A 57,671-nucleotide genomic window follows, 5' to 3' on the forward strand; every position below is an offset into this window, starting at 1 on the left:
CACCATGTTCGTCAACCTCGAGGGCTGGAGCGTCCGCAAGAAGCAGGACGCCGAGGATCTGGCCCGCGTGCTGCAGGACGCCTTCGCCCGGAGCGGCCGGGACGTGAACATGGTGATGAACCAGAACGGCTTCCGCATCGCCGAGGATCTGCAGGACGACTATGCCGCCCTGGTCGGCGAAAAGCTGGAGGCAAACAGTGCCTCGATCGCTCATTACACCACCAGCGCCTTCATGCGGCTGAAGATGCAGGGCGAACTCGCCAGCCGCAGTGTGCAGCCGCATATCTTCGAAAGCGGCGAGGAAGCGCATCAGGCCATTTGGGGCTCCTGAAGCGGCCGCGGCCGGCCCCAGCCCATGATGGGGCCGGCGCCGCATTTCTCTGGCCGCACCCCGCCCTTCCCGCCCCCAATGGCACCGCTCCCGGGACCGGAGCACACCCCGAAACCCATCACACAGGGGCTGGCAACTCCTTATATTCATTTCCGTTTCCTGCCCGGCACCCTCTGGCTGCAAGGTCCTTCAGAGACCTGCTGGCAGGTTATTTGCGGGCCTTTAGAGAAGAACTGCATTTTTTTTCAAAAACCCTCTTGCACGCCCCCGCAACAAACTTTAGACAGCGCCTCACCGATGGGGTGTAGCCAAGTGGTAAGGCAGCGGTTTTTGGTACCGTGTACCGTAGGTTCGAATCCTACCACCCCAGCCATCGGCCTCTCACAAAAGAAACTAAGCACCCGTTAGCCCCGAAAAGGCCCCCGGTTTCGGCCCCAGTGTTTTGGCGTACTGTTAGCGGCTTCAGAACGGGTGCCCAGGGTGGGTCGGGAGGCCCCCAGTATACCGCTGGAGGCCATCGCCACGGGTTAGAGCAAGCTGAAGTCCACACCGTTCGCCCAATGATCCCAGTCGTCGCGCTTGTTATCCGCCGCCGACCCCTCGATCAGATGTTCTGGCCGACAGCACAGTTGATTCCCACCCCCTTTGCCTGAAAGACGGTTTCGCTGCAGAGAGTGCGGGACTTGGCCATGGCCGCGCCCTTGGCGAGGGAAAATTCACACTGCCCTTCTGCCCCGCCAACTCCTCCGCCGTTTCCGCCGCGCTGCGATCAGGTCGCGGGGTTTGCATCCGCACGATCCGGCCCGGAATTACGCGCTGAAGCAGAAATTGCACGCATACCGTGCGTAGCCGCCGCCAAACTTCAGACAGCGGCAAACCGCCTTGCGAGGCTGCAGCAAGGCGGCCTGAACAGCCTACACAGTGCCCGGTTGAAGAGTGACGCAAGGTCACTTATGATGCCGGAACGCACGCAGGCTTGCTGCTGATGCAACGTGCTGAACCTCCCCTTCAATATTTTACAATCAGTAATTGCAAAACAAATTAAGGCAATGCAATATGATGGTGATTTAATATTAGATGCAACAATCGTTCAGTGGGGTTGACGGATGACTGTCTTTCTCAAGATTTGCCGGTTTGGAGCTTTTGGCGTCTTTGATGCGCAAGGGGAAAACGTACAGCTGGGGGCCAAGCACCAGGCGCTGATGTCGCTGCTGTCCACGGCCGACGGAGGGATACGGACGCGGGCGTTTCTGGAGAAGACACTGTGGTGCCTGGCACAGCCGGAGCAGGCCAAGGCCAGCCTGCGCACGGCGCTGTCGACGCTGCGGCGGCACCTGGGGCCGGAGGCGGCCAAGCTGCTGTTTGCCAACCGCGAACGGGTCATTCTGGACCTGACCCGGGTGGAGCTGGACAGCTGCGCTGGCAGTTCGGAATTCATGGAAGGTTTTGAGCTGCCTCATGAATCCGTCTTCAATAGCTGGCTGTCGGACACCCGAGCGGAGTTTTCCCGCAGTTCCGCGCACCCGGTGCCGCAGGCTGGTGCCGCTCCGGGGCGGGTGATCCTGGACAGATTGCTGCCTTCGATTGCGGTTCTGCCCTTTGTTCACCGGTCGCCGGGGGCCGCGGATGCGCCGCTTGGATCGCTGATGTCCGAAGAGCTGTCGCGGCACCTGTCGCGCAGCTGGGCTTTCTCGGTGACGTCCTACCTCGCCTCACGCCAGTTCGACCCGGAAAAGGTGCGCCCGGCCGAGGTGTCCTCGGTTGCGGGGGTCGACTACCTGATTTCGGGAACGGTCACCAGCGACGGCGGCCGGTTCCGCGCCGAAATAGACCTGCATGATGCGGTCCGCGAGAAGGTGATCTGGTCGCGCAGCTTTGACGGCAGCAAGAGCAGCCTGATGGAGGGGCGCAGCTCCGTCCTGCGCAACGCGACGCTGCAGATCGGCCAGACCGCCGCGGGCGAGGCGGTCCGGCTGGCCGGGTTCAAGCCGCTGAAGGCGCTGGAAAGCCATGTGCTGCTGATGGCGGCGATCTCACTGATGCAGGAAATGGACGCGGGCAAATTTCAGCGCGCGCATGAAATCCTGTCCCATCTGCTGGAGCGCGAGCCGAACCATGCGCTGCCGCTGACCTGGATGGGATTCTGGCATGTGATGCGGGTGGAAAAGGGGCTGTCGCCGAACCGGGAGGAGGACAGCCGTCTTGCCAGCAGGATGGCGGACGCGGCCATTGACGCGGCGCCCGCGTTCTCACTGGCCCACACCCTCAAGGGGCTCATCTCCAGCCACCTGACCTTCCGGTTCGACCTGGCGCAGGACGCTTATGACCTGGCGCTGCGCGACAACCCGAACGAAGCCCTGGCGCTGCTGCTCAAAGGGGCGACGCTGGCGTACCAGGATATGCCGGACGCGGCGGTGCAAATGACAGATGCGGCGCGGCAGCTGACCCCCTTGGGACCGCAGTGCTATTATTTTGACGCGATTTCGGCCCTGGCACATTTGTCGGCCCGCAATTACGGCCGCGCGATCGAACTGGCCGACCGCTCGCTGGAGGCCAAGGGCGCCTTCCCGGTGCCGCTGCGCTCCAAGGCGATTGCCTTGCAGATGTCCGGGCGGGGCGACGAGGCCCGGAGCACGGTGCAGAAGCTGCTGGAGGCCGCGCCGAAGTTCTGCCTGTCGCAATTCCAGCGTGACAACCCCGCCGCGATGAGCCCTGCGGGACCGGAATGGGCCTCTGCCCTGCGGCAGGCCGGGGTGCCGGAGTAACCCTGGCCGGGCGCCGCCAAGCCCCGGCTGCCGGGTGACGCTGGGAAATGCGCATCTGGCCCACATCTTTTGCCGAAAGGCCAGGATAAACGTGTTAGCATCCGGTAGAACCCGGCGGCTGGCCGGGCCGGCAATGACCCGCAAAGGGCGGCGCAGGGAGAGGGCGTGAGCGAACATCTGGAATTTGAACGGCGCTTCTCGGGCTTCGGGCCGGCGGTCCGGCCCGAGGAACGGACACAGGAGATTCTCGACATTGTGGACGGCTTCATGCACCGCTGGGGCTACTCGGCCAGCAATCTGATCGGCGCAGAGCTGACAGTGGGGCATCTTGGCGGCAGTCCGGAAGGGGCCCCGGACCTGATATTCCGCATGGCGGCGCTGGACTATTTCGAAATTGTCATCCGCAGCGGCAACGGCACCGTCAGCTATGGCGGCTGGCTCACCGGCACCTTACCGGTCTCGGTGTCCAGTGAGCAGGTCAACGGCCGCCCGGTTCTGCTTACCGCCTGCCGCGAGGGCGGCCGGATCCGCCACGTGTTCGATCCGCTGGCCGGGTACCGTCCGGTGGCGGATGCCGCTAACCTGCCGTTGCATGCTGTGTGGCGGCTCTCGGACCCGGCCTAGGCGCAGCCCCAAGACGCTTGCGGTCATCTGCTCCGGCACCGCCGCGCCGCTGCCGGCCGGTAAAATACAACGGACTTTCCCGCGCCTGCTCATGCTTTCTTTAGAGTCTTTCTGGCCTTCTAGCACAAATATGCAGGCGGGCGGACTTGCACCTGCAATCCCTGACCAGTCCCGCGCGCCAGCGGGGTGCCCCATGACTGGCCCGGGTTCAGATAGAAGCGGGCGGATGCATTGGGTGAGACGATGACCATTGAAAAAGACGTTCCGGCGCGGCGCCGTTTCCGGCTGTTTTCCAGTATTGGCGCCAAGATCACGCTGATCCTGATGACGATGGGCGCTGCCTGCGCCGTGGGCGGCATCCTGGTCACACTGGTGTTTGCGCAGACCGGCCGCGAAATGCAGGTTCTGACGCAAGAGAAAGTCCCGCAGCTGGAGCTGAGCAGCCGCCTGGTAAATGCCGCAGGCCAAGCCAAAAACACGATGATCGGCGTTCTGCAGGCCGGATCGGTTGAGGATCTGGCCCAGGCCGAGGAAAAGGCCGCCGCCGCCATCGCGCATCTGAACAGCACGGTCGCCGGGCTGCCCGCAGGGGAGCAGGCCCAATTCGCACCGGAGGCCGCTGCCGCTGCTGAACGGCTCAATAACCTGATTGCCGCGCGCAAGGGCGCCTTCGCCAACCAGGTTGCAATCGACACCCGGACCGCCCGCCTGCAGACCCTCAGCCAGGCGGTGCAGGACAAGCTTGTCATGGTCGCCTCCGAAGCCCGCAACAGCCTGATGGACGGCGGCGAAGAGACCATCATCCAGGTCGATGAGGTCCTGAACGATCTGGTGGAGCAGCAATTCGGCGGACTGCAAACGCTGCTGGAAGCACGCGCGGACATCAGCATCCTGTCCGGCGCGGCGCTGGCACTGGGGCATGTGCGCGACGTCCCGACCAAAGGGGCGCTCAAGAAAATGGCCAAAGACGCGCTGAAACGGCTGGAGCCGGTGCTGGGCCGGCTCGAAGAGCTGGGACTGGACGCCGGCCGGGTGCAAAAGGTCCGCGAGTCGGTGGAGCTGTTCCGCTATACTCTGACGGCCAGCCGCAAGGAGTTGAAGGACAGCCGCAAGGAGGTGCTGGCCGCCCGCAACGCCAGTGTGCGCCCGCTGACGCAGGCGATGGAGCGGATGGTATTCACCCTGTCGGTCGCAGCAACCCAGGCCAGTGCCGACAACCGCACCGCCATCCAGGGCTTGCTGGACAACCAGGTCGGCGTGCTGCAGCAGCTTCTGGAAATCAACGGCTGGATCAGCGCCTTTCAGGTTGCGGCGCTGGACATGGCCGCAGCGCATGAGATTTCCGCCGCCCGGGCCGCTGCCGGACCGCTGCAGGACGCCGCCGCTGCGCTGGCGGGCTACAGCGGGTTCAATGACGGGGTGTTTGCTCAGGAACTGGAAGGGATGATCGCGCTTGCCGATCCCTCGCAAGGCCTGCCGGTGTTCAAGGCCGCGGCGCTGGAGGCTGCGGCCGAAGCTGCCACCGCATCGCAGGCCACCGTGGACGCCGTGCTGGAATTTGCCGGCAAGGCGACCGCGCTCGGCGCCGAAAGCCAGCTGGAAATCGCCTCGATCGCGGACGGGCTTGCCAGCGACGTGACCGCAGCACAGCGGCAGCTGCAGATCCTGGCGGCTGTGGCGGCGGCGGTGTTTCTGGCGGCGCTGGTTCTGACCCGGATCCTGATCCTGCGCCCGCTGGCCGATATCAGCGGCACAACTGAGCGGCTGGCCGCCGGAAATCTGCGCCCGGTGACCGGTTACGAGCGCTCCAGCGATGAAATTTACCGGATCGCCACGGCGCTGTCGGTGTTCCGCGACGGGCTGGTGCAAAAGGCCGAAGTGGAGGCCGCAGCCGAAGCTGAGCGCGATGCGCGCCTGGCCGAGCAGACCGCCGCGGTTACGGCCATCGGCAGCGGTCTGGAACGGCTGTCGCAGGGCGATCTGACCTACCGCATCCGCGGCGAAATGGGCGAAGGCTATGCCAAGCTGCGCGACGATTTCAACGCGGCGCTGGAGAAGCTGGAGGCCTCGGTGAGCAGTCTCAGCGCCAGCGGCCAGTCGATTGCCGGCGGCAGCACCGAAATTTCCTCGGCGTCCCGCAACCTCTCCGAACGTTCGGAGCACACTGCCCAAACCCTGGCCGGAACCGCGGCGGCGGTGAACCAGCTTTCGGTTTCCATCGCCGGCACCGCACAGGCTTCGGGAGAGGCCTCCGCCTCGGTCGAGGCGGCACGCCAGAACGCCAATGAGAGCATTGAGGTGGTCAAGCGGACCTACGGCGCGATGGAGGCGATCAAGGAAAGCTCCGAGAAGATTTCCCGGATCATCGGCATGATCGAGGCAATTGCCCAGCAGACCAACCTGCTGGCGCTAAACGCCGGCGTCGAGGCGGCCCGGGCAGGCAATGTCGGCAAGGGGTTTGCCGTGGTCGCTTCGGAGGTGCGGACGCTGGCGCACCGGTCCAAGGAGGCCGCCACGGAAATCGCCGCCTTGGTGGAGGAAGCGGGCCAGAATGTCGAGCTTGGCGCCGATCTGGTCGAACAGACCCGCGCGGCGATCAGCGACATTTCTGCCTCTGTCGCCAGCGCGGCCGACCTTATGAAGTCCATTTCCCAGGCATCCTCGGAACAATCCGGCAGCCTGCAGGAGATCAACACCGCAATGGCCAATCTCGACGACGCCACCACCCGCAACGCGGCCCTGTTCGAGGAGGTCACCTCCTCCAGCCTGGGGCTGTCCAAGGAAGCTCAGGCCATGGCTGGCGCCATCGGCGCCTTCCGCACCCAAGCCGCGGCCCCCGGAGAGGGTGCCCGCGGCCAGGAGCAAGAGGAGATCTGGCGGCTGCAGGCCTGAGGCGGCGCTCGAAACAGCCCTGCCCTACTCCCCGGCAACGAAGCGGTAGCCGCTGCCGGACCGTTCTGCCCGCCCGATGCCGCCGCCCGGCAAGTGATAGCCAATCAGCCGCATCTGCTCCGCGGCCAGCTGATCCAGCAGGCGCAGGCGCGTCGCGGCCGCCGCTTGCGGATCCTGGTCCGAACCGACCGGCCAGGAGGGTTCTGCAAAGCTGACATGGTGATTGCCAACCGCGTCGCCCAGGATCAGGACGCTTTCACTGCCGCCGCGGACTTCAAAGGCCATATGCCCCGGCGTGTGGCCGGGGGTGGCGCGGGCGGCAACGCCGGGCAGGATTTCCGCCCCATCGGCGAACAGCTGCACCCTGTCCTCCAGCGCCTCCATCCGGCGGCGCGCCCCGGCGGCCATGGCAGCGCGGCTGCTGCCGATGCTGGCGGCCGTGTCCGGATCGTACCAGTAATCCCATTCATCCTGCCCCATCAGAAAGGCCGCCTCGGGGAACAGCAGTTCATCGAAATCGTCCAGCACCCCCCACAGATGATCCGGGTGGCAATGGGTAAAGACCACGTGGGTTACCTCCTCCGGGGCGACCCCGATGGCCTCCAGCGCCCCTGGCAGCTTGCCCGCGCTGTCCTGAAACCCCGGCCCGGAGCCTGCGTCAAACAGAACCACCCTGCCCTCGCCCCTGAGCAGGGTGACATTGACCTCTGGCATCAGCGGCCCCGCCCCGATCCCGTAGCGGTGCAGCAGCGGTTGCAGCGCCTCTGGGTCAAGCCCGCCAAAGATGAACTCCGGCGGAAGGGTCAGGTGGCCGTCCGACAGCGTTTCAATCTTCTTGGCCCCCAGCTCGATCCGGGCCAGCGCCCATCCCGGTGCCGCCGCCGCAGCCAGCCCCGCCGCAGCCGCCAGGCCGAAATTCCGTCTGCTTAAGGCCATCGCCCTTCCTCCCGCTTCAGTCAGACTGCATCAAATGCAAATATTCCATTTGATGAATTATAAGGCATGGCCGCAGCAACGCAAACGCCTGCATTGCCGCAGTCCTGCCAGACCGGCCAGCAGCGGCGCTAAACCAGCCCCAGAGCGGCGCAATGGCTGCGCAGCGCGGCGCAAAACCGCTGCGCGGCAGCGGTCAGCCGGTGCTCGCGGCGGGTGCACAGGCCAACCGGGCCCAAGGTGCTGTCCGTGTTCACCGGCAGCGCGGTCATGGTGCCTGCCTGCAGATCCGGCCGCACCACGCCGTGGCTGATGATCCAGACCGCCTGATGCGCCAGCACGAAGCGGCGTCCAAAGGAAGATGAGACCGTCTCGACCGGGAAGCGCGGCAACGCCAGCCCCTGCTCCAGAAACATCCGCTCGACCAGAGGGCGGATGATAGACCCTTCCGACGGCATCAGCACCGGGTAATCCTCAAACACCGCGGGCGGCAGATGGGCAGCCCCGGCCAGCGGGTGGCCTGCCGCGACCACCACCGCCACCCGCTCGCGGTACAAGGGGTCGAATTCCACCCCGGCCATCGTTTCCGGCGCGGGCAGCCGGCCGACCACCACATCCAGGCTGCCGCGGCGCAGCTGGTCGATCAGATACTGATTGCCGCCGGACATCACCAGAAACCGCCCCGGCGCCCTGCCTGCGCGCAGCTGCGCCAGCGTGTCGGGCACCAGATCCGCTGCCACTGTGGGCAGCGCCCCGATGGAGACCTGCGGCCCCTCCGCCTCCCCCAGACCCTGCAGCAGCGCCACCCCGTCACGCGCCAGCGCCAGGCTGCGCCCCGCATGATCCCGGAACAGCTCTCCATAGCTGCTGAGCCGGATGCCGCGGCCGTGTTTTTCCACCAGCGGCTTGCCGCAGACCGCCTCCAGCTCGCGCAGCGCCCGGGTAACAGCGGGCTGAGTCATGCCCAGCGCCTCAGCCGCCTGGGTGACGCTCAGCTTGCGGGCGACTTCAACGAAGACTTCAAGATGGCGCAGCTTCAAAGAGGACGAAAGTCTCATATCACCACAGGTATCATTTCATGCCTGATTGGGGATTATACAGATCACCTGCGGTATGCGATACTCCTGTGCAAAGGGAGACCGCAATGACGCAAGACCGATACGACCGCGGCATGCAAGTCCGGCGCAGGGTGCTGGGCGACGCCCATGTGGACCGCGCCGAGGCCGCCAAGACGGCGCTGGACCAGCCGTTTCAGGAGCTGATTACTGAGGCCGCCTGGGGCACGGTCTGGGCGTCGGACCGGATTTCCATGCGGGAACGGTCGATGCTGACATTGGCGCTGCTGGCAGCGACCGGCAATTTCGCTGAGATCCCGATGCACATCCGAGCCACCGCCCGCACCGGCGCCAGCCAGGCAGACGTGCAGGAGGCCTTCCAGCATGTGGCCATCTATGCCGGCGTGCCGCGCGCCAATCAGGCGCTGAAACTGGCCAAGGAAACCTATGCCGCAATGGCAGCCGAAGGGGAGGAGCCCGCATGAGCACGCCGCCGAAAGAGGGGGAGTTCTATCAGCGCGACCGCCGCTGGCACCCACCTGCCCTGTCGCAGGACTACAAGACCTCGGTCACCCGCTCGCCCAAATTCCCGCTGATCAGCCTGGAGAACACCGCCAGCGAGATCACCGGCCCGGTGTTCGGCCACAACGATTTCAACGCCACCGACAATGACCTGCTGAGCAATTTCGCCCAGCCCGGCGAAAGCCCGATCGGCGAGCGCATCATCGTGCATGGCCGGGTGCTGGATGAAAACGCCCGCCCGGTGCCGAAGACGCTGGTGGAGATCTGGCAGGCCAATGCCTCCGGCCGATACCGGCATAAGAAGGACAGCTATCTTGGGGCGCTGGACCCGAATTTCGGCGGCTGCGGCCGGACGCTGACGGATGCGAACGGCTGCTACCATTTCCGCACTGTAAAGCCCGGCGCTTACCCCTGGCGCAACTGGGTGAACGACTGGCGGCCCGCGCATATCCACGTTTCGGTCTTCGGCAGCGGTTTCGCCCAGCGGCTGATCACCCAGCTCTATTTCGAGGGCGACCCGCTGACTGCCCGCTGCCCGATCGTGAACACCATCCCGGACCCGGAGGCGGTTGAGATGCTGGTGGCCCGGCTCGACATGAACGCCACCATTCCGCTGGACACCATCGCCTATCGCTTTGACATCGTGCTGCGCGGGCGGCGGTCCACCCTGTTTGAAAACCGGCTGGAGGGAAACTGATGCGGCAGAAGCTGGAATACCTGAAAGAAACCCCCTCCCAGACCGCTGGTCCTTATGTCCATATCGGCCTGGCCCCTGGTGCTGCAGGGTTTGAGATCTACGATCAGGAGCTTGGCTGGGACATTGCAGGCCCCAATGCCAAAGGCGCGCGCATCCGGGTCGAGGGCGTGGTGACAGACGGCACCGGCTCGCCGGTCAAGGACGTGCTGCTGGAGGCATGGCAGGCCAATGCGGACGGCGTCTATGCCCACCCCGAACATCCGGGCGAGGTGGAGCAGGGGTTCCGCGGCTGGGGCCGGGTGATCACCGACTTTGAGACCGGCGAATGGGGATTTGACACCGTGAAGCCCGGGCCTGTGATGGGCCGGGGCGGGCAGATGATGGCGCCGCACATCAATCTGTGGATCGTCGCGCGCGGCATCAACGTCGGGCTGAATACCAGGGTCTATTTCGAGGACGAAGAAGAGGCCAATGCGGCAGACCCGGTGCTGAATGTGATAGAATGGGAGCGCCGCCGCGCCACACTGATCGCCAAGCGCGAGGCGCGGGACGGTCTGGCAGTCTACCGGTTCGACATCCGCCTGCAGGGCGAAGATGAGACCGTGTTTTTCGACATTTGAAGGGGAATTTCATGAGCACACCCTGCATCATCTGCGTGGCCATCACCGGCTCTGTCCCGACCAAGGAGAACAATCCGGCGGTACCTGTCACTATCGCGGAACAGATCGAAAGCACGCAGGAGGCGTTTGAGGCCGGCGCCTCGATTGCGCATTGCCATGTGAGGAATGACGATCAGACGCCGACCTCGGATCCGGAAAGATTCGCGCGGCTTATGGAAGGGCTTCAGAAACACTGCCCCGGCATGATTATACAGCTGTCGACAGGCGGCCGCTCCGGCGCCGGGCGCGAGCGCGGCGGCATGCTGCCCCTGCGCCCCGACATGGCATCGCTGTCGGTGGGCTCCAATAATTTCCCTACAAGGGTCTACGAGAACTCCCCCGATCTGGTGGATTGGCTGGCTTCTGAGATGCGCACCTATGAGGTGAAGCCGGAGATCGAGGCGTTTGACCTCTCGCACATCCACCAGGCGGTGAAGATGAACCGCGAGGGGCGCATTCCCGGCACGCTTTACGTCCAGTTCGTGATGGGAGTGAAGAACGCGATGCCGGTGGATAAGGACGTGTTCGACTACTACGTCAAAACCATGCAGCGGCTGGCGCCGGAGGCCCAGTGGTGCGGTGCCGGGGTTGGTCCGGGGCAGATCCTGGTCAACGAATGGTCGATTGCCGCAGGCGGCCATACCCGCACCGGGCTGGAGGACAACATGCGGCTGGACCGCGAGACGCTGGCCCCCTCCAACGCGGCGCTGGTGAAACGGGCCGCAGACCTGTGCGCGAAATACGAGCGGCCCGTCGCCACCTGGCAGCAGGCGCGCCAGATCCTGGAACTGCGCCCCGCCTGAATGCGCCCGCTTCGGGCCAGCGGCCCGAAGCCATGCCCAAGGCCGCCAGGCGGCCCGTCAGGGCAGCCGCGGGCGCGGGAGCGCCCCGCCGGGCTTGCTCAAACCTCGCCGGACAGATCCTTGAGGATCGGGCAATCCGGGCGGCTGTCACCTGCGCAGCCTTTGACCAGTTCGCCCAGCGTGTCGCGCATGGCCTGCAAGTCGGCGATCTTCTCCTCGATCTTGGCCAGATGCTCCAGCGCCAGCTGTTTCACATCGGCGCTGGCGCGGCTTTCGTCCTCGTAGAGCGCCATCAGGGTGCGGCAGTCCTCGATGGTGAAGCCCAGCGCCCGGGCCCGGCCCAGAAACGCCAGCTTGTGCAGATCGGTCTCGGCAAAGCAGCGGTAGCCGTTGGCGCTGCGGTGCGGTTTGATCAGGCCGATATCCTCGTAATAGCGGATCGTCTTGGCGGGCAGCCCGGAGCGGCTGGACACGTCACCGATGTTCATGCGCGCGCCTCCTGTCCGCCTGCAGCCGCTGCTGCGCGGGCAGTTTGGCCCTCCTCTATCGCCGGTTTCAGACGGCGCAGGCGCAGCGCGTTCGACAGCACAAACACGCTCGACAGCGCCATCGCGCCCGCGGCCAGCGCAGGCGACAGCAGCGGCCCGCCGAAGGGATACAGCACCCCGGCTGCCACCGGGATCAGCAGCACGTTGTAGCCAAAGGCCCAGACCAGGTTCTGGCGGATGTTGCGCATGGTGGCGCGGCTGACCGTCAGCGCATTCACCACCCCGCGCAGATCGCCGGAGACCAGCACCACATCGGCGGCCTCGATCGCCACGTCGGTGCCGGTGCCGATGGCAATGCCCGCATCTGCCGTGGCCAGCGCAGGCGCGTCATTGATGCCGTCGCCGACGAAAGCCAGGGTGCCGTGCTCCTGCTGCAGCTCTGCAATTGCGGTCACCTTATCCGCCGGCAGGCATTCCGCCTTCACCGCGTCAATGCCCAGCTGCGCGGCAATCGCCTGCGCGGTGGCCGCAGCATCGCCGGTGATCATCGCCACCTTCAGCCCCTGATCATGGAACGCCTTGATCGCGGCAGGGGTGCCCGGCTTGACCGGATCGGCCACCGCAATCACCGCCGCCGCCCGCCCGTCAATGGCTGCGTACAGCGGGGTTTCGCCGCGCTCTGCCAGCCGCTGCCCCTCAGCCTCAAGTGCGCCCAGCGCAATGCCTTCGCGGACCATCAGCCGGGCAGCGCCCACCAGCACCTCGCGCCCCTCGGCCCGGGCCCGCAGGCCATAGCCCGGGATCGCCTCAAAAGCATCCGCCTTGGGCAGGCCCTTGCCTGCCGCTGCCGTGATGGCGCGGGCGATGGGATGCTCCGACTGCGCCTCCGCCGCGCCGGCCAGACGCAGCACCTCGTCCCGGCTGAAGCCCTCGGCACAGACCAGCGCAGTCAGCGACGGGCGCCCCTCGGTCAGGGTGCCGGTCTTGTCGAGCGCCACCACCTGCACTTCCTGCAACCGCTGAAGCGCGTCACCCTTGCGGAACAGAACACCCATCTGCGCCGCGCGCCCGATGCCCACCATGATCGACGTCGGCGTTGCCAGCCCCATCGCGCAGGGGCAGGCAATGATCAGCACCGAGACGCCGGCCACCAGGGCCAGCGGCAGCGACGGCGCCGGGCCGAACAGCGACCAGGCCAGCACGGTCAGCGCCGCAACCGCAATCACCGCGGGCACGAACCACAGGGTGATGCGGTCGACCATCCCCTGCACCGGCAGCTTGGCGCCCTGCGCCTGCTCCACCATGCGGATAATCTGCGCCAGAACGGTGTCGCGGCCCACGCGGGTGGCGCGGAATTCCAGTGCCGAATTGCCGTTGATGGTGCCCGCCGTCACCTCGTCGCCCGGAGCTTTCGCCACCGGCACCGGCTCGCCGCTGATCATGCTTTCATCAATGTAGGAGCTGCCCGAGACAATCTCGCCGTCAACCGCGATGCGTTCGCCCGGGCGGACACGGATCAGGTCGCCTGCCCCGATCTCCTCCACCGGCGTCTCCACCGCCTCGCCAGCGGCGACAACCATGGCGGTTTTCGGCTGCAGCCCGGCCAGCTTGCGGATGGCGGCGCCGGTGCGCCCCTTGGCGCGCGCTTCCAGGAAACGCCCGGTCAGGATCAGCACCACAATCACCGCCGCGGCCTCGTAATAAACATTGGCGGTGCCTGCCGGCAGCAGCCCGGGCGCAAACGTGGAGATAACCGAAAACCCGTAAGCCGCAGAGGTGCCCAGCGCCACCAGCGCATTCATATCAGGCGCGCCCCGGAACAGCGCCGGGAAACCCTTGGTGTAGAACTGCCGCCCCGGCCCTGCCAGCACCAGGGTGGTCAGGGCAAATTGCAGCAAATAACTGTTTTGCATACCGATATTGGCCGCCACCCAATGATGCAGCGCCGGAATGATGTGGCCGCCCATCTCGATCAGGAAGACCGGCAGCGTCAGCACCGCCGCGATCAGCACCTGCCGCCCCAGCGCGGCAATCTCATCCGCCTTGCGCTGGCTTGCTTGCTCCGCCTCATCCGGGGCGCCGCTGCTCAGCCGCGCCGGATAACCCGCTTCTGTCACCGTGCGGGCCAGGTCCGCGGCGCGGACCGCCCCGGTCAGGAACCGGACCTGCGCGGTTTCGCTGGCCAGGTTCACACGCGCCTCCAGCACGCCCGGCACAGCCAGAAGCGCCCGCTCCACCCGCCCCACACAGGACGCGCAGGTCATACCGCTGAGCGCCAGGGTCACCTCGGACTCAGCCGCCGGATAGCCTGCGGATTGCAGCGCATCCGTCAGCTGAACCAGTTTCACCTCCGGCGCGGCCTCAACCTGGCCGGTTGCGTTTGCAAGGTTCACGGAAGCCGCCTCAACCCCGTCAACGGCCGCCAGGGCACGTTCGGCACGCCCGGCACAGCCTGCGCAGCTCAGGTTGGTGATTTGCAGTGATATACGGGTGTTTTCTGACATGGGAGACCTGCGGTTTTGTCCTATGCTGGATCATATGAGGGTTCCAGTCAGGGGAAGGTCAAGACCCCGCGGCAAGATTCCTTCCCAAAACTGGAAGCCTGCGGGCAAGCAGCTGGAAAACGAAGGTTTTGCCTTCCTTGACCGATGGCGCGGACCGCTGCTCAGCCGTCGCATTCGGGGCCAAGCCCAGCACGCCGGGACTGATAGGGTGCCGAGGCGGCGCTTGCGTGCGCCGGCCTGCAAATGTAACGCTGAGGCAATCAGACCCGCGGTGCTGCTGCTGGCAACGCATTCACCCCGGTCCCGCCCTGCGGCGGCCCGGCCCCGGAGAATATGGACGAAGGACCAGTCACATGATCAAAACCCGCGCCGCCGTTGCGGTTGCCCCCGGCAAACCGCTGGAAATCATGGAGGTGAACCTCGAAGGCCCCAAGGCGGGTGAGGTTCTGGTGGAAATCAAGGCAACCGGCCTCTGCCACACCGATGAATTCACCCGGTCGGGCGATGACCCCGAAGGCATCTTCCCGGCGATCCTGGGCCATGAGGGCGCAGGCGTCGTGGTCGAAGTCGGCGAAGGCGTGACCAGCCTGAAGCCCGGCGACCACGTGATCCCGCTTTACACGCCCGAATGCCGCGAGTGCGAATACTGCCTCAACCCCAAAACCAACCTGTGCCAGGCGATCCGCTCCACCCAGGGCCAGGGCCTGCTGCCCGATGGCACCACCCGCTTCTCGATGCTGGATGGCACCCCGATCCATCACTACATGGGCTGCTCGACCTTTGCGAACCACACCGTGGTGCCGGAAATCGCGCTGGCGAAAATCCGGGCGGACGCGCCGTTTGACAAGGTCTGCTACATCGGCTGCGGTGTCACCACCGGTATCGGCGCGGTGATCAACACCGCCAAGGTGGAAATCGGCTCGCGCGCGGTGGTCTTTGGCCTCGGCGGCATCGGCCTCAACGTGATCCAGGGCCTGCGGCTGGCCGGTGCCGACCAGATCGTCGGCGTCGACCTGAACCCGGGCAAGGTCGAAATGGCCACGAAATTCGGCATGACCGATTTCGTCAACCCGGCTGAGGTCGAAGGCGATCTGGTGGCGCATCTGGTCGAGCTGACCGGCGGCGGCGCGGATTATACCTTTGACGCTACCGGCAACGTGCAGGTCATGCGCACCGCGCTGGAATGCGCCCACAAGGGCTGGGGAGAAAGCATCATCATCGGCGTGGCGCCCGCAGGGGCCGAGATTTCGACCCGCCCGTTCCAGCTGGTCACCGGCCGGGTCTGGAAAGGCACCGCCTTCGGCGGCGCGTCCGGGCGCACCGACGTGCCGAAGATCGTCGACTGGTACATGGACGGCAAGATCGAGATCGACCCGATGATCACCCACAAGCTGACTCTGGATCAGATCAACGAAGGCTTTGACCTGATGCACGAGGGCAAGTCGATCCGCGCCGTGGTCGAATTCTGATCCCCAGGATTGATGTGAAACAGATGAAACGCAGGCCCGGGAGCCTGCGTTTTTTTCGCGCAAAAGTTGTCAGCTGACAATTAGTGTTCGCTTGCGGTTTCCACCGCATCCAGCCTGACACCGTAGCCCCAAAGCCGGCGCAGGTGCTTCAGCACCTCTTCCTGTTCCTCTTCATCCAGGTGGATGCCGTCGCGCACGGTGTGGGTCAGTTTCAGCTCCCGGTCGCCGCGCAGGTCCGCGTCCGTCACCTGAATGTCCGGTTCCAGATAGGCCAGGTCATACTGCTTGGCCAGATCGCGCCGGATCGCCTTATAGCCGGCCCGGTTGTGAATCTGGCTGACAACCAGATTGGGCAGATCCGCGTCATTGGTCAGCGTGAACAGCTTGAATTTGCGGATCAGGTTCGGAGACAGGAACTGCTGGATGAAGCTTTCGTCGCGGTAATTCGCCCAGGCATCGCGCAGCACACCGCGCCAGTCCGGGTTGCCGGCAAAATCCGGGAACCATTCACGGTCTTCGTCGGTCGGGTTCTGGCAGATCCGGCGGATGTCCTGCATCATCGCAAAACCCAGCGCATAGGGGTTGATGCCCGAATAGCGCGGATCGTCGTACTCCGGCTGCATCACCACATTGGTGTGGCTGTGCAGCATCTCCATAAAGGCGCCTTCGGTGATCTGGCCCTGCTCATAAAGCTTGTTGATGATGTAGTAATGCACAAAGGTCGCGCAGCCCTCGTTCATCACCTTGGTCTGCTTCTGCGGATAAAGGTACTGTGCCAGCATCCGCACGATGCGCAGGATCTCGCACTGCCAGGGCTCCAGCTTCGGGCTGTGCTTCTCCAGGAAATACAGCAGGTTTTCCTGCGGCAGGTTCATCTGCTTGCGGCGCGCGCTGAAGGAGGCGTCCTCTGGCTGTTCCAGCTTGTCCCGGCCCAGAGTGGAGTCGGTCCAGATATCCAGCACGCTCTGGCTGCTTTCATAGCCCTCGCGCACCTTCTGCATGGCGACCAGCTCCTCGCTGGTCGGTTTGGGCGGGCGGCCATAGCGGAACACGCCCTGAGACTGAAGCGCATGGGCGGCGTCCAGCACCTCCTCCACCGCGCTGAGGCCGTAACGCTGCTCGCAGGCGGCGATGTAGTTCTTGGCAAAGGCCAGATAGTCGTGAATGCCCGCGGCATCGGTCCATTGCTGGAACAGGTAGTTGTTCTTGAAGAAATGGTTATGGCCGAACGCCGCATGCGCCATCACCAGGGTCTGCATCGCCATGGTGTTTTCTTCCATGTTGTAGCTGATGCAGGGGTTCGAATTGATCACGATCTCATAGGCCAGGCCCTGGCGGCCGGTCCGGTACAGCGCCTCGTCGCGGGCGAAATGCTTGCCGAAGGACCAGTGCTGATACATCAGCGGCAGGCCGACGCAGGAATAGGCGTCCAGCATCTGCTCGGCTGAGATGATTTCGATCTGGTTGGGATAGACATCCAGCCCGAGGTCTTCGAGCGCGATCTGCTCGATTGCGTCGCGCGCCTTCTCCATCAGCTCGAAAGTCCATTCCGGCCCGTCGAACAGCGGCGTGCGCGCCGTTTCAGCTGCCTGCATACTGCGCTCCCTTAACCTTGGGGAGGAAGAACTCCCGGAAAATCGGATAGATATGGCCCGGCTGCGAAACCCGCTGCATCTCGAAATGCTGCGCCTGCGCCTTCACCTCGCGGTAGTTCTGCCACAGGTCTTCGCCTGCTTCGGGGTTGTTCAGCAGCATCTCCGCCGCCTCATCGACGATTTCCACATAGGCATAGAACTGGCTGACCGGCAGCAGGTCGTTCAGCAGCAGCTTCTTGCACCTGACCGAGTCATTGCCGAAGTTTTCCCCGTCCGAGGCCTGGGCGCCGTAGATGTTCCATTCATCCGGCGGATAGCGCTCCTCGATGATCTCCTTCATCTTCTCCAGCGCGGTGGAGACAATGGTGCCGCCGGTTTCGCGGGCATAGAAGAAGGTCTCCTCATCCACTTCCTGGGCGTGGTGGGTATGGCGCACAAAGACCAGCTCTGTGTGCTCATAGCAGCGTTCCAGAAACAGGTGCAGCAGCAGGAAGAAGCGTTTCGCCAAGTCCTTCTCGCGCTCCTGCATGGAGCCGGAGACATCCATCAGGCAAAACACCACGGCGCGGGAGTTGCGGATCTTTTCCGGGACAAAGGTGTCGTACCGCAGGTCCAGCGGGTCGATATAGCCGACCACCTTGCGTTTGCGGATGATGCCGTCGAGCTTTTTCCGCAACGCCTCCAGGAAGTCTTCCTGCGGCGGTGTGCGGTCGTCCAGCGCCTCCAGTTCGGCGATCTGCTCCTCCAGGTCGCGCTGGGACTTGGTGGTGGGACGCTGCAAGGCGATCCGGCGGCCCAGAGAGTTGCGCATGGTGCGCACCAGGTTGAGGTTGTTGGGAGTCCCGGCAGTTGTCAGGCCGGCGCGGCGGGTTCCGATGGTCTCGGTTTCCACCGTGGCCTTTTCCACAAGGTCCGGCAGCTCCAGCCCTTCGAACAGGATTTCCAGATATTCCTCCTGAGTCAGGGTGAAGGAAAACTCGTCCTCGCCATCGCCCTCCTCAGAGGCCTTGCGGCCGCCCTGCCCGGCGCCGCCTTGCGGCCGTTTGATGGTGTCGCCGACAACAAAATCCTTGTTGCCGGGCAGCACGTGGCGGCGCAGGCCGCCCTTGGAGGAATGGAAGAACCGCGGCTCCTTCAGCCCCCTCGACGGGATTGTGACCTTTTCGCCGCCGTCCGGGACACCGCTTCCGCTTTGGATCGACTTCCCGCGGACCGACTGGTCGACACGCTCCTTAATATTCTCTCGGGCCCGCCGCAGGAACCGCTGGCGGTTCCCGAGGCTCTTGCCCTTCGGATTGGCGCGCCTGTCGATGAAATGATGCATGTTGCACAGCGCTCCTCTTTAGCCCGCCTTGTTGACGCGCATGTACCATTCGACCAGGCGCCGGACCTGGCGGTCGGTGTAGCCGTGGCCGCGCATCCGCTCGACGAACTCCTGGTGCTTGCTCTCGGTTTTGCTGTCTTTCTTGGACCCAAAGGAGATCACCGGCAGCAGTTCCTCGACCTGGCTGAACATGTGCTTCTCGATCACGTCGCGCAGCTTCTCATAGGAGTTCCAGGCCGGGTTCGAGCCGGTATTGGCGCGGTGGCGCAGCGCGAACTTGACCACCTCGTTGCGGAAGTCCTTGGGATTGGCGATGCCGACCGGCTTCTCGATCTTGCTCAGCTCCGCATCCAGCACCTCGCGGTTGTAAAGCTGGCCGGTATCCGGATCCTTGTAGTCCTGCTCTTCGATCCAGGCATCGGCATAGGCGATGTAGCGGTCAAAGACGTTCTGGCCGTATTCGGTATAACTTTCGAGGTACGCCTTCTGGATTTCGTTGCCGATGAACTCCTCATAGCGGGGCGCCAGCTCGGTCTTGATGAACTCAAGATACTTCTGCTCCGTCTCTTGCGGGAACTGCTCGCGCTTGATCATCTGCTCCAGCACATACATCAGATGCACCGGGTCCGCCGCTACCTCGTTGGTGTCGAAGTTGAAGGTGGTCGACAGCACCTTGAAGGCAAAGCGTGTGGAGATGCCGTTCATGCCCTCGTCGACGCCGGCCCGGTCCTGGTATTCCTGCACCGTCTTGGCCTTGGGATCGGTGTCCTTCAGGCTTTCGCCGTCATAGACGCGCATTTTCGAGTAAAGATTGGAGTTCTCATGCGGCTTCAGGCGGGTCAGCACCGAGAAGCGGCTGAGGATCTTCAGCGTCTCCGGCGCGCAGGGCGCGTTGCGCAGCTCGCTGTTCTCGATCAGCTTTTCATAGATCGAGGTTTCGTCCGAGACCCGCAGGCAGTACGGCACCTTGACGATCGACACCCGGTCGATGAAGGCCTCGTTGTTCTTGTTGTTCTTGAAGGACTGCCATTCGCTCTCATTCGAGTGCGCCAGGATCAGGCCGCTGAAGGGGATGGCGCCGAAGCTTTCGGTGCCCATGTAATTGCCTTCCTGGGTCGCCGTCAGCAGCGGGTGCAGCATCTTGATCGGCGCCTTGAACATCTCGACGAATTCCAGGATGCCCTGGGTCGCCCGGTTCAGGCCGCCGGAGAAGCTGTAGGCATCCGGATTGTCCTGGCTGAAATGCTCCAGCTGGCGGATGTCGACCTTGCCGACCAGGGTCGAGATGTCCTGGTTGTTTTCATCGCCCGGCTCCACCTTGGCCACGCAGATCCGGCGCAGCCGCGACGGGTGCAGGCGCACAACCGAGAACTTGTTGATATCGCCGTCGAATTCATCCAGCCGCTGCACCGCCCAAGGCGACATCAGCCCCGGCAGCCGGTGCTGGGCAATGCCGTATTCTTCCTCCAGCACCTTGCCCATGCGGACCGGATCGAACAGGCCCAGCGGGCTTTCGAAAATCGGCGAGATCTGATTGCCGGCCTTCAGCACATAGATCGGCTGGTCTTCCATCAGCCGCTTCAGGCGTTCCGCCAGCGAGGATTTGCCGCCGCCGACCGGCCCCAGCAGGTAAAGGATCTGCTTGCGCTCTTCCAAGCCTTGCGCGGCATGGCGGAAGTAGCCGACGATCCGCTCAATCGTGTCTTCCATGCCGTAGAAGTCGTGGAAGGCGCTGTACCGCTTGATCGTTCGGTTCTGAAAGATCGGCCCGAGACGCGAGTCCTTGGACGTGTCTACCAGTTCCTCTTCGCCAATTGCCTTCAGCATCCTCTCGGCGACGTTCGCGTACAGGCTTGGATCGTCGCGGCAGGCATTCAAATACTCCTGCAGCGGCATTTCCTGCTCGCGCGTTTCGCCGTACTGCTCTGCAAAAAGTTCGGCAATGTCTTTCATCGTGGATCAAGCCTCCTGGTTAACTGGCGCCGTTCCTCCTGGCGTTCCTTCGCACGCGGACAGAGGATGCCCAGCACGTGGGCATAGGTGTCCGCGTCAGTGTTGAGTTCTGATTTCTGCTCGGCGCCGCTGCTGGCGTCATACGTCCGGCTGGCCGCTCTTGGCGGCGGCCTGCGCCCGGTGACCAGGGCTGTCGGCGTCGTCTTTACTTACTCTCGAGCTTACACCAATTACGAACTTCTTCCTATCTGAAAGTGGTGTACTTTTAATTAATTGCCAGAATCTTTTGCGGGAAATTTTTATCACATCGAAGCGACCGCCGCTTTCCGGCAGCCCTTCTGCATCGCGGCATTTCAGGGGTTTACGGGCGCGCTTCCGCCCGTGGGGGATTGCTGCAGCAATTGCTCTCCCTTAAGGGGGAAACCGGGGCAGAATGGCTGTACTGCAGGGCAGGCCGCAACCGGAGCTGCCCCGGCTGCAGGCACCGCCCGCCCTCCCGTCCAGATGGAAAACCTTAAAAAATCTGCGGCAGACAGGACACGGTTGCCGCCTTTTTTGCCGCAGCAACGGAGCCTAGATACTGGACAGGCTGCAAAAAATCGTCTCAGTATGGCCTCAAAATGGCCGCAAAAGACGGCCGATGGGCGAAACTACAGGCAACGGAACCACGCAAAGGGCGCCTTATTCACGGCGCCGCGGCGTACAGATTGAGCGGTAGAACAATGAGCACGGTTGCATTTATTACCCGCAATATGGCGGGCACAACACAGCATGGGAATTTCTCCGAAGGCACGCCGGCGCGCATCGACGCCGCCTCGGCCAAGGACATTTCGCTGAATCTCAGCCCGGCCGACGTCGAAAGCTATTCCCGCCGCGGCAGCGATCTGCACCTTACCCTGGCCAACGGTCAGGAACTGGTGCTGGAAAACTACTACGCCTTCGATGCCACCGGCGGCAAGAACCTGTTCCTCAGCTCCGAGGGCCAGTTCATCGAGGTGGTGCTGGAGGACAAATCCAGCGGCATGCTGTTTGCCACTTATGAGCCGCTCGACCTGACCGGCAAGTGGAGCGCCTACGACGAGATGGTCTTTCTGGACGTCGACCGGATCGAGCCGGTGGTCGCGCCGCTGGCCGCGCCGCTGTTCGGCGGCCTGGGCGCCGCAGGGGCCGCAGCAGGCGTTGTCGGCGCGGCCGCCATTGCCGGCGGCGGCGGAGATGGCGGCGGCGGCGGAACCGGCGGCATCGTGCCCACGGTGAATGACCCGGACGCCACCTACCCCGTTTCGGGCTCCACCAGCACAGCAGTTGAAATTACCGGTACCGGGGCGCCGGGGTCCGAGGTCACAGTCACCGTCGGAACCGCGACCCAGACGACTACTGTCGATGAGGACGGCAACTGGGGCGTGACCTTCCCGGTCGATGACCTGCCGCCGGACGGCAATTACGAGTCGACCGTTCATGTGGTTGACCCGAACGGCACCGAGTTCGATCTGGACGGGCCCACCGTGGTGATCGACACGGTTGCCGATGTGACCCTGGACGAGGGCCAGGCCGGCGGCGATGACATGATCAACGCGGCGGAAGCCGCCGATGGCGTCACCCTGACCGGCACCGCCGAAGCCGGCGCCACTGTCGAAGTGACCTTCCAAGGTGTCACCCGCACCGTCACCGCGGCAGAGGACGGCACCTGGAGCGCGGATTTCGCCGCATCGGAGATCGTCGCAGGCGAATACGATTCAGAAGTCACCGTCACGGCGACCGACAGTTTCGGCAACACCGGCAGCACCACCGGCACCATCCGCGTCGATACCTTAACTGCGGTGGCGATTGATCCCGGCCAGGCCGGCGGCGACGATCTGGTCAACAGCTCTGAGGCCGCGGCAGGCCTGACCCTGACCGGCACCGGCGAGCCGGGCGCCACGGTCAGCGTCACTGTGGAGGGCATCACCCGCAGCGCCACGGTGGACGCGGACGGCAACTGGGCCGCGGAGTTCGAAGCAGGCGCGCTGCCTGCCGGCGAATACGACACCACCGTCAGCGTGACCTCGACCGACGCGGCCGGCAACACCGCGACGGCGACTGCCGACCTGCGCGTGGATACGCTGGTCGACCCGCTGACCCTGGAGGCCGGCAGCATCGAAGGCGACAACGTCGTCAACAATACCGAGCACAGCGACGGTGTGACCCTCACCGGCACCGTGGAGCCGGGCTCGACCGTTGTCGTGCAGCTGGGCAGCGCCACCGAAACCGCGACGGTTGATGCCGACGGCAACTGGAGCGTGGATTTTGCCGCCTCCGACATTGCCCAGGGCAGCTATGAGGCGGACATCACCGTCACCGCCACCGATGCCGCAGGCAACACCTCGGCAATCAGTGACACGCTGACCATCGACACCGAAGTAACGCCCTTCACCGCGGACAGCAGCCAGACCGATGACGATGTGCTGAATGTCGCGGAGCGCGCCGCGGGCCTGACCATGACCGGCACGGTCGAGACCGGCTCCAGCGTCGAGGTGACCATCGGCGGTGTGACCCGGGCTGCAACCGTGGATGCCGATGGCAACTGGAGCGCCGCCTTCGACGCCGATGACCTGCCCGAGGGCAACACCACCGCCACCGCTGAGATCACTGCGACCGACGCGGCGGGCAACACGCAAACCCTGACTGAATCCTTCGGCATCGACACCGAGTATGACGCGCCGGACGTCGGCAGCGTCATCAGCACCGGAGCCGGTGTCAGCGGCTTCTTCAGCGAGAATTTCGATTCCGGCGACACGGCGCATGAGCTGACCAGCGGCGGCGGCGTCGCCGACGTCACCGGCACTGAAACCGCCCTTGGCGCCGGGCAGACCCTGTTCAGCTTCGACGCGGATGTGCCGGACGGCTCGCATCTGGTGGTCAACCGCGTCGATGATGCGGGCAACAGCTCCGGCACGATGGTCGTGCTTGAAGACGGCGCGGACGCAACCGTGCTGGACCACGCGGGCCTGTCGCAATTCAACATTGACGAGCTGAACCTGGTGCATGCCGACGGCGTCGACCTGACCCTGACCGAAGCGGACATCAACGCGCTGTCCGGCAACTCCGATACCGTGATCGTGCATGGCGGCTCGGATGACACGCTCACCATCACCGGCGCAACCCAATCGGGCACCAAGACCATCGATGGCGAGGCCTACAACGTCTACACCATTGGCGATGACGGCACCACGCTGATCGTCGACGAAGACGTCAACACCGTGATCTGAACGGCCGGTCCGGCGGCGCCTTCCGCCGGGCCCAACACACCAAAAGCCTTGGACACAAGGGCAAGGGGCAGGATGCAACCGGGACGCTTTCTTTGCGCCATCGCAGTGATGTGCAGCCTGTCGGCCTGCGCCCGGTCACCGCTGTCCGGCGGCCCGGAAACCGCGGCCGGCACAGCCCCGCGCAGCAATTTCGCGCAACCCGGCGAGGCGTCCTCGGAGGTGATCCGGCAATTGATGGACCGGCGCTCGCTGCTGGCCGGGGACAGCGCCTACGGGCAGGTTGCCGCGGCTGCCATCGCCGCCTCCTCCCGCGCCGCCGAGGCTGAGCTGATCAGCGCCAAGCTGCGGGCCGAAGCGGCCTCCAAGAACTGGCTGCCGACGCTGGGGCCTTCGGTCAGCCTGACCGACCTGGGCGATCTGGTGGCGGGGCTGCTGATCGAGCAGGTGCTGTTTGACAACGGCCGCCGCAAGGCCGAACGGGCCTTTGCTGCCGCCGACGTCGAGGTCGCCGCGGTCAGCCTTTCTGAAGACATGAACGGCCGGGTCGAGACCGCCGTCGGCCTTTATGCTGCCGCGCTGCGCGGCGACGAAAAGGCAGCCTATGGCGACCGGGCGCTGCGCCGGATGCAGGACTTCCGCCGGATCGTGCAGGGCCGTGTGGATGGCGGCGTGTCGGACCGCGCCGATCTGAATGTGGTGGACAGCAAGATCAGCGGCATCCGCACCGCCACGGCCACCGCCCGCGACGCTGCCGCCACCGCCCGCGCGGAGCTGCAGGCGATGACCGGCCAGTCCTTCCCGCAAAAGCCCGCGCATCTGGACATCGGCACGCCACCGGAGCAGGTGCAGTTCCTGTCCGTGCTTCGGGCCAGCGCCGAAGCGGACCGCACCATTGCACAGGCCAAATCCGGCCGCGCAGGGCTGCTGCCGCAGATCTCAGCCGCGGGCAACGTGACAACAGACGGCTCCGGCGCCGGGCTGACCATGGGCACCGGCCAGCCGCTGGGCCTGGGCACCCCTGCGGCGCTTCAGGCGCTGGAAGCTTCCAAGGAGGCCGCCAGGCGCCAGATCGGAGAAGCGGAAGAAGCCGCGCGCCGCACTTACAGCCGCCAGATCCAGCAGATCGCCTCCTATCAGCGGCAGGAGGGCGAGACCGCCGCACTAGTGCGCCGCAGCCGCGAGACCTATGAGCTGTTCCTGAAGCAGTTCGAAGCGGGCCAGCGCCCGGTGATGGAGGTAATCCAGGTCTATGAGGAGCTGGTGCGCCGCGAGCAGGCCTTTATCGACGCAAAATATGAGGTGGTGCTGATCCAGCTGCAGCTGGCACGCGACCTGGGCCTTTTGGCCGATGGGGACAAGATTTGACGGATACGACACAAAAGCCCCCCGGTCCCCTGCCCGCCTCCGGCAACAAGCCGGTGCTGCGGGCTGTGCCCGTTTCCAGCCCGAAGGCTGCGCCGCAAGGCGGGATTCAGCCTGCCAACACCCCCGCCCCGGCGCCCGGCCCCAAGGCGCAGCTCAAGCCGCGCACGGACAACCGGCCCAAACCTCAGCCGCAGGACGCCCTGCCTGAAGTCGGCTCGCTGCTGGAAGGCGCTGCGGCCCGCATCCAGCACCGTGCCAGCCTGATTGCCACCCTGGCCGCCCTCAAGGGCAGCGACGTGCCGATCAGCGACGTTGCCGCCTTCCTGTGGAAGGAAACGCCGGGCGATCTGTCGCTGCACACGCTGGCCAAGGCAGTGCAGGCCTCCGGACTGCAGCCGAAAATCCTGGAAAAGCAGCTCCTTGCCCCTGCCCTGTGGCCTGCGCTGGCGATCATGTCCGGCGGCCAGTGCGTGCTGGTGCTGAGCCAGGCGGACGATGCGCTGACGATTTACGACACCTCCTGCGCGGACAACCGCACCGAGGTGCCGCTGGACGAATTCAGCCCCTATTTCACCGGCACCGTGCTGTCGGCCCGTCCCTCGCTCAAGCAGATGGCCGCACGGCACACGCCGCAGATCGACCCGGGCCACTGGTTCTGGAGCGAGTTCCCGAAGTACCGCCGCCAGGTGGGCGAGATCATGCTGGGGTCGCTGGTCGCCAATATCCTGGCTGTCTCTGTCGCGCTGTTCTCCCTTCAGGTCTATGACCGGGTGGTGCCGCACCAGTCGCACGCCACCCTGTGGGTGCTGGCGGTTGGCGCCTTCCTCGCGATTGCGCTGGAGGCGATGCTGAAGCTCGCCCGCGCGCGGCTGACCGATGCGGCGGGCCGCCAGATCGAGCTGTCGGTGCAGCACAACCTGATGCGCCGCCTGATCGGCATGCGCTCTGACAAGAAGCCGCTGCCGCCTTCGGGCCTGTTTGCCGCGATGCGGGACTTCAGCTCGGTGCGGGAGTTCTTCACGTCCTCCACCATCTCCACGCTGGCCGATATTCCGTTTATCGCGGTGTTCCTGCTGCTGGTCGCCTCCATCGCCGGGCCGGTCGTCTGGGTGATCGTCGCGGGCGGCATCCTGATGCTGCTGCCTGCCTACTTCATGCAGAAGAAGATGATCGCGCTGACCCGCCAGACCCAAGGCGCCAACGCCAAGGCCGGGCGGCTGCTGCATGAGGTGGTGACCGAGCTGGACACCGTGAAGACCCAGCGCGGCGAGGAGCGCGTGCTGCGGCTGTGGGATGAGCTGAACACGCTGTCGTCGCATTCCGCGACCGAACAGCGCAAGCTGTCCAGCGCCCTCACCTACTGGTCGCAAGGGGTGCAGCAGGCGACCTATATCACCGCGGTGGTGCTCGGCACGCTCTTGGTCTTTGCCGGTGAATTCACCGTCGGCACCATCATCGCCACCGGCATCCTGACCAGCCGGACGCTGGCGCCGCTGACCCAGTTCGCCGCCACGCTGGCGCGCTGGAGCAACGTCAAGGCGGCGCTGGAAGGGCTGGACGCCATCGCCCAGGCACCGCAGGAAAAGGAACAGGAACGCACCTATCTGCGCCGCCAGAAGATCGACGGCCGGTTCGAGCTGCGCGAGATCCTGTTCCGCTATGACGACGACGCTGCTCCGACTGTGGATGTGCAGGGGGTTGCGATCACCCCGGGCCAGCGGATTGCGGTTCTGGGCGTGAACGGGTCAGGCAAGTCCACCCTGCTGAAACTGCTGTCGGGCCTTTATGCGCCGGACCGCGGGCGCATCCTGCTGGACGGTACTGACATGGCGCAGATCGACCCGCGCGACCTGCGCGCGAATATCGGCTACCTCAGCCAGGACGTGCGGCTGTTTGCCGGCTCCCTGCGCGACAACCTGAACCTCAACCAGCTGGAACGCGACGACGACCGCCTGATGGAAGCGCTGGAGTTTGCAGGCCTCGGCGCCCATGTGCGCAACCACCATAAAGGCCTGGATCTGGAGATCAGCGACGGCGGCCATGGCCTCTCGATCGGCCAGCGCCAGTCGATCGGCTGGGCGCGGCTGTGGCTGCAAAACCCCTCGGTCGTGCTGCTGGATGAACCCACCGCAGCGCTGGACCAGACGCTGGAGCGCACCCTGGTCAGCCGCCTGGAAAGCTGGCTGGACGGCCGCACCGCGGTGATCGCCACCCACCGGATGCCGATCCTGTCCCTGACCAACCGCACCCTGATCCTGCAATCGGGCCGGATGGTGGTGGACGGCCCGCGCGACCAGGTTCTGGCGCATCTGGCCGCTGGAGAAGGCAAATGACGATGGCCCTGCACGATCCTTACGGCAACGCAGAAACGCCGCGCAGCGCCAGCCGTATCATCTATCTGGCGCTGGCTGCCGTTCTGACCTTCCTGATCTGGGCGGCCTTCGCCTCCATCGACGAGATTGTCCGCGGCGAGGGCCAGGTGGTCTCCTCCTCCCGGGCGCAGATCGTGCAGAACCTTGAGGGCGGGATCCTGGCGGAGCTGCATGTGCGCCAGGGCGATATCGTCACCGCCGGCCAGGTGCTGGCCAAGCTGCAGGACACCAAGTTCCGCGCCGCCGCCGACGAACTGCAGAACCAGATCGACGCGCTGGAAATCAAGCGCTTCCGGCTGGAGGCGCAGATGAAAGGCGCCTTTGAGTTCTCCGTGCCGGAAATGCTGGCGCAGCGATCGCCCGGCATTCTGGCCTCCGAACGCGGCCTGCTGACCGCCCGCCAGACCGACTTCACCAGCCGCCGCGACAGCGCCCGGCAGATCATGGATCAGCTGAACGGCGAGCTGGCCAATATGGAGCAGCTCTACAAGCAGAAGATCGTCGCGCTGATCGAGGTGAACAAGGCGCGCAAGGCCGCCACCGACGCCCGCGCCAAGTACAACGAGATCGGCACCCAAGCCGAGCTTGAGCAGGCGGAGGAGTATTCGCAGACGCTGCGCGACCTCACCACGCTGCGGCAGGAGCAGCGGCTGGCGGTGGACCAGCTGAACCGCACCATCATCACCTCCCCCATGGCCGGGATCGTCAACAGCCTGGCGGTGACCACCATCGGCGGCGTGATCCGCCCCGGCGAGGAAATTCTGGAGATCATCCCGCTGGGCGAGGAACTGTTTGTCGAGGCCCGGGTGAGGCCCGAAGATATTGCCAGCGTGCAACCCGGCCAGGACGCCACCATCAAGCTGTCGGCGTATGACTATACCATCTACGGCTCGCTGCGCGGCAAGGTGGATTTTGTCTCAGCCGATACCTTTGAGGATGAGCGCAACCCGCGCGCCGAGCCTTATTACCGGGTAACGGTGCGGGTCGACAAATCCGGCTTCACCGAACGCCAGCAGTCCATCGAGATCCGCCCCGGCATGCGGGCCACGGCAGAGCTGCAGACCGGCGCCAAAACCGTTTTGCAATACCTGCTGAAACCGCTCTACAAGTCCCGCGCGGCCCTGCGCGAGCCCTGATGCCGCCAGCGCCTGGCCGCGCGGCAGCAGGCTTGCGGCTGTTTCGCCAACCGGCGGCGGCCCCTATCCCGCCCGCCGCATCAGGTCACGCAGCGATCCATCCAGCGCCGTGCCGATCGTCACCCGCCGCTTGCCCATCGCCGCTTTGGCAGAGATTACCGAGACCAGCCGCGGCGGCAGGCCCGGCCGCATCTCCAGCACCGGCGACCCGGACGCGCCGAAATCCACCAGGCAGGACAGCACCAGGGTCCGGCTTCGCCGCGCCAGCACGCTGCAGGACGGTTCCAGCCCCGGCCGGGAGGCACGCTTGCGGGTGTAGGACAGAACCCCCAGGGTATCGCCGCGCTCCGCGTCCTGCGACATGACCAGCGGCCGGATCCGGCTGCGGCTGATCGGCCGGTCCAGCTTGAGCACCGCCAGATCGCTGCCGATCTGATGCGTGCCCGCGGGCCGGTAGCGGTACTGCGGATGCACCACTGCCTTCACCACTTGCCGCAGGGCCACCGCCTGCCGCCCTGACAGCCCGGCCTCGAACCAGACCGATGCCGGCGCGACCTGCGCCCCGGTGCGCGGATCGAACAGGCAATGCGCGGCTGTCAGCACCAGGTCCGGTGCCACCAGCGCCCCGGTGCAGATGTTCCCGTTAGCGATGTTCAGCCGTCCGACAGCCTCCCACCCGTCAAGGGTTGTGGCGCCTGGCCGCGCATCTTCCGCAGCGGCACCGAGGGGCATGCCCAGGGACAGGCATGCCGCCATCGCAGCAATGAATAGTTTCATGACCCACTCCAGCTTCCCACAAATTCATCGTCATTCAGGCGTGCGGCTGGAATGAGGCTAAAAGGTGCCATGAAGAGCCGGTTTCATGGACAGATTGCGGCAGCGTTAACAATTCCCTAATCCCCCGTTTATTGATGCTTAACCATGGCAAATAAAGCACCTGCAATGCCACAAAAACCCGGGCAGCAATGGCGGCAACCCAGAAACCACCTGAAAACGCGGGAAAATTTGCTGCTGCCCTGCCGGGATTCAAGCGCCGCACCGCCACTGCAGAGACGATTCGCACCGCCCCGGCGTGAACCATTTATCTGTTCTTGGTCCTGCAGCACTCCGCCGTAACGCTGTGCGCGCCGCCGCAATCGTTAAGAGCCAGACCGTCCGGGCGTCTGCGCTTGCCCGGGCCATCAGGGACAAAACTGCAGCGCAAAGGGCCGGCCACAACCTCAAGGTGACGCGAAGGAAAATCGAAATCCTATCGTAAAAGCGCAGTATCGTTAACCGATAAAAAATCTATCTGACGTTGAAACTGTGACAAATCGCATCACTGGCATCCGGCCGGGGACCGCCCGCAGGATGCCTCTCCGCTGGAGGGTAAATTGAAAATTCTGAGATCCATGAAACTCGCCCACAAGCTGCCGCTGCTGATCGTCAGCATTGCGCTGGTGCTCACGGCCGTGCTGATTGCCGTCAGCACCAGCAACTTCCGGCGCGGCGTGCTCCAGAACAGCGAATTGTTCATGCGGTCGCTGGTGGAGGACCGGGAGCTGGCTCTGCAATCCTATTTCGAAGGAATCGAAGCCGCCATTCTGACCATCGCATCGGTCCCCTCCACGGCCGGCTCAATGAAGGATCTGACCGCGACCTGGGCCACCAGAAGCGGCGAAGGCCAGGCTGAGGTGCAGAATCTGTCGATGTTTGCGTCCGTCGCGTCGCCCTATGAAATTCACTTCAAGCGCACCCATTCCGCCTTTCAGAAAGTGATGGAGCGAATGGGCTTTTACGACATCTTCCTGATTAACGCGGCCGGGGACGTGGTGTTTTCGGTCACCAAGGAAAGCGATTACGCCACCAACATGGTGTCCGGCCCCTTCCGCGAGACGGGACTGGCCAATGCGTTCCGGATGGCGGAGGCAGGGGAGCCTGGGAGGGTCTATTTTTCTGATATCGAAGCATACGATCCCAGTGCTGGCGCCCCGGCCGCCTTTGCCGCGACCCGGGTCGAGGATGACGCCGGCCGGTTCGCGGGGGTGTTTGCCCTGCAAGTGGCCATCGACGAGATCGCCATGATCACCACCAACTTCGGCGGCGCGCTGGAAACCCTGGATGTGTACCTGATCGGCGGCGACTTTAAGGCCCGCACCAAATCGCGCCTCGAAGGCCGCCACGGCGTGCTGGAAGAACTGCCGAACCTGCCCTACATCGAGACCGCCTTCGCCGGCAGCAGCTCCGGGGACAGCGCGTCAGATGCGGAGGAGGAGCGGTCTGTCTCGTTCCACCCCGCTGTGCAAAAACCGGACGGCCGCACGGTTGCAGCCGTCACCGGGCCTTTCAGATACCGAGACCTGAACTGGGCGATCGTTGCCGAGCTGGACCGGGAGGAAATCCTGGCGCCTGCGGTCCGCCAGCGCCAGATCATGCTGCTGATCTCCTTGGCCTGTGCTGCGGCTGTCTCCTTCCTCGGCTGGCTGTTTGCGCGGTCGATTACCCGTCCGATCGACAAGATCTGCACCCGTATGGAGGCTGTTGCCTCAGGCGATCTGGACACCAGCATCGAAGCTGCCGCACGCAACGACGAAATCGGCAAGATCGGCAAGACGCTGGTGTCGATGCAGGCCGACCTGAAGCAGGCGCGCATCGCCGAAGAGCGCCGCAACGAGCAGCAGCAGGAGCAGCAGTTCGTGGTTGAAAGCCTGAGCGCCGGCCTCGTGCGGCTGTCCGCAGGGGATTTTTCGCAGCCGATCACCGAGGCCTTTCCGAAGGATCACGAGCAGCTGCGCCACGACTACAACCTGACCCTGGAAACCCTGAAAGAAACTGTGCAGCAGGTGATCGAGGCGGCCCGCAGCATTCGCAACGGCGCCGAAGAGATCAGCCAGGCCTCCGATGACCTCTCGCACCGCACTGAGAGCCAGGCAGCCACCCTGGAAGAAACCGCAGCGGCGCTGGATGAGCTGACCGCGTCGGTCAAATCCGCCGCCGAGGGCGCCCGCAGTGTCGAAGCCACCATGGCAGAGGCGCGGGCCGAAGCCGAGGCCAGCGGCTCCGTGGTCGGCAACGCCGTGACCGCCATGACCGAGATCGAGCAGAGCTCGAACCACATCAGCCAGATCATCTCGGTGATCGATGACATCGCCTTCCAGACCAACTTGCTGGCCCTGAACGCAGGCGTCGAGGCGGCGCGGGCAGGTGAGGCCGGCAAAGGCTTTGCCGTGGTCGCAAGCGAAGTGCGGGCGCTGGCGCAGCGCTCCTCCGACGCGGCGATGGAAATCAAGACCCTGATCGGCGACAGCTCCAAACAGGTGGAGCGCGGAGTGGATCTGGTCGGCAAGGCCGGCGAGGCGCTGCAAAGCATCGTCGAACGGGTCACCCATATTTCGCAGCTGGTCTCCGGCATCGCCGAGGGCGCGGCCGAACAATCGACCGGGCTGGCCGAGATCAACACCGGCGTCACCCAGCTGGACCAGGTAACCCAGCAGAACGCGGCCATGGTGGAAGAGGCCACCGCGGCCGGCCACATGCTGCACACCGATTCAAACAAGCTGGCGGAACTTGTGTCGCATTTCACGATTGAGGGGCAGCATACCCCCCGCGCGGACCGTAAGAGACCGGAACCCGCCAGTGCGCACGCTGCTGCGGCGCCAAAGGACAGCTGGAGCGATGACCCCAGCCTGCCTGCAGATGGTGCCGGCCAAACCCTGGCAACGGGCACCGGCGGAGCGGGGAAATGGGAAGATTTCTAAGCCTGGCGGGCGCACAGCCCGCGGCACCGCCCGCCTCGGTCAGGCAAGCCTGAGACAGCGGTTTTGAAACCAGAGGCCGGACCGCAGTTCCGGCCTCTGGTCCAGCCATAATTCCCCGGCTGAACGGGCGGGCAGAACTGGTGCTGCGGACCGGATACCGCAGCTCTCCTGCTGCCCTTCATGGCGTTGCGCAACCGCAAAGCCTTGCCGTGCAGCACTGCCCCTGGACGCGCCGCGCACGCTTCCTGGCAAGGCCGCGGCAGCGGGCTTTCATGCCGCTGCCGCCGCGCGCTGCGGCCTCAGTTCCGGGCCACAGAACGTCTGCGCGTAGCCGGGATCACCCTGCCGCCCGGATCTTTGAGGCGCTGTAACGGCCCCGCTCAGAACAGGCCAGGCAGCTCAACCTGCAAATAATTTTCGCAAAATTCCCTGCTTCTTCCCCCGCCGGCCGGTTGCGCGGCCTCCCGAAACGCAACGGGTCCGCAAATATCATTTGGCAAACGTGTCCTTAACGTAAAATCCCGGCAACAGCCCCCTGCACTCAGTTTTCCTTAATCAAATGCCTCAAGATAATAAATCCATACGTGAAAATAAGCGAATATAATACCGCCTAGAGTGTGAAGCCCCGGGCAGCCGCTCCGGGTGCAGCTTAGTATTAAAAGGTATCAGGATGAGAAATACTCCGTTTTCCAGCAAGGGCGCCCCGCCGGTTCTGCAGCCCGTCAATCTGAACATTCTCTCTGTCGATGACGATGAGATTGACAGGCTGCGCCTGAGCAAACTGTGCCGCAAGGCCGGGATGACTGCAGAATTCCACGAGGCCGCGACCCTGGACGAAATGCGCCAGCAGCTGGACGCGGAGCAATTTGATCTGGTGTTCCTGGACCACAACCTGGGCATGGACACGGGACTGGACGCGCTGCGGCTGCTGGTGTCGCATGAAGACCAAGTGCAGGCGGTTCCCATCATGCTGACGAGCGCGACGAATTACCATATCGCCGTCGAGGCCATGCGCCGCGGGTGCGCGGATTACATTGTCAAGGATGAGCTGACCACGGATTCCCTGATGAAATCCATCGCCTCAGCGCTTGAGCGGCGGGCGCTTTACGGGCAGCTGTCGAGCGCACGGGCCTCGGAGAAGGAGCTGAGGCGGATTTTCCAGCGGTTCATTGTCGGCTGCGGGCCCGATCTCCGGCTGCTTCTGAGCCGGACGCTTGCCGGGGTGCGCGTGATCAAGTCGCAGGCGCGTCAGGATGACAGCGTGCCCCCCGCGATGCTGTCTGATGTCTCGCTGCTGGAACGCAGCTGCAAGGACCTGGTTGTGTTCATGGATGATCTGGACAGCGTGATCGACGACACCCGGGAATTCGCCGCCAAGGCTTCGCCCAACTTGCTGCAGTAACAGCCAGCCGCAGGTGCGGGCGGGCCCGGAGATCCAGAGCAAATCCTTCCCGAGAGGCTCGAAACCTCCCGCCCCGCCAAAGGCCAAAGGCCTTCACAGCGGACTGCGGCACGGAACTGCCCTGTGCAGGAACAGCGAAAGACGGCCGGATTGCGCTTCAGTCCGGCTGGCCAGCGGACCCCGCCTCCGCCTCTCCCGGCCGCTGGCCGCCCCGCAACAAGGAACATGCAGCATGGCCGTCAACAGCGCCCCCGCCAGCCGCCCTGCCCTGAACATTGTGCTTGTCGAGGACGATGACGGCGATGCCAAGGCCCTGCACCGCGCGTTTGACCGGGCCAGGATCGCCAACCCGATCCAGCGGTTCACCGATGGTGTCGAAGCATTGGCGTTTCTGCGCGGCGAAATGAGCCAGGTGCCGCCGCCCAATTTTGTGGTGCTGAGCGACATCAATATGCCGCGCAAGAATGGCCTCGAACTGCTGGAGGAAATCCGCGCCGATCCAGTGCTGCGCAAGGTCCTGTTTATTGTGCTGACGACGTCCGAGGACGAAAGGGATATTTCCGCAGCTTACGCCAATAACGTGGCCGGCTACATTCTCAAGTCCAATGCCGGAGACATGTTTGTCGATCTGATGGCCACGCTCGACCACTACTGGCGCATTGTTGAACTGCCCGAAATTCACATCACAAAGGTGTCCGATGACGGTTCTCAATATCCTGATCATTGACGATGACGCTGGCGACCGGAAACTGGTGCGCAGGCTTTTGCTGCAAATGCACCCGGACGCCAAGGTTGCCGAGGCGGACTGCGGGCAAAGCGCCCTGTCTCAGGCCGGCCTCCCGGTGGATGTGATCCTGCTGGACTACCTTCTGCCGGACGGCACCGGACTGGACCTTATCGCGCAGCTGACGGCGACCTGGCCGCGGGCGGTTTTGTTCATGACCACCGGCCAGGGGGACGAGGAAATCGCCAAGAGCGTCATTCTGGCCGGCGCCAGTGATTACATTCCCAAATCCGCGATCACTGCCGAGGCCCTCCAGCGAATGGTTTCGAACGGCCTGAAGGTCGCTGAAATGCGCTGGCGGATCCAGGAGCAGCAGAATGAGCTGCGGCTGTTTTCCGATGTGCTGGTGCATGACATGCGGGCGCCGCTGCGCGCCATCAAGTTTCTCAGCGACCAGATACAAGAAGACTATGACAACGGTGAATTTGACGAGGTCACCCGGCAGCTGGGCCTGATGAAGAAGTCGGTCCGCAAAACCTCTGACCTGATTGAACGGCTGGCAAGCCACATCAACCCGCACAGCAACGGGACCGCTGAGCATGTCACTGTCGACAGCCTGTTCGACAGCCTGCGCGCTGTCATGGCGCAGAATCTGGCGGCGTCCGGCGCCCGGATTGAATGGCTGTCCGGGGGGTTGGGCGTCTCGTGCTTTCCGCCGGACATCGTGCAGCTGCTGCAAAACCTGATCGGCAACGCCATCAAGTACAGCGGCGGCAAAACGCCTGAGATTACGGTGACGGCTGAACCCGCTGCCGGCGGCGTGATGATCTCGGTTGCGGATAACGGCATTGGCGTCCCGCCGGAGTACCGGGAGAAGATTTTCGAGCCCTTCAAGCGGCTGCAGCGCGGCAGCGACCAGCCCGGTACCGGCCTTGGACTGGCCACCTGCGCCAAAATCGCCAAGCGTCACAACGGGGCCATCTGGTGCGATCCCCACGCGGAGGCCGGCACGACGATCCGGTTTCTGGTCTGCCTCGGGAAATCCCAGGCGCAGAGACCGGCCTGACGGCGGCGCCCTTTCGGCAGGCGCTGCGGGCGGCCTGGCTTTTGGCGGCGGTCAGGTGCCTGCCTGCGCCGGGAAATGCGCCAGCAAGGAGGCTTTGGCCTCCAGAATATGCGCTCGGGTCAGGTCCGAGGCCAGCCGCGCATCGCCCGCCTCGCAAGCCTCCAGGATGGCAAGATGCTCCCGGCCTGCGCGCTCCATGCCGTTGCTCATCACCAACTGCGCCCGGATGTAGCGGTCGATCCGGTCCATCGCGCCGCTGGCCGCCTCGCGGAAGAAGGTCAGCCGGCTGGCGCTGTACAGCCCGTCATGGAAGGCCCGGTTCAGCACCCCCCATTCCATCGGATTTTTCGAGGCATCGAAGGCGGCGAAATCGGCACGGGCCCGGGCCAGCAGCTCTGGCGGCATCCGCGGCACCGCATCGCGGATGATCTCCGGCTCAAGCAGCGCGCGGAAATCAAAGATTTCGGCGGCCTCATCCGCCGACAGGCCGGCCACCACGGCGCCCTTGAACCGCTGGGTCCGGACCAGGCCGTGTTCTTCGAGCCGGTTGATCGCTTCGCGCACCGGCAGCCTGCTGGTCCTGAAATGGCGCGCGATCTCATCCTGGCGCAGCGGCTCCCCTTCCGCCAGCCGACCCTCGATGATGGCCTTGCGCAAGGCGTCGAACACCGCTGCCGAGGCCGAAGCCGATTTCGAGATATCCACAGGGTCCAGTTTCATGGCAGCGCGCCTCCTTTCCAGCAGGTGTAAGCGAAGCGGCTTGCCTGGAAAAGCGGCTTAACCGGCCATCGGGACAGCCAGCCCGGCGGGCGGCTTCCCCGTCACACTTCCAGCGAGACCCACAGCACCCTTGCGTCCTCCGCGCTGACCGACACGCAGCCATGGCCCATGCCGCTGTCGTAATAGACCGAGTCGCCCGGCCCCATGCGCAGCGGCCGGTAATGCTCGGTGTACAGGATCACCTCGCCGCTCAGCACGAACATGAACTCCTCCCCCTGATGGCGCACCCAATTGTCGAATTCGGTGACATCGCGCGCCTTGATGGTGCTGATGTAGGGGACCATGCGCTTGCTGGTCAGGTCGCTGCACAGCAGTTCATGGTCATAGGTGGTGGTTTCCTTGTGCTCCCCCTCGCCGGTGCGGGTAAAGTCCCGCCGCCCGGTAACGCCGCTTTGCCCGGACTGCAGGAACAGCTGCGGCGTTTCCAGTTCCAGCGTCTGCATCAGGCGGCGGATGATCTCGAAACTGGGCCGGGTCTGGTTGTTCTCGATCTTCGACAAGGTCGAGCGCCCGATGGCCGCGGCCTTGGCCGCTTCCTCCAGCGTCAGGCCCTTCTCCTTGCGGGCGTCGCGAATCATTTTCCCCAGGACTTCCCCGTCCGGAGCTTCCATCGCCTCGGGGCCCAGCCCTGTTTCTTCTGAGGGAATTGGTTCCATCTCTGCGAATTCTCCTGTTCCGCAAGCAGCTTAGCTTTGATGTATCCGCGGGTCAAAATTTCCGCATCAATACTTTTAGTTTGCAATAGGGAAAAAGTTTCCTATAGGAGACGCAACGTCGTATACGGCAGCGTACGTGCCGGTCTTGGACCGCATTTCGGAGGAGAAACCAAATGAGCGCTTACGATCTGATTGTGGTCGGGGCCGGTCCGGGCGGTTATGTCGCAGCGATCCGCGCGGCGCAGCTGGGCCTGAAGGTTGCTTGCGTCGAGGGCCGCGGCGCACTGGGCGGCACCTGTCTCAACGTCGGCTGCATCCCCTCCAAGGCGCTGCTGACCTCCTCCGCCAAATATGCAGAACTGTCCCATCTGGCCCAGCATGGCATCGCAGTTGAGGGCGCCAGCCTGGACCTGAGTGCGCTGATGGCCCGCAAGGACAAGATTGTCGGCGACCTGACCAAGGGCATCGCTTTCCTGTTCAAGAAGAACGGCGTCGACCACATTGAAGGCTGGGCCAGCCTCCCCGCCCCCGGCCAGGTGCAGGTGGGGGGCGACACCTACACCGCCAGCAACATTCTGATTGCCACCGGGTCGGAACCCAGCCCCCTCCCCGGTGTGGAGATCGACGAGGCGGATGTGCTGAGCAGCACCGGCGCGCTGGCACTGGACGCCGCGCCGGAGCATCTGGTGGTGATCGGCGCCGGCGTGATCGGGCTTGAGCTCGGTCAGGTCTGGTCCCGCCTCGGATCCAAGGTGACGGTGGTGGAATACCTCGACCGCATCCTGCCCGGCATCGACGGCGAGATTGCCAAGCTGTCCCAGCGCGCGCTGAGCAAGCGCGGCCTGAAATTCCAGCTGGGCCGTGCTCTGAAGAGCATTGAAAAGGGCGCAAACGGCCTGACGCTGACGCTGGACCGGGCCGGCAAGGGCACGGAAGAGCAGATCGAGGCGGACAAGGTGCTGATTGCCATCGGCCGCCGCCCTGTGACCCGCGGCCTGGGGCTGGAGGCGCTGGGAGTGTCCATCAATGCCCGCGGCTTCATCGAGGTGGATGAAACCTTCCAGACCTCTGTCCCGGGCATCTTTGCCATCGGCGACTGCGTGCCCGGCCCGATGCTGGCCCATAAGGCCGAGGAAGACGGGGTTGCCTGTGTCGAGATGCTGGCAGGCGAGCATGGCCATGTGGATTACAACACTGTTCCCGGCGTGGTCTACACCGACCCCGAAGTCGCCTCCGTCGGCCAGACCGAGGAAGCGCTGAAAGAGGCCGGCACCGAATACATCACCGGCAAGTTCGCCTTCATGGCCAACTCCCGCGCCCGCTCCACCGGCGAGACCGACGGTGCCGTTAAGGTGCTGGCGACGCCCGACGGCACGATCCTCGGCGCGCATATCTGCGGCGCCCACGGCGGCGATCTGATTGCCGAACTGGTGCTGGCGATGGCCAAAGGCGCCACGGTCGAGGACGTCGCCCGCACCTGCCACGCGCATCCGGCGATGGGCGAAGCGGTGAAAGAAGCCTGCCTTGACGCGCTTGGCCGCGCCATTCACGCCTGATCCGGAGAAAATTGTCAGATGACAATTCAGCTGCGCCCCCGCCACCCGGAAAAGGCCCACAAGGCCGACAGCGCCATCCCGCGCAAACCGAAATGGATCCGCAAGAAGAAGATCGAAAGCGCGGAATACTACGAGACCCGCAAGCTGATGCGGGAGCATGATCTGGCCACCGTCTGCGAAGAGGCCGCCTGCCCGAACATCGGCGAGTGCTGGTCCAAGCGCCACGCCACCATGATGATCATGGGCGAGGTCTGCACCCGCGGCTGCTCCTTCTGCAATGTAACCACCGGCAAGCCGGACACGCTGGACGCGTTTGAGCCGGGCCGGGTTGCGGCGGCTGTCAAGAAGCTGGGCCTGCGCCATGTGGTGATCACCTCCGTTGACCGGGACGATCTGGAAGACGGCGGCGCAGAGCACATTGCCCAGACCATCCGCGCCACCCGCCACCAGAACCCCGGCACCACCATCGAGGTGCTGACCCCGGATTTCCTGGGTAAGGGCGAAGCGGCGCAAGCAGTATTCGAGGCGGCGCCGGATGTGTTCAACCACAACCTGGAGACCGTGCCGCGGCTCTATCCCCGTGTGCGCCCCGGCGCGCGCTATTACACCTCGCTGCGGCTCTTGGACGACGCCAAGCGCGCCAATCCGCAGCTGTTCACCAAGTCCGGCATCATGGTCGGCCTGGGCGAGACACTGGAGGACGTGCGCCAGGTGATGGACGACCTGCGTGCAGCGGGCGTCGATTTCCTGACTGTGGGCCAGTATTTGCAGCCCACCCCCAAACACCACCCGATCGACCGCTTCTGGTCGCCGGAAGAATTCGAGCAGTTGGAACAGATCGCGCGCTCCAAGGGCTTTTTGCATGTGTCAGCGACACCGCTGACCCGCTCTTCGTTCCACGCGGATGAAGATTTTGCCGCCCTGAAAGAGGCCCGTCAGATGGCCTTGGCAAAGGGCAAATAACATTAACGCAAGCGGGAGGAGACCCATGGAAGCGTTAAATTCAATCGTAGGAGAAGTAAACGAAGTGGTTTGGGGGCCGATGATGCTGGTCCTCATTCTCGGCGTCGGCTTCTTCCTCCAGGTCGGCCTGAAATTCATGCCGATCCGGAAACTGGGCATGGGCTTTGGCCTGATGTTCAAGGGCCGTGAAGCAACCGGCGAAGGCCAGATCACCCCGTTCAACGCGCTGATGACCGCGCTGTCGGCCACCATCGGCACAGGGAACATTGCAGGCGTTGCCACTGCCGTGTTCCTCGGCGGCCCCGGCGCGCTGTTCTGGATGTGGATGACAGCATTGGTCGGCATGGCCACCAAGTATTCCGAAGCCGTCTGCGCCGTGAAATTCCGCGAGCGTGACGAAGAAGGCAACTATGTCGGCGGCCCGATGTACTACATCAAGAACGGCCTCGGCGCGAAATGGGCCTGGCTCGGCGTTGCCTTTGCCGTGTTCGGCTCCATCGCGGCCTTCGGCATCGGCAACGGTGTGCAGGCGAACGGCGTGGCACAGGTTCTGGAGACCAACTTCGGCTTCAACACCTCCATCACCGGCATCGTGCTGATGGTGCTGACCGGCGCCGTGATCCTGGGCGGCATCACCCGCATCGGCGCGGTGGCGGGCAAGCTGGTTCCGTTCATGGCGGTCAGCTACATCCTCGCCGGCCTGATCGTTCTGGCCGTCAACGCAGACGCCATCGGCACCGCCTTCAGCCTGGTGTTCACCCATGCCTTCACCCCCTCGGCAGCCGAAGGCGGCTTTGCCGGTGCGGCGGTCTGGGCGGCGATCCGCTTTGGTGTGGCGCGCGGCGTGTTCTCCAACGAAGCGGGCCTCGGCTCTGCCCCGATCGCGCACGCAGCGGCTGAGACCAAAGGTCCGGTCAACCAGGGCCTGATCGCCATGCTGGGCACCTTTATCGACACCATCATCGTCTGCTCGATCACCGGTCTGGCGATCATCGCTTCCGGCGCCTGGACCTCGGGTGAATCCGGTGCGGCGCTGACCTCGCTGGCGTTCGAAACCTCCCTGCCGGGCGTCGGCGGCTACCTGATCGCCATCGCGCTGTCGATCTTTGCCTTCACGACCATCCTCGGATGGTCCTATTATGGCGAGAAGTGCATGGAGTTCCTGTTCGGCGTGAAGGTCATGCTGCCCTACCGCATCCTGTGGATCATCGCGATCTACTTCGGGGCCACCGCCGACCTGGGCTTCATCTGGCTGCTGGCTGACACGCTGAACGCGATGATGGCCATCCCGAACCTGATCGCCCTGGCCCTGCTGAGCCCGATCGTCTTCAAGGTGACGAAAGAGTTCTTTGCCACCGGCGGCAAATCGGAAGAAGCCGGCCACGCTGCTGAGTAAGCTCTCCGGGAGGGCGCGTCCTGCGCCCTCCCCACACCCCGAAACCCTACAAATTCAAAGGCTGCACAGGATGACCGACGCACCCAAACGCACCCCGCTTTATGACCTGCACGTCGAGCTTGGCGGCAAAATGGTCGACTTCGCCGGCTGGGAAATGCCGGTCCAGTACCCCATGGGCATCATGGGCGAGCACAAGCAGTGCCGCGAGAAGGCAGCACTTTTTGACGTCTCCCACATGGGCCAGGTGATCCTGCGCGGTGAAAACGTAGGCGAGAAGCTGGAAACGCTCTGCCCGCAGGCCTATGCCGGCCTGAAGGAAGGCAAGGCGCGCTATGGCTTCTTCACCAATGAGAACGGCGGCATCATGGACGACCTGATCGTCTCCAACGCGGGCGATCATTACTTTGTCGTGGTCAACGCAGCGCTGCGCCATCAGGACATCCCGCATATGCAGGCCAACCTGGACGGCGTCGAAGTGACCGAAATCTTCGACCGCGCGCTGGTTGCCGTGCAGGGCCCCAAGGCCGAGGACGTTGTGGGCGAACTGTGCCCCGCCGCCCGTGATCTGAAGTTCATGGAAACCACCGTGGCGGAGATTGACGGCGCCGAATGCCGGATTTCGCGCCTGGGGTACACCGGCGAGGACGGCTACGAGATCTCGATCCCGGAAGCGGATGCCATCCGCATTTCCAAACTGTTCCTGGCCCATGACGACTGCGAACCCGCAGGCCTCGGTGCCCGCGACTCGCTCCGCCTGGAGGCCGGTCTCTGCCTTTATGGCAACGACATCGACCAGTCGACCTCGCCGATCGAGGCGTCGCTGTCCTGGGCGATCCAGAAGCGCCGCAAGGAAGAGGGCGGCTTCCCCGGTGCCGCGCGCATTCAGAAGGAGCTGGCCGAAGGCCCCGCCAAGAAACTGGTCGGCATCAAGCCCGAAGGCCGCGCCCCCGCCCGCCAGGGTGTGGAAGTTCAAAGCGAAGGCGGCGATACTCTCGGCACCATCACCTCGGGCAGCTTCGGCCCCACGGTCGGCGGCCCGGTTGCCATGGGCTATGTTGCGGCAGACCATGCCGCGCCGGGCACCAAGGTGAACCTCATCATCCGCGGCAAGGCGCAGCCGGCTGAAATCACCGCCCTGCCCTTCGTCACTCAGAACTACAAACGCTAAGACATCATCAGGAGAGTCAACATGGCCACCTATTATTCCGAAGACCACGAGTGGATCACCGTTGAAGGCGACACTGCAACTCTGGGCATTACCAAGCACGCCGCCGACCAGCTGGGCGAAGTTGTCTTTGTCGAGCAACGCGAAGCCGGCGACGAGTTCGAAAAAGGCGGCGAGATCGGCGTCATCGAGTCGGTGAAAGCCGCGTCGGAAATCTACGCGCCGCTGGACGGCGAAGTGATCGAGGTGAACGAAACCCTAGCCGACAACCCCGCCGCGCTGAACGAAAGCCCGGAAGGCGACGCCTGGATCTACAAGATCAAGATCTCCGACGCCTCTCAGCTGGACGATCTGATGGATCTGGACGGCTACAAGGCCCTGATCGGCTAAGCATCCCCTCCCCGCCGGAACCGTCCGGCGGGGTCCATTGCCCCAGACATTGCCCCAGACAAGGACCTCTGTAATGGCCTTCAAACTTACCGATTACGAAGCCTATGACTTCGCCAACCGGCGCCACATCGGCCCCTCGCCGCGCGAGATGGCCGACATGCTGCAGGTGATCGGCTTCAAAACCCTGGACGAGCTGATCGACGCCACCGTGCCGCCCGCCATCCGCCAGAAAGAGGCGCTGGACTGGGGCCCGGCAATGACCGAGCGCGATGCGCTTTTCCACATGAAGCAGGTGGCCTCCAAGAACAAGGTGCTGACCTCGCTGATCGGCCAGGGCTATTATGGCACCACCACCCCGGCGCCGATCCTGCGCAACATTCTGGAAAACCCGGCCTGGTACACCGCCTATACCCCCTATCAGCCGGAAATCTCCCAGGGCCGTCTTGAAGCGCTCTTGAACTTCCAGACCATGGTCAGCGACCTGACCGGCCTGGACATCGCCAACGCGTCACTGCTGGACGAAGCCACCGCCGCTGCCGAAGCGATGGCAATGGCGCACCGCGGCTCGCGCTCCAAGGCGAACAACGCGGCCTTCTTCGTCGACAAGAACTGCCACCCGCAGACCGTTGCCGTGATCCAGACCCGCGCCGAGCCCCTGGGCATCGACGTGGTGGTTGCCGATCCGGACGAGCTGGACCCGGGCGCGGTCTTCGGGGCGATCTTCCAGTATCCCGGCACCTACGGCCATGTGCGCGATTTCACATCGGAAATCGAAGCCATCCACGAGCACAAGGGCATCGCCGTTGTCGCCGCTGACATTCTGGCGCTGGCGCTGCTGAAGTCGCCCGGCGAGATGGGCGCGGATATTGCCATCGGCTCGACCCAGCGCTTTGGCGTTCCGATGGGCTATGGCGGCCCGCACGCTGCTTATATGGCGACCACCGACAAGCTGAAGCGCGCCATGCCGGGCCGCATCATCGGCGTGTCCGTCGATGCCCGCGGCAACAAGGCCTACCGCCTGGCGCTGCAGACCCGCGAACAGCACATCCGCCGCGAAAAGGCCAACTCCAACGTCTGTACCGCACAGGCGCTGCTGGCCGTCATCGCGTCGATGTACGCGGTCTACCACGGCCCCGACGGCATCAAGGCCATCGCCCAGTCGGTGCACCGCAAGACCTCCCGCCTGGCCGCGGGCCTGGAAGAGCACGGGTTCAAGGTGGAGCCGGAAGTGTTCTTTGACACCATCACCGTCGAGGTCGGCCCGCTGCAGAAAACTGTCATGGAAGCGGCCGTTGCCCGCGGTGTGAACCTGCGCAAGGTGGGCGAGGACCGCATCGGCATCTCGCTGGACGAGCAGACCCGCGCCGAGACCATCGAAGCGGTCTGGGGCGCCTTCGGCATCGGGAAGAAGGACGACAGCGTCAAGAACCGCGCCTACCGCCTGCCCGACTATGCGCTGCGGGAAAGCGAGTATCTGACCCACCCGATCTTCCACAAGAACCGGGCCGAGGCAGAGATCACCCGCTACATGCGCCGCCTGGCTGACCGCGATCTGGCGCTGGACCGTGCAATGATCCCGCTGGGCTCCTGCACTATGAAGCTGAACGCGACCATCGAAATGATCCCGGTCACCTGGCCGGAATTCGGCAACCTGCACCCCTTCTGCCCGGAAGACCAGGCGCAAGGCTACCACCAGATGATCGCCGATCTGAACGACAAGCTCTGCCAGATCACCGGCTATGACGCAATCTCCCAGCAGCCGAACTCCGGTGCGCAGGGCGAATACGCGGGCCTTCTGACCATCCGCAACTACCATGCGGCAAACGGCCAGGGCCACCGCAACGTCTGCCTGATCCCGACCTCCGCGCACGGCACCAACCCGGCCACCGCGCAGATGGTTGGCTATACGGTGGTGCCGATCAAGGCGGATGACAAAGGCAACATCGACGTCGCCGACTTCCGCGAAAAGGCGGAGAAGCACTCTGACCACCTCGCCGCCTGCATGATCACCTACCCGTCCACGCACGGCGTGTTTGAGACCACCGTGCAGGAGGTTTGCGGCATCACCCATGAGCACGGCGGCCAGGTGTACATCGACGGCGCCAACATGAACGCCATGGTCGGCCTGTCGCGTCCGGGTGACATCGGCGGCGACGTCAGCCACCTGAACCTGCACAAGACCTTCTGCATTCCGCACGGCGGCGGCGGCCCCGGCATGGGTCCGATCGGCGTCAAGGCGCATCTGGCAGAACACCTGCCGGGCCATCCGGAATACGGCACCGCCGTGGGTCCGGTCTCGGCGGCGCCGTTCGGCTCGCCGTCGATCCTGCCGGTCAGCTGGGCCTACTGCCTGCTGATGGGCGGCGCAGGCCTGACCCAGGCGACCCGGGTGGCGATCCTGAACGCCAACTACATCGCCGCGCGCCTGAAGGACGCCTACAAGATCCTCTACACCTCGGAAACGGGCCGCGTTGCGCATGAGTGCATCCTCGACACCCGCCCGCTGGCGGATGAGGGCAACGTCACCGTGGACGACATCGCCAAGCGTCTGGTCGACTCGGGCTTCCACGCCCCGACCATGTCCTGGCCGGTGGCGGGAACCCTGATGGTGGAGCCGACCGAATCCGAGCCCAAGGACGAGCTGGACCGCTTCTGCGACGCCATGCTGTCGATCCGGCAGGAGGCGCAGGACATCATCGACGGCAAGATCGACGCGCAGAACAACCCGCTCAAGCACGCGCCGCACACGGTGCGCGACCTGGTCGGCGAATGGGACCGTCCCTACAGCCGCGAACAGGCCTGCTTCCCGCCGGGCAACCTGGGCGTCGACAAGTACTGGCCGGTGGTGAACCGGGTGGACAACGCCTATGGCGACCGCCACCTGGTCTGCACCTGCCCGCCGATGTCGGAGTACGAAGAAAACGAGGCCTGATCCGTCAGGCCTCCCGCCCCGCCGGCCTGTCCGGCGGGGCACTCCTGCAGCGCCCGCCGCGCCGCATCCCCGCATGACCCGCTCAGAGGAGAGAATGATGTCCCGTCTCGAACCGCTGACCGTGCCAGCCTCCCGGCAAACCGCTGACAACGCGGCACAGACCCGCCTCCACGACGTCGAAATCATTCTGCCGCAGTCGGAGCCGCCTGCCGCGGCCCAGATGATTTGCGAGGTCTTCCGCGCCGCCAACGATCTGTTTCCCGACAGCGGCTACCGCACCGCCGTGCGCAACCTCAGCTCGCAGATGCGCGCGGTGCCCGCCGGCTGGAAGCCGCAGACAGTGATATTCCTCGGCGGCATCGCCAGCCGCTGGCCGCTGAATTCCGGCGAAAAGGCCAGCCTGCAGCGGATCTGCCGCCAGGCACAGCGCTGCCTGTTTGCCGGCAGTGCGGTTTTCCTGCTGCCAGAGACCGGCATCAACGCACCGGTGGAAAGCGCGGTGCACGCGAACTTTGCTGCCGCCGCAGAGGAAGAGCAGCTGGCCTGCGCCCCGGCAGGCACCCTGACCGCCAGCTCGGGCCGGATCAGCACCGCTGTCAGCAGTTTTGCCGCGCTGCGTGTGCTGGCCGCCTTTCTGCGCGCCGACCGCGGCCCCTTCATCGCCGATGCGGTGTGCGACTATCTGGGCCTTACCTTTGGGCCCGTGTCGGAGCAGTCCAAGGTGTCTTTGCAGCTGCGCCAGACAGCCGGCGGCGACGCGCTGATCGTCAAGATCCTCGATCTGATGCAGCAGAACCTCGAAGAGCCGCTGTTGATCCGGGATATTGCCCAGCAGGCCGGCGTCTCCCCGCGCAAGCTGGAGCGCCGCTTCCAGCAGAAGGCCCGCACCAGCCCGCTGGCCGCCTACCGCAAGCTGCGCATCGAAAAGGCCCGCCAGCTGCTGCTGCACACCACCCTGCCGCTGGCCGAGATCGTCGCCGCCACCGGCTTTGGCTCCCGCAGCAGCCTGACGGAATGGTTCAAGCGCGAGTACAAGACCAGCCCGCAGGCGTTCCGGAAGCAGTATTATGCGGACCGCCACCCTGCGGGGTCCATGGCCTGACAGCATCCGGTGCCGGACAGGAAAAAGGCGGCCCTGGGGCCGCCTTTCTTGTGTTCTTGCGGGGTCAATCGCCTGCGCCGCCGCCCTCGCTGCCGCCGGACAGGGCGTTCGGATCGAAGACGTTGCCGAAGCCGGAAGAATTGCCCTGCGGTTCCTGCTCCGCTTCAGGCTCGGCCTCGCTGTTGCCCGACAGGTTTCCGGGGGCGAAGGCACCGCCGAAGCCGCTGCTGCTGCCGGACGGCGCGGCGGGGGCCGGAACGGCCTCGCCCTGCTGGTCCAGCTGCTCCTGACGGCGCAACTCGCGCTGGCGGAGCAGTTCCTGGATGCGCTGTTCGGCCTCCAGCCGCTTCTGCTCCTGCACATCGGCGATGCACTGGGCCGGGCTGTAGAGCGCCGCGGTGCCCGCCACCGCCACCGTGGCGCAGGCCACCGCGACCAGCGCCGCCGCCGCCCAGTTGGAACGGAAGAACCCGGGCAGTTGCAGCCTGCCGCTTTCCAGCTCTGCCACCGTGGCCTTCTGGCGCGCCGCCGCCACCAGTTCCTTGCGGCGCAGGCTGGCCTCGTTGGCGAGTGCTGCGATCACCGTCAGCACCACGATGATGAAGGCCAGCGCCGAAATCGCGGGGGTGATGCCGTAACGCACCTTCTGCGCCAGCTCGATGGTCAGCGTCGGGTATTCGCCGAAGGTGAAGGTGGTGGTGTTGTAGTTCTCAAAGCTCGCCAAGAAGGCCAGCACCGCAGCGCTCGCAATCGCGGGGCGCATGAACGGCAGCAGCACCTTGCGGAAGGCCTGAGCGTGCGTCGCGCCGAGGTCCAGCGCCGCCTCGGTCAGCGCCACGTCATAGCGCTGCAGCCGCGCCACCAGCACCAGCATGCAGTAGCTGGCGATGAAGGTGGACTGGCCGATGATGGTCAGGAACAGCCCGTTGGAGAGCCAGCTGTCCGCCCCCAGCCCCAGCATCCGGTTGATCCGGTCCCAGAACACCAGGGTCGAGATCCCCAAGACCACGCCGGGGATGAGGATCGGCGCGATGATGATGGTGTAATAGGTGGCGCGCAAGCGGGGCCAGATCTGGGTCAGCATCAGCGCCCCCGCCAGCCCCATCGCGACTGACAAGGCCACCGTGCCCGCCCCCACCAGGATCGAGTTCCAGATGCCGTTCAGGATCCGCTCGTCGCGGAACAAGGCCCCGAACCACTCGAACGTCAGGCATTCCCAGGGCGTCATCCGCGGGAAGGCGGGTGAGTTAAAGGCGGTGGCCGACATGATCACCAAGGGGCCCAGCAGATAGGCAAAGAACACCCCCAGATAGATCCAGAGGCTGAGGCGCATAAAGGTGAACCGCTTCATTTGCCGATATCCCCCATGTTCACCTTGAACAGGCGCATGACGGCCAGAACAAGCAGGATACAGGTGACCAGCAGCACCACCGCATAAGCCGCGCCCTGCGGCCAGTCGGAGTTGTCATTGAACTGCTGATAGATCAGCTGGGTGAACCACAGGGAGGACGGCCCGCCCAGGATCTGCGGCGCCGCCAGCGCGCCGGCCGACAGCATGAACACCATGGTGCAGCCGGAGGAGATGCCGGGCTTGGCATAGGGAATGACCACCCGCTGGTGGATCTTGGCCCAGCTCGCGCCCATGTCGCGCGCCGCCTCGATCTGGTTGCGGTCGAGGCTTTCGATCACATTGTAGATCGGGAAGATCATCAAGAGGATGTAGGCGTATCCCAGACCCGCATAGAGCGCGATGTCATTGCGGATGAAATCGAAGGGGGTGTCGAAAATCCCCAATCCCACCAGCATGTTGTTCAGCACCCCGGTCTCGCCGAAGATGATGCGCAGCGCAAAGGCGCGCAGGATCTCGTTGATCCAGTAGGGGATGATCAGCATCAGCGCGAAGATGCGGATGTGGTTGCCTTTGGTCTGGGCCAGATAATAGGCGATCGGGTAGCACAGGATCAGGTTGAAGACAGTGACGCAGACCGCCGCCACCAGGGTGCGGAAGAACACCCTGAGGTCGACCGCGTTGTACTCCTGGCTGCCGCCTTCGGGGCCGTAGATCAGGTATTTGTAATTCTCCAGCGTGTAGACGTCCCTGGGCCCGCCGATCTCCGGCGGCGGCAGGTTGGGGCGGAACGAGAAGTCGAGCATCGACAGCTGCGGCAGGATGATGAGGCCGATGGTCCAGAACAGGACCAGCCCCAGCATCAGGCTGCCCATGCCGGTGCCGTTGCGTTTGAAGAACTCCCTCAGGAAGCTTGGCATGGTTTGGCCCCCCTCATTCCGCGGCCAGTTCACCGGCTGGCACGATGACGGCGTTCTTCGTCTCGTATTCCAGGGTGATGTTCTGGCCGGTGTGATCCTCGAACGACTGCCCGAGGTTGGGGATCGAGACCTTCAGCTCCTTGCCGCCGTCGCCTTCCATGAAGATGTTGAAAGCGTTGCCCTCGAACTCCTCGTGATTGACCTTGGCGGTCACAAAATGCGTGCCGGTGGCTCCTTTGGGTGCCAAAGCAAAGGCTTCGGGGCGGATGAACATCATTGCGGCGTCGCCTTCCTTCATCCGGCCCTGGTTGGCGCTGGATATCCGCGCCACCAGATCGCCCGACCGGTTGGTCTGGATCAGCGCCTCATTGCCCATGACACGCTTGACCTTGCCGCGGAACACGTTGTTTTCGCCCACGAAAGACGCGGCAAAGGCGGTGGCGGGATCGTTGTAGATGGCCTTGCCGTCGCCGATCTGGTCAATGACGCCGGCCCGCATCACCGCGATGTTGTCGGACATGGTCAGCGCCTCGCCCTGGTCGTGGGTGATGTAGATGAAGGTGATGCCGACCCGCTGCTGGATTTCCCGCAGTTCGGTGCGCATGTGCTGGCGCAGCTTCAGGTCCAGCGCCGACAGCGGCTCATCCAGCAGCAGCACGTCAGGTTCTGCGCACAGCGCGCGGGCAATCGCCACCCGCTGGCGCTGGCCGCCCGACAGCTCCGACGGCAGCTTGCCGCCCTGGCCGGGCAGCGCGATCATGTCCAAAAGCTCGTCCGCGCGCTTGCGCCGCTCGCGCGCCGAGGCGCCCTTGATCTCCATTGAGAAGGTGATGTTCTCCCAGACCTTCATCAGCGGAAACAGCGCCAGGTTCTGGAAGATCAGCGCGGTGGGGCGCTTGTTCGGCCCGATCCCCTTCATGTCGTTGCCGCCGATCAGCACCCGGCCGCCGCTTGGCTCCAGGAAGCCCGAGACCGCGCGCAGGATGGTGGTCTTGCCGCAGCCCGACGGCCCCAGGAAGGAAAAGAAATCCCCCCCGTTGATGGTCACATTGGCATCGCGCACGGCAACAAAGTCACCGAAGCGGATCCACAAGTTCTCGAGATCAACACCGACCCCTGCACTCATTTGGCTTCTCCCTAAGATGCAGACCTCCATTCCGGTGGCATGCCACCGGCCCCGCAAGAGCTGCTATCCGTATCTGTTCGTATGTGTTGGCGCCGCAAAATGTGCGGCTGGCCCCAGAGCGTGCCCCGAGGCCAGGCTGTTCAAGCGCGCGGGTCAGGCGCTCTTGAACTTGTTGACGAATTCGGTGCGCACGTCGGCGTACCAGGGCGCCTCGGCCGGCCAGGGGTTCAGATTGGCCAGGCTGTCGCCCGGATAGGCCTCTGCGAAGTTCTTCTTGTAGATGTCGCCGGAGAAGCCGTCGGCACCCAGCACCGGCGAGTTGTAGCCGTGGCTGTCGATCGCCTTGCCCGCGGGCTCCTGCTGGAAGGCATAGTCGATGAAGGCATAGACCTGCTCCTCGTTCTGGGCGCCGACCGGCATCGACATGCCGTCGACCCAGGCCATCGCACCTTCGACGGGCGCCTGGTAATGCACCGGCTCGCCTGCGGATTTCAGCGCCAGCGGCGGGCCGTCCCAGGTCTGGCCGACCACCACACCTTCGTTCAGAAGACCGTTCTTCTGGGTGTCGGCGTCGTTCCAGATCAGCTTGATCCGATCCTTGCGCGCCACGCACCAGTCGGTGACCTGGCCCCAGACCTTGCGCATGGTTTCCTCGTCGTCATAGGCGGCCCAGATCGAGCCCGGCTCCATCTCGCCCGAGGCTTCCATGTAAAGCCCTGCGCCCAGCATCATCGAATGCGCCCGGCCCATGGTCTTGCCCGCGTTCTCCTCGCTCCAGACGTCGCCGTAAGACGGCGCATCGCCCGCGGGCAGCCATTTGTCGGTGCGGTAGGCAATGCCCTCGGTGCCCCAGATATGCGGCAGCCAGTGGACGCCTTCACCGCCGAAGTTCCAGGCATCGGTGCCGATCTTGGCCATCGCCGGGTTCACCGCGTCGATGTTGACCTTGCTCATGTCGAAGGGCTTCAAAAGCTCCAGCGGCCCCCACTGCAGCGAGCGGTTGTTGGTGGGCGAGACGATATCGAAGCCCTGCCCCTTGGTGGCCTTCATCTTGTTGATGATTTCCTCGTTGGAGCCGATGCCGGTGTAATTCACCTTGATGCCGGTCTTGGCCTCAAAGCCGGAAAGGAACTCCGGCGGCAGGTAGTCCGACCACATCAGGATGTTCACTTCGCCCGACGACGCCAGCGCGCTTTTCGAATAAAGCGGCGCCGCCAGGGCCGCAGCCCCCGCAGCTTTCAGCACAGAACGCCGCGAAACAGTCGACTTTACTGTCATTTGATCAATTCTCCCTTTGGACTGGTATTTGTTATTTTTGTTTTGTTGAACGGTGAAACCTTGCGGAGGCTTGCATCGCCCCGACAGTGACAGTTTGGAAAAACGATAAGGCCAGATTGCCCGCAAAGTTTCCCGGCATGACGCCAGTTTCGGCACAGTTTGAAGCCATCTGCGACATTTCCATTGGATGAGCCTCCACTGCTGCCCCGGCAGTGTGCGTTTGTGCGGGGCGGGCCGTCAACGGCCATGTGCGTTTCCCGCCGCACCCGGTTGGGCGGATGATACGGGCTTCCCTGGGATTGCCGCCGCTTGCGGCGGCCAGTGACCGGCCCGTTTCTTTCACATCCTGCAAGCAAGCTTTCGAATTTCTGCGAAACTGGGCCGCCTGCATTGCCGCCGCGCGCGTCTGGGCGCTTAGTCGGTAGAGGGTAAACCGGAGGCTCCTTGTCATGAAATCACGCACCAAGGTTGTGGTGATCGGCGGCGGCATCGCCGGTTGCTCCACTCTGTACCACCTCACCCAGGAAGGCTGGAGCGACGCCGTGCTGGTCGAACGCAACGAGCTGACCAGCGGCACCACCTGGCATTCGGCGGCGCAGGTGACGAACTTTGGCACCAACCAGACCATGATCGGGCTCAAGTCCCGCTCCATCAGCCTCTACAAGGAGCTGTCCGAAGACCCGGATTACCCGATCAACTACCACCACGGCGACGGCGGCATACGGCTGGCCAATACCGAGGCGCAGATGCAGGGGTACCGGCATTTCGCCTCGATGGCGCGCGGCATGGATGTGCATTTCGAGATCATCAGCGCCGAGGAATGCGGCCGCCGCCACCCGCTGATCTCTACGGATAACCTGGTGGGCGGCCTGTGGGACCCGCTGGATGGCGACATCGACCCGGCGCAGCTGTGCCAGGCGCTGGCGCGGCGCGCCCGCAAGGCCGGCGCCGAGGTCTACCGCAACACGCCAGTGACCGCGCTGACCCAGCATAAGGACAACACCTGGACCGTGCACACCGAACACGGCGATATCGACTGCGATATTGTGGTGAATGCCTGCGGCTACCGGGTGAACGAGGTCGGCGCGATGATGGGGGTGCATCACCCGGTCGCCTCGATGGAGCATCAGTATTTCCTGACCGAGGACATCCCCGCCATCAAGGAGGCCGGCCGCCGGATGCCGCTGATCCGCTGCCCGATCTCCGACTACTACTGCCGCCAGGAAAAGAACGGGCTGCTGATCGGCTTTTATGAGCAGGACTGCAAGACCTGGGGCATGGACGGCATCGACCCGGATTTCGTCAACGCTCTCTGCCCTGACGATCTGGAGCGGGTGATGGACGTGCTGGAGGGCGCGTTTGACCGGATGCCCGCGCTGCGCGAAACCGGTATCCGCGCGATCGTCAATGGGCCGATAACCTATACCATCGACGGCGCGCCGCTGATCGGCCCGGTCCCGGGCAAGCGCAACGCCTTCTGCGCCATCGGATTGCGGGCCGGGCTGGGGGAAGGCGGCGGCCATGGCTGGCTGCTGGCGCAGATGATCGTGCACGGGGAGGCCTGTTACGATACCTGGTGCCTGGACCCCCGCCGCTTTGCCGCCCACGCCAATGCAGAGCTGACCGCGCTGAAAGCCGTGGAAGACTACCAGAACGAGTTCCGCTTTCATTTTCCGCATGAGCACCGCGAGGCGGGCCGCCCGGCCAAGACCACACCGCTGACGCCGGTGCTGGCCGCCGAAGGCGCGGAGTTCACCGTGGTGAACGGCTGGGAGCGGGTGGATTACATCAAACCCTCCCCGGGTTTTCACCCCTCGCTGACCTTCAATTTCGACGAAGCTTTCGATGTTGTCGCCGCCGAAATAAAGAACCTGCAGGAAAACGCGGGCCTCTGCGAGGTCAGCGGCTTCAATCGGATCGAGATCACCGGCGCGGACCGCCACAGTTTCCTGGACCGGATGTTCTGCGGCACGGTCACCCGCCGTGCGGGCCGCGTCGGGCTTGGCTACCTTCTGAACTGTCACGGCATGGTCAAGGGCGAGGCCACGGTGGCGAACCTGCCTGCCTCTGACCGCGGGCCGGAGCGGGTCTGGTACGGCTCTGCCGCTGCCAGCGAGCTCCACGACATGGACTGGCTGAGCCAGCACATCGGCACGGGCGAAGATGTGCAGCTGCGCTCCCTCACCAATGACCAGACCATCCTGGTTCTGGCAGGACCCCGGGCGCGGGATGTGCTTTCTGCCTGTGCCCGGGGCGGCTGGTCGCGCGCGGCCTTCCCCTGGCTGTCGGTGCGCGAATGCTTCATCGGCATCGCTCCGGCGACGGTGATGGGTGTCAGCTTCTCAGGTGAGCTGGCTTATGAAATCCACGTGCCGAACGCCTCCCTTTATGCTGCCTATCTGGCGCTGCGGAAGGCCGGGGAGGCTTTCGGGCTGAAGCTGTTCGGCGCCCGCGCGGTGGAGTCGATGCGGATGGAGAAAGGGTTCCTGCACTGGAAGACGGATCTGACCACCGAATACGACCCGTATGAGACCGGGCTGGGCCGTTTCGTGAAGCTGGGTAAAGGCGGGTTCATTGGCCGCCAGGCGCTGTTGAAGCGCCGGGCCGCGGGGGCGCGCAAAAAGCTGGTCACGCTGCACGTCGGCACCACCCATGCCCCGGCCTGCAGCGGCGCCTCGCTGATGCAGGGCGACAAGGTCGCGGGCACCGTGACCTCGGGCGATTGGGGGCATCGGGTCGGCATGAACCTGGCCTATGCTTTTGTGGTGCCGGAACTGGCGGCTGAAGGCAGCACCATGCAGCTCGACCTCTGCGGAGATCTGGTCTCCGCCACTGTCATCGCGCCGTCGCCATACGATCCGGATTTTGACCGCCTCCGCATCTGATCCCTTGCTGGACCGCAAACGCCCGGGAACCTCCCCAGGCGTTTTCTTTGCGTCATCCAGCTTCAAATCAGCTGCGGCCCTTCCACGGCACCAGCCAGTTCTCGGCCTTGCGCATCAGGATGTCGATGCCATAGCCGATAATCCCGATCATCACGATTCCCATGATCACGATATCGGTCAGCTGGAACTTGGACGCGGCGATGATCATCATGCCCGCGCCCTTCTGCGCGGCCACCAGCTCAGCCGCCACAACCGTGCCCCAGCAGACCCCCATGGCCACCCGCGCGCCGGTAAAGATTTCCGGCAGCGAGTTCGGCACGATCACATGCCGCATGATCTGCCACTTGGACGCCCCCAGCGAATAGGCCGCGTGGATTTTCGAGATGTTCACGCCCGAGACCCCGGCCCGGGCCGCAATTGTCATGATCCAGAGTGCGGCCAGGAACAGCAGAACGATCTTGCCGGTTTCCCAGATGCCGAACCAGATGATCACCAGCGGGATCAGCGCCAAAGGCGGAACCGGGCGCATGAATTCCACGATCGGGTCAAACCAGCCGCGGAACCAGCCGGACAGGCCCATGGCATAGCCCAGCGGAATACCGACAATCGCGCCGGCAACGAAGCCGGCAATCACCCGCGCCAGCGACCAGCCCAGGTGCTGCCACAGCGAGAAGTTCTGATAGCCCTCGGATGCGATTTCAAAGAACCGCGCCACCACCGTTTCCGGGGCCGGCAGCCAGATCGGGTTCATCTGCATCCCGGCACTGGGGGTAAAGCTGATGGCGCCCTTTCCGGTCAGCGTCACCGTGCCGTCGCCGGTGTCCACAGCCGTGCCAGGTCCGATCGGCTCCCCGTTGATGGCCACGACTTTGGCGCCTTCCTTGCGTTTGACCTCATCATTGCGGTCGAAGATCAAGGTCGTGGACCGCCCGGCCTGTGCCGCCAGCGCATCGTTTTTGGCAAAGCCGCCGCCGGGGTCCACCTCGAAATTGGAGCTGGCCTCGCCAAATCCGGCCACCCGGACGGCGACTTCCGCATCGTCGGTGCTGCCCGCGGCGTTTTCCAGCGTGTAGGTAAAGCTGGTTTCACCGGTGAACGGCCCCGGCACATGAAGCGGAAACAGCTTGGATCCGGTGAAGGCCGCCCAGATCACGAAAATCACCAGCACCGAAATGATCGACGCCGCCCGGTCCGGGCTCACCGCGCTTTCGTCGCCGAATGTCACCGTCTTCAGGCTGGTGAAATCGTGCCGTGACTGCATGCCCTTGCGAATGAACTTCACCAGGAAAAAGGCGCCGGCGAACAACGCGATGTAGAACAGCAGTACCGTCATGCCACCTGCTCCGTCCGGCCCATGATCTCCTCTTCCATCTCCCAGATCATCGACAGGATCTCATCGCGGGTCTCGGCGAAGCCTTCGGATTTCTTGACGTCGCGCAGGTCGGCATTCACCCCGCGCTCGGCAAAGGGCAGCTGGTACTCGCGGTGGATGCGGCCCGGGCGCGGCGCCATCACGATCAGCCGTTCGCCCAGCAGCAGCGCCTCCTCCACCGAGTGGGTGATCAGGATGATGGTCTTGCCGGTTTCCTTCCAAAGCTTCAGCACCAAGCCCTGCATCTTTTCCCGCGTCAGCGCATCCAGCGCGCCCAGCGGCTCGTCCATCAGGATCACATCCGGCTCATTCGCCAGGCAGCGGGCCAGCGCCACCCGCTGCTGCATGCCGCCCGACAGCTCGTAAACCGCCTTCTCCTTGAAGTCCTGCAGGCCGACGATGTCCAGCAGGTGGTCGGAGATCTTCTCGCGCTCGGCCCGCCTCATACCCTTCATGCGGGGACCGAATTCCACGTTGTCGCGCACGTTCATCCATTCGAACAGCGCGCCCTTCTGGAACACCATCCCGCGCTCCGCGTCCGGCCCGGTGACCACATGCCCGTTCAGCTCCACCACCCCTTCCGTCGGGGCCAGAAACCCCGCCAGAATGTTCAGCAGCGTGGTCTTGCCGCACCCGGACGGCCCCAGCACCGACATCAGCTCCCCCGCCTGTAAATTCAATGAAACGTCTTTCAGCGCCTGGACGGAGCTGCCGTTGGGCAGGTCAAAACGCATGGAGACACTCTTGATGTCCAGTCCCGCCATCTTCTCCCCCTCCTGTTAGGGCTTCGCGGCCTGCGCCCTGCCCGCCGGGATGCGAACGGCCCGAAAGCCGGACCGTTCGGCACATTCAGTTCGCTGCGGTTCAGTTCTGCGCGGCGGCTAGCGGCGCGCTGTTGACGGTTCCGTCATAGGAGTCCAGCGCCGCCTCGATGCTGCCCGCATTCACGAAGATATCGGCCACGCCCTTCATGAAGGTCTGCGCGCCGCCGCCCAGCCATTTCTCCGACAGCTGCTCCTCTGCTGACGGGAAGCTGAAGGTGGCGATGGTGGCTTCGGCATCCGCCAGGTCCATGCCTGCGTCCTTGGCGATGACCGGCAGCATCTCGTCCTTGTGATCGCCCGAGTTCCACATGGCGTTGGCGTCTGCGGTCACTTTCAGAAACTTGCTCAGCAGCTCGCCTTCGGACTCAACGAAACCGGCGGGCGCGCTGGTCACGTCGAACACCAAGATGCCCAGTTCTTCCTTCTCCGCACCGGTCAGCAGCACGTTGCCATGCTCCACCATCCGCCGCAGCGCGCCGCCCCAGCCACAGACCATGTCTAGGTTGCCCTGGGCAAAGGCCGCCGCACCGTCAGCGGGGGCCATGTCGACGATCTCCATCGAGCCGACATCAACCCCGAAATGCGCCATCTGCGACAGGAAGCCGTAATGCGCCGCGGTGCCGATCGGCACGCCGACCTTCTTGCCGTTCAGCTCAGCCGCACTGTCCTTGTCGATCTCCAGCGCCTCGGCCACCACGCAGTTGTCGTTGTCGGAATAGCTGACCGCCACATCCACCGCCTGGAGGTCCTGCCCGGCGGAGGTTGCCACCACAAACGGCGGCACGCCCTGGCTCACGGCGATCTGAACATCGCCAGAGGCCATGGCTGCAGACATCGCCGTGCCGGTATCGAAGGAGACCCAATTGATCTTGACGCCCATTTCCTCCTCATAGGTGCCGTTGGCCTTGGCAAACTGGAAGGGCATCGGCCATTCAAGGAAGTAGGCGACGGTGACCTCATCCAAGGCAGAGGCGTGCGAGGCAGACAGCGCCGCGATGCCGGCGCAAGCAGTCGTCAGCAGGTACTTTTTAATCATATTGAATCTCCTCCCAGTGGTTTTCCGGGTCCGTTCAATGCGGGCCTCGGACATTTATTTTTGCACGGCAAACCATATCCGGGAAGAAAATACACAGTAGAATAAAGTTGCTTTTGCGCCCAAAGTAAAACTTAGTTTCGTTTTTAACGGATATAGTTTGGTGAACAGGAGGCGCAGCCTGTGCAGAAATCCCTAAGCCTGAGGTGGCTGGAGGTGTTCCAGCTTATTTCAAAGTCAGGATCAATACAAAAGGTTGCTGCTGAAACCGGCCTGTCGAT

At 64.3% G+C, this 57,671-nt stretch carries 45 protein-coding genes and 1 tRNA gene (2 of these 46 only partly in view); 27 read left to right on the forward strand and 19 right to left on the reverse strand.

Annotation, left to right across the window (positions count from 1 at the left end):
* From B2P87_RS03615 to B2P87_RS03635, 5 genes are all read left to right on the forward strand, one after another.
* Positions 1 to 331 carry the 3' portion of an acyl CoA:acetate/3-ketoacid CoA transferase gene (locus B2P87_RS03615; protein ID WP_141889643.1) on the forward strand. Its footprint begins 1,601 nt before the window's first position, so only the last 331 of its 1,932 coding nucleotides appear in the window; its start codon lies off the left edge, out of view; it ends in the stop codon at positions 329 to 331.
* A gap of 298 nt (positions 332 to 629) precedes the next feature.
* Positions 630 to 704: transfer RNA gene (locus tag B2P87_RS03620), tRNA-Gln, on the forward strand.
* 733 nt (positions 705 to 1,437) lie between these two features.
* A complete protein-coding gene (locus tag B2P87_RS03625) occupies positions 1,438 to 3,096 on the forward strand; it encodes a transcriptional regulator (RefSeq protein WP_141889642.1) in 1,659 nt (552 codons plus the stop codon).
* Positions 3,097 to 3,261: 165 nt separating this feature from the next.
* Positions 3,262 to 3,720: a hypothetical protein gene (locus B2P87_RS03630; protein WP_141889641.1), complete on the forward strand. Its 459-nt coding sequence runs from the start codon at positions 3,262 to 3,264 to the stop codon at positions 3,718 to 3,720.
* 243 nt (positions 3,721 to 3,963) lie between these two features.
* Positions 3,964 to 6,612: a methyl-accepting chemotaxis protein gene (locus B2P87_RS03635; RefSeq protein WP_141889640.1), complete on the forward strand. Its 2,649-nt coding sequence runs from the start codon at positions 3,964 to 3,966 to the stop codon at positions 6,610 to 6,612.
* 24 nt (positions 6,613 to 6,636) lie between these two features.
* Here B2P87_RS03635 and B2P87_RS03640 read toward each other — a convergent pair whose 3' ends face one another.
* On the reverse strand, positions 6,637 to 7,548 hold the full coding sequence (locus tag B2P87_RS03640) for an MBL fold metallo-hydrolase (protein ID WP_141889639.1): 912 nt from the start codon (positions 7,546 to 7,548) through the stop codon (positions 6,637 to 6,639).
* Positions 7,549 to 7,676: 128 nt separating this feature from the next.
* Positions 7,677 to 8,603, reverse strand: coding sequence for a pca operon transcription factor PcaQ (pcaQ, locus tag B2P87_RS03645; RefSeq protein ID WP_141889638.1), 927 nt, complete (start codon positions 8,601 to 8,603; stop codon positions 7,677 to 7,679).
* A gap of 86 nt (positions 8,604 to 8,689) precedes the next feature.
* On the opposite strand from pcaQ, the gene pcaC reads away from it, so the two are divergent.
* From pcaC to B2P87_RS03665, 4 genes are read left to right on the forward strand one after another with little or no spacing between them, the layout of a single operon-like run.
* Positions 8,690 to 9,085: a 4-carboxymuconolactone decarboxylase gene (gene pcaC / locus B2P87_RS03650; RefSeq protein WP_141889637.1), complete on the forward strand. Its 396-nt coding sequence runs from the start codon at positions 8,690 to 8,692 to the stop codon at positions 9,083 to 9,085.
* Positions 9,082 to 9,819 carry a protocatechuate 3,4-dioxygenase subunit beta gene (gene pcaH / locus B2P87_RS03655; RefSeq protein ID WP_141889636.1) on the forward strand — a complete coding sequence of 246 codons (738 nt, stop codon included), beginning with the start codon at positions 9,082 to 9,084 and terminating at the stop codon, positions 9,817 to 9,819. The genes pcaC and pcaH overlap by 4 nt, the downstream gene beginning before the upstream one ends.
* Positions 9,819 to 10,439 (forward strand): protocatechuate 3,4-dioxygenase subunit alpha, encoded by a 621-nt coding sequence (gene pcaG / locus B2P87_RS03660; RefSeq protein ID WP_141889635.1) that lies wholly within the window; start codon positions 9,819 to 9,821, stop codon positions 10,437 to 10,439. The genes pcaH and pcaG overlap by 1 nt, the downstream gene beginning before the upstream one ends.
* An 11-nt stretch (positions 10,440 to 10,450) precedes the next feature.
* Positions 10,451 to 11,281 (forward strand): 3-keto-5-aminohexanoate cleavage protein, encoded by an 831-nt coding sequence (locus B2P87_RS03665; protein ID WP_141889634.1) that lies wholly within the window; start codon positions 10,451 to 10,453, stop codon positions 11,279 to 11,281.
* A 98-nt stretch (positions 11,282 to 11,379) separates the two neighbouring features.
* Here B2P87_RS03665 and cueR read toward each other — a convergent pair whose 3' ends face one another.
* Positions 11,380 to 11,769 carry a Cu(I)-responsive transcriptional regulator gene (cueR, locus tag B2P87_RS03670; RefSeq protein WP_058287724.1) on the reverse strand — a complete coding sequence of 130 codons (390 nt, stop codon included), beginning with the start codon at positions 11,767 to 11,769 and terminating at the stop codon, positions 11,380 to 11,382.
* Positions 11,766 to 14,273: a heavy metal translocating P-type ATPase gene (locus B2P87_RS03675; protein ID WP_141889633.1), complete on the reverse strand. Its 2,508-nt coding sequence runs from the start codon at positions 14,271 to 14,273 to the stop codon at positions 11,766 to 11,768. The genes cueR and B2P87_RS03675 overlap by 4 nt, the downstream gene beginning before the upstream one ends.
* 356 nt (positions 14,274 to 14,629) lie before the next feature.
* On the opposite strand from B2P87_RS03675, the gene B2P87_RS03680 reads away from it, so the two are divergent.
* Positions 14,630 to 15,742: an S-(hydroxymethyl)glutathione dehydrogenase/class III alcohol dehydrogenase gene (locus tag B2P87_RS03680; protein WP_141892028.1), complete on the forward strand. Its 1,113-nt coding sequence runs from the start codon at positions 14,630 to 14,632 to the stop codon at positions 15,740 to 15,742.
* An 80-nt stretch (positions 15,743 to 15,822) separates the two neighbouring features.
* Here B2P87_RS03680 and B2P87_RS03685 read toward each other — a convergent pair whose 3' ends face one another.
* Genes B2P87_RS03685 through B2P87_RS03695 form a run of 3 tightly spaced genes read right to left on the reverse strand, consistent with a single transcriptional unit; the run spans position 15,823 to position 20,614 of the window.
* Positions 15,823 to 17,337, reverse strand: a complete 1,515-nt coding sequence (locus B2P87_RS03685) for a SpoVR family protein (protein ID WP_058287726.1) — start codon at positions 17,335 to 17,337, stop codon at positions 15,823 to 15,825.
* Positions 17,324 to 18,661: a YeaH/YhbH family protein gene (locus tag B2P87_RS03690; protein ID WP_058287727.1), complete on the reverse strand. Its 1,338-nt coding sequence runs from the start codon at positions 18,659 to 18,661 to the stop codon at positions 17,324 to 17,326. Before B2P87_RS03690 ends, B2P87_RS03685 begins: the two co-directional genes overlap by 14 nt.
* Before the next feature lie 18 nt (positions 18,662 to 18,679).
* Positions 18,680 to 20,614, reverse strand: coding sequence for a PrkA family serine protein kinase (locus tag B2P87_RS03695; protein ID WP_058287728.1), 1,935 nt, complete (start codon positions 20,612 to 20,614; stop codon positions 18,680 to 18,682).
* A 722-nt stretch (positions 20,615 to 21,336) separates the two neighbouring features.
* Between B2P87_RS03695 and B2P87_RS03700 the strand changes: the two genes are divergently transcribed.
* The 4 genes from B2P87_RS03700 (at position 21,337) to B2P87_RS03715 (ending at position 28,735) form a co-directional block, all read left to right on the forward strand.
* Positions 21,337 to 23,862 (forward strand): Ig-like domain-containing protein, encoded by a 2,526-nt coding sequence (locus tag B2P87_RS03700; protein ID WP_141889632.1) that lies wholly within the window; start codon positions 21,337 to 21,339, stop codon positions 23,860 to 23,862.
* Positions 23,863 to 23,934: 72 nt separating this feature from the next.
* Entirely contained in the window at positions 23,935 to 25,227 is a 1,293-nt protein-coding gene (locus B2P87_RS03705; RefSeq protein WP_141889631.1) for a TolC family protein, read from the forward strand.
* Complete coding sequence (locus B2P87_RS03710; protein ID WP_141889630.1) at positions 25,224 to 27,560, forward strand: ATP-binding cassette domain-containing protein; 2,337 nt, start codon at positions 25,224 to 25,226, stop codon at positions 27,558 to 27,560. Before B2P87_RS03705 ends, B2P87_RS03710 begins: the two co-directional genes overlap by 4 nt.
* Complete coding sequence (locus B2P87_RS03715; protein ID WP_141889629.1) at positions 27,557 to 28,735, forward strand: HlyD family type I secretion periplasmic adaptor subunit; 1,179 nt, start codon at positions 27,557 to 27,559, stop codon at positions 28,733 to 28,735. The genes B2P87_RS03710 and B2P87_RS03715 overlap by 4 nt, the downstream gene beginning before the upstream one ends.
* A gap of 63 nt (positions 28,736 to 28,798) precedes the next feature.
* On the opposite strand, the gene B2P87_RS03720 is transcribed toward B2P87_RS03715, so the two are convergent.
* Positions 28,799 to 29,512, reverse strand: a complete 714-nt coding sequence (locus B2P87_RS03720; protein ID WP_082649591.1) for a trypsin-like serine peptidase — start codon at positions 29,510 to 29,512, stop codon at positions 28,799 to 28,801.
* A gap of 34 nt (positions 29,513 to 29,546) precedes the next feature.
* Positions 29,547 to 29,816 (reverse strand): hypothetical protein, encoded by a 270-nt coding sequence (locus B2P87_RS03725; protein ID WP_141889628.1) that lies wholly within the window; start codon positions 29,814 to 29,816, stop codon positions 29,547 to 29,549.
* 310 nt (positions 29,817 to 30,126) lie between these two features.
* Between B2P87_RS03725 and B2P87_RS03730 the strand changes: the two genes are divergently transcribed.
* The 4 genes from B2P87_RS03730 to B2P87_RS03745 all read left to right on the forward strand — a co-directional run bounded on the left by B2P87_RS03730 (position 30,127) and on the right by B2P87_RS03745 (position 35,664).
* A complete protein-coding gene (locus tag B2P87_RS03730) occupies positions 30,127 to 32,472 on the forward strand; it encodes a methyl-accepting chemotaxis protein (protein WP_286851895.1) in 2,346 nt (781 codons plus the stop codon).
* A gap of 670 nt (positions 32,473 to 33,142) precedes the next feature.
* Positions 33,143 to 33,874 (forward strand): response regulator, encoded by a 732-nt coding sequence (locus B2P87_RS03735; protein ID WP_058287734.1) that lies wholly within the window; start codon positions 33,143 to 33,145, stop codon positions 33,872 to 33,874.
* A 232-nt stretch (positions 33,875 to 34,106) separates the two neighbouring features.
* Complete coding sequence (locus B2P87_RS03740; protein ID WP_141889626.1) at positions 34,107 to 34,601, forward strand: response regulator; 495 nt, start codon at positions 34,107 to 34,109, stop codon at positions 34,599 to 34,601.
* A complete protein-coding gene (locus tag B2P87_RS03745) occupies positions 34,573 to 35,664 on the forward strand; it encodes a sensor histidine kinase (protein WP_141889625.1) in 1,092 nt (363 codons plus the stop codon). Before B2P87_RS03740 ends, B2P87_RS03745 begins: the two co-directional genes overlap by 29 nt.
* A gap of 51 nt (positions 35,665 to 35,715) precedes the next feature.
* Here the strand turns inward: B2P87_RS03745 and B2P87_RS03750 are convergent, their stop codons facing one another.
* Together B2P87_RS03750 and B2P87_RS03755 are read right to left on the reverse strand one after the other, a co-directional pair.
* Positions 35,716 to 36,384, reverse strand: coding sequence for a GntR family transcriptional regulator (locus tag B2P87_RS03750; RefSeq protein ID WP_141889624.1), 669 nt, complete (start codon positions 36,382 to 36,384; stop codon positions 35,716 to 35,718).
* A 101-nt stretch (positions 36,385 to 36,485) separates the two neighbouring features.
* On the reverse strand, positions 36,486 to 37,100 hold the full coding sequence (locus B2P87_RS03755) for a helix-turn-helix domain-containing protein (RefSeq protein ID WP_141889623.1): 615 nt from the start codon (positions 37,098 to 37,100) through the stop codon (positions 36,486 to 36,488).
* 173 nt (positions 37,101 to 37,273) lie between these two features.
* Here B2P87_RS03755 and lpdA point away from each other — a divergent pair, with 173 nt between their 5' ends.
* The 7 genes from lpdA (at position 37,274) to B2P87_RS03790 (ending at position 46,604) form a co-directional block, all read left to right on the forward strand.
* Positions 37,274 to 38,656, forward strand: a complete 1,383-nt coding sequence (gene lpdA, locus B2P87_RS03760) for a dihydrolipoyl dehydrogenase (RefSeq protein ID WP_141889622.1) — start codon at positions 37,274 to 37,276, stop codon at positions 38,654 to 38,656.
* Positions 38,657 to 38,674: 18 nt separating this feature from the next.
* Positions 38,675 to 39,619, forward strand: a complete 945-nt coding sequence (gene lipA, locus B2P87_RS03765; RefSeq protein ID WP_141889621.1) for a lipoyl synthase — start codon at positions 38,675 to 38,677, stop codon at positions 39,617 to 39,619.
* Positions 39,620 to 39,644: 25 nt separating this feature from the next.
* Positions 39,645 to 41,015: an alanine/glycine:cation symporter family protein gene (locus B2P87_RS03770; protein ID WP_141889620.1), complete on the forward strand. Its 1,371-nt coding sequence runs from the start codon at positions 39,645 to 39,647 to the stop codon at positions 41,013 to 41,015.
* 70 nt (positions 41,016 to 41,085) lie between these two features.
* A complete protein-coding gene (gcvT, locus tag B2P87_RS03775) occupies positions 41,086 to 42,183 on the forward strand; it encodes a glycine cleavage system aminomethyltransferase GcvT (RefSeq protein WP_141889619.1) in 1,098 nt (365 codons plus the stop codon).
* A 21-nt stretch (positions 42,184 to 42,204) separates the two neighbouring features.
* Positions 42,205 to 42,570 carry a glycine cleavage system protein GcvH gene (gene gcvH / locus B2P87_RS03780; RefSeq protein WP_027236610.1) on the forward strand — a complete coding sequence of 122 codons (366 nt, stop codon included), beginning with the start codon at positions 42,205 to 42,207 and terminating at the stop codon, positions 42,568 to 42,570.
* A 73-nt stretch (positions 42,571 to 42,643) separates the two neighbouring features.
* Positions 42,644 to 45,502 (forward strand): aminomethyl-transferring glycine dehydrogenase, encoded by a 2,859-nt coding sequence (gene gcvP / locus B2P87_RS03785; protein ID WP_141889618.1) that lies wholly within the window; start codon positions 42,644 to 42,646, stop codon positions 45,500 to 45,502.
* A gap of 97 nt (positions 45,503 to 45,599) precedes the next feature.
* Positions 45,600 to 46,604: a helix-turn-helix domain-containing protein gene (locus B2P87_RS03790; protein ID WP_244270263.1), complete on the forward strand. Its 1,005-nt coding sequence runs from the start codon at positions 45,600 to 45,602 to the stop codon at positions 46,602 to 46,604.
* A 64-nt stretch (positions 46,605 to 46,668) separates the two neighbouring features.
* On the opposite strand, the gene B2P87_RS03795 is transcribed toward B2P87_RS03790, so the two are convergent.
* The 5 genes from B2P87_RS03795 to B2P87_RS03815 all read right to left on the reverse strand — a co-directional run bounded on the left by B2P87_RS03795 (position 46,669) and on the right by B2P87_RS03815 (position 51,460).
* Positions 46,669 to 47,955: an ABC transporter permease gene (locus tag B2P87_RS03795; protein ID WP_141889617.1), complete on the reverse strand. Its 1,287-nt coding sequence runs from the start codon at positions 47,953 to 47,955 to the stop codon at positions 46,669 to 46,671.
* Entirely contained in the window at positions 47,952 to 48,872 is a 921-nt protein-coding gene (locus tag B2P87_RS03800) for an ABC transporter permease (protein ID WP_141889616.1), read from the reverse strand. The genes B2P87_RS03795 and B2P87_RS03800 overlap by 4 nt, the downstream gene beginning before the upstream one ends.
* A 13-nt stretch (positions 48,873 to 48,885) precedes the next feature.
* Positions 48,886 to 49,998, reverse strand: coding sequence for an ABC transporter ATP-binding protein (locus B2P87_RS03805; RefSeq protein ID WP_058287748.1), 1,113 nt, complete (start codon positions 49,996 to 49,998; stop codon positions 48,886 to 48,888).
* 153 nt (positions 49,999 to 50,151) lie between these two features.
* Entirely contained in the window at positions 50,152 to 51,276 is a 1,125-nt protein-coding gene (locus tag B2P87_RS03810) for an extracellular solute-binding protein (RefSeq protein WP_058287749.1), read from the reverse strand.
* 31 nt (positions 51,277 to 51,307) lie between these two features.
* Positions 51,308 to 51,460, reverse strand: coding sequence for a hypothetical protein (locus B2P87_RS03815; protein WP_286851908.1), 153 nt, complete (start codon positions 51,458 to 51,460; stop codon positions 51,308 to 51,310).
* Positions 51,461 to 51,725: 265 nt separating this feature from the next.
* On the opposite strand from B2P87_RS03815, the gene B2P87_RS03820 reads away from it, so the two are divergent.
* A complete protein-coding gene (locus B2P87_RS03820; protein ID WP_141889615.1) occupies positions 51,726 to 54,161 on the forward strand; it encodes a GcvT family protein in 2,436 nt (811 codons plus the stop codon).
* A gap of 67 nt (positions 54,162 to 54,228) precedes the next feature.
* On the opposite strand, the gene B2P87_RS03825 is transcribed toward B2P87_RS03820, so the two are convergent.
* The 3 genes from B2P87_RS03825 to B2P87_RS03835 all read right to left on the reverse strand — a co-directional run bounded on the left by B2P87_RS03825 (position 54,229) and on the right by B2P87_RS03835 (position 57,393).
* Complete coding sequence (locus B2P87_RS03825) at positions 54,229 to 55,494, reverse strand: ABC transporter permease (RefSeq protein WP_141889614.1); 1,266 nt, start codon at positions 55,492 to 55,494, stop codon at positions 54,229 to 54,231.
* Positions 55,491 to 56,297 carry a taurine ABC transporter ATP-binding protein gene (locus B2P87_RS03830; RefSeq protein ID WP_141889613.1) on the reverse strand — a complete coding sequence of 269 codons (807 nt, stop codon included), beginning with the start codon at positions 56,295 to 56,297 and terminating at the stop codon, positions 55,491 to 55,493. The genes B2P87_RS03825 and B2P87_RS03830 overlap by 4 nt, the downstream gene beginning before the upstream one ends.
* Before the next feature lie 100 nt (positions 56,298 to 56,397).
* A complete protein-coding gene (locus tag B2P87_RS03835; RefSeq protein WP_141889612.1) occupies positions 56,398 to 57,393 on the reverse strand; it encodes an ABC transporter substrate-binding protein in 996 nt (331 codons plus the stop codon).
* A gap of 180 nt (positions 57,394 to 57,573) precedes the next feature.
* Between B2P87_RS03835 and B2P87_RS03840 the strand changes: the two genes are divergently transcribed.
* A protein-coding gene (locus B2P87_RS03840) for a LysR family transcriptional regulator (RefSeq protein ID WP_141889611.1) crosses the window boundary here: on the forward strand, positions 57,574 to 57,671 show its beginning. Its footprint extends 874 nt past the window's final position; the window shows 98 of its 972 coding nt (coding positions 1-98); it begins with the start codon at positions 57,574 to 57,576; the stop codon falls past the right edge of the window.

This window comes from Leisingera sp. UBA4491, from assembly GCF_002388965.1.
Classification (GTDB): domain Bacteria; phylum Pseudomonadota; class Alphaproteobacteria; order Rhodobacterales; family Rhodobacteraceae; genus Leisingera; species Leisingera aquaemixtae.

Excerpts from the sequence above, each read along its gene's own strand:
- B2P87_RS03675 (WP_141889633.1), bottom strand. The coding sequence starts at position 14,273 with ATGTCAGAAAACACCCGTATATCACTGCAAATCACCAACCTGAGCTGC.
- pcaG (WP_141889635.1), top strand. The coding sequence starts at position 9,819 with ATGCGGCAGAAGCTGGAATACCTGAAAGAAACCCCCTCCCAGACCGCT.
- B2P87_RS03830 (WP_141889613.1), bottom strand. The coding sequence starts at position 56,297 with ATGGCGGGACTGGACATCAAGAGTGTCTCCATGCGTTTTGACCTGCCC.
- B2P87_RS03805 (WP_058287748.1), bottom strand. The coding sequence starts at position 49,998 with ATGAGTGCAGGGGTCGGTGTTGATCTCGAGAACTTGTGGATCCGCTTC.
- lpdA (WP_141889622.1), top strand. The coding sequence starts at position 37,274 with ATGAGCGCTTACGATCTGATTGTGGTCGGGGCCGGTCCGGGCGGTTAT.
- cueR (WP_058287724.1), bottom strand. The coding sequence starts at position 11,769 with ATGAACATCGGTGACGTGTCCAGCCGCTCCGGGCTGCCCGCCAAGACG.
- B2P87_RS03715 (WP_141889629.1), top strand. The coding sequence starts at position 27,557 with ATGACGATGGCCCTGCACGATCCTTACGGCAACGCAGAAACGCCGCGC.
- B2P87_RS03790 (WP_244270263.1), top strand. The coding sequence starts at position 45,600 with ATGTCCCGTCTCGAACCGCTGACCGTGCCAGCCTCCCGGCAAACCGCT.
- gcvP (WP_141889618.1), top strand. The coding sequence starts at position 42,644 with ATGGCCTTCAAACTTACCGATTACGAAGCCTATGACTTCGCCAACCGG.
- gcvH (WP_027236610.1), top strand. The coding sequence starts at position 42,205 with ATGGCCACCTATTATTCCGAAGACCACGAGTGGATCACCGTTGAAGGC.
- B2P87_RS03695 (WP_058287728.1), bottom strand. The coding sequence starts at position 20,614 with ATGAAAGACATTGCCGAACTTTTTGCAGAGCAGTACGGCGAAACGCGC.
- pcaH (WP_141889636.1), top strand. The coding sequence starts at position 9,082 with ATGAGCACGCCGCCGAAAGAGGGGGAGTTCTATCAGCGCGACCGCCGC.
- B2P87_RS03820 (WP_141889615.1), top strand. The coding sequence starts at position 51,726 with ATGAAATCACGCACCAAGGTTGTGGTGATCGGCGGCGGCATCGCCGGT.
- B2P87_RS03825 (WP_141889614.1), bottom strand. The coding sequence starts at position 55,494 with ATGACGGTACTGCTGTTCTACATCGCGTTGTTCGCCGGCGCCTTTTTC.
- B2P87_RS03700 (WP_141889632.1), top strand. The coding sequence starts at position 21,337 with ATGAGCACGGTTGCATTTATTACCCGCAATATGGCGGGCACAACACAG.
- B2P87_RS03730 (WP_286851895.1), top strand. The coding sequence starts at position 30,127 with ATGAAACTCGCCCACAAGCTGCCGCTGCTGATCGTCAGCATTGCGCTG.
- B2P87_RS03795 (WP_141889617.1), bottom strand. The coding sequence starts at position 47,955 with ATGAAGCGGTTCACCTTTATGCGCCTCAGCCTCTGGATCTATCTGGGG.
- B2P87_RS03735 (WP_058287734.1), top strand. The coding sequence starts at position 33,143 with ATGAGAAATACTCCGTTTTCCAGCAAGGGCGCCCCGCCGGTTCTGCAG.
- pcaC (WP_141889637.1), top strand. The coding sequence starts at position 8,690 with ATGACGCAAGACCGATACGACCGCGGCATGCAAGTCCGGCGCAGGGTG.
- B2P87_RS03665 (WP_141889634.1), top strand. The coding sequence starts at position 10,451 with ATGAGCACACCCTGCATCATCTGCGTGGCCATCACCGGCTCTGTCCCG.
- B2P87_RS03815 (WP_286851908.1), bottom strand. The coding sequence starts at position 51,460 with ATGGAAATGTCGCAGATGGCTTCAAACTGTGCCGAAACTGGCGTCATG.
- B2P87_RS03720 (WP_082649591.1), bottom strand. The coding sequence starts at position 29,512 with ATGAAACTATTCATTGCTGCGATGGCGGCATGCCTGTCCCTGGGCATG.
- lipA (WP_141889621.1), top strand. The coding sequence starts at position 38,675 with ATGACAATTCAGCTGCGCCCCCGCCACCCGGAAAAGGCCCACAAGGCC.
- B2P87_RS03705 (WP_141889631.1), top strand. The coding sequence starts at position 23,935 with ATGCAACCGGGACGCTTTCTTTGCGCCATCGCAGTGATGTGCAGCCTG.
- B2P87_RS03800 (WP_141889616.1), bottom strand. The coding sequence starts at position 48,872 with ATGCCAAGCTTCCTGAGGGAGTTCTTCAAACGCAACGGCACCGGCATG.
- B2P87_RS03690 (WP_058287727.1), bottom strand. The coding sequence starts at position 18,661 with ATGCATCATTTCATCGACAGGCGCGCCAATCCGAAGGGCAAGAGCCTC.
- B2P87_RS03625 (WP_141889642.1), top strand. The coding sequence starts at position 1,438 with ATGACTGTCTTTCTCAAGATTTGCCGGTTTGGAGCTTTTGGCGTCTTT.
- pcaQ (WP_141889638.1), bottom strand. The coding sequence starts at position 8,603 with ATGAGACTTTCGTCCTCTTTGAAGCTGCGCCATCTTGAAGTCTTCGTT.
- B2P87_RS03740 (WP_141889626.1), top strand. The coding sequence starts at position 34,107 with ATGGCCGTCAACAGCGCCCCCGCCAGCCGCCCTGCCCTGAACATTGTG.
- B2P87_RS03750 (WP_141889624.1), bottom strand. The coding sequence starts at position 36,384 with ATGAAACTGGACCCTGTGGATATCTCGAAATCGGCTTCGGCCTCGGCA.
- B2P87_RS03755 (WP_141889623.1), bottom strand. The coding sequence starts at position 37,100 with ATGGAACCAATTCCCTCAGAAGAAACAGGGCTGGGCCCCGAGGCGATG.
- B2P87_RS03640 (WP_141889639.1), bottom strand. The coding sequence starts at position 7,548 with ATGGCCTTAAGCAGACGGAATTTCGGCCTGGCGGCTGCGGCGGGGCTG.
- B2P87_RS03810 (WP_058287749.1), bottom strand. The coding sequence starts at position 51,276 with ATGACAGTAAAGTCGACTGTTTCGCGGCGTTCTGTGCTGAAAGCTGCG.
- B2P87_RS03725 (WP_141889628.1), bottom strand. The coding sequence starts at position 29,816 with ATGGTTCACGCCGGGGCGGTGCGAATCGTCTCTGCAGTGGCGGTGCGG.
- B2P87_RS03770 (WP_141889620.1), top strand. The coding sequence starts at position 39,645 with ATGGAAGCGTTAAATTCAATCGTAGGAGAAGTAAACGAAGTGGTTTGG.
- B2P87_RS03685 (WP_058287726.1), bottom strand. The coding sequence starts at position 17,337 with ATGCAGGCAGCTGAAACGGCGCGCACGCCGCTGTTCGACGGGCCGGAA.
- B2P87_RS03745 (WP_141889625.1), top strand. The coding sequence starts at position 34,573 with ATGACGGTTCTCAATATCCTGATCATTGACGATGACGCTGGCGACCGG.
- B2P87_RS03835 (WP_141889612.1), bottom strand. The coding sequence starts at position 57,393 with ATGATTAAAAAGTACCTGCTGACGACTGCTTGCGCCGGCATCGCGGCG.
- B2P87_RS03635 (WP_141889640.1), top strand. The coding sequence starts at position 3,964 with ATGACCATTGAAAAAGACGTTCCGGCGCGGCGCCGTTTCCGGCTGTTT.
- gcvT (WP_141889619.1), top strand. The coding sequence starts at position 41,086 with ATGACCGACGCACCCAAACGCACCCCGCTTTATGACCTGCACGTCGAG.